Genomic DNA, 57671 nt, shown 5'->3' on the forward strand with positions numbered 1-57671 from the left:
CGTGGTCGCCGGAAGCGTCATCACACGTCAGCCCGTGCTGTTCCAGGCCCTCGCCCACCGTCTGGCCGACCATCACCCGTCGCTCCACCTGCATCTGCTGGCGGACGATCCCGTCGCAGGCGCACTCGCGCTCGCGAAACGGCTCAACTGACCCGCGCCGCCCCGCGGACGAATGCCGTGCGAAGGCGGTAGCGGTCTCCGACGTAGCTGATGGTCGAGAGGCTGACAGCGCGATCGGAGCTGTCGAAAGCGATCTGACGCATGACGAGTATCGGCTGCCCCGGGGCGATCTCGAGCTCGGAGGCGACGCTTACTGGCGCCTCCTTGGCCTCAATCGTGGCGTCTGCGCGTTGGGGTTCGGCACCGGTGCGCTCCAGCTGCGCATACAGTGATCCGACCGTGAAGTCGACTGACTCGGGGTCGTCAAGCACGCTGACGAGCGTCACCGACACGTCGATGGCGATCGGGACCGCGTCGAGCATCCGCACCCGGTCGAGGCGGAAGACGGGTGTTCCGGGAGCAACAGCGAGCGCCTCAGCCTCATCGAGGTTCGCGGGGGCGGCCTCGGCGCGCAGGACGGTTGAGGACGAAGTGAGCCCCAACCGCCTCGCGGTTTCGCTGAATGACTCGAGCGAGTTGGGCCACTCCTTGACGCGCTTGGCGCCCATCACGTACCAGCCCCGGCCATGCGAGGAACTGAGAACGCCGTCGGCGACGAGCTTCGTCAGAGCTTTGCGCAACGTCACACGGCTGATGCCGAGCTGCTCGCAGAGTTCCCGCTCCGGGGGCAGCCGCATGCCCGCGCTCAACCTGCCTGCGGCGATCTCGCCAGATATGAGCTCAACCGCCTGGACCCAGAGCGGTTCCGGGTAGTCCGCCCGGATCGGCGACGCTGCGATCGACTCGTTCCCCACAGCTGCCATCTTGCCATCCATGAGGTACCACGATCGATACCACGCCGCTCCAGATGTATCCGTCTGTTTGGCGGCGTCCCTGGAGACGTGGGCTTCAAGTTCCCTGTGGAGAAAATATCAAGTCCACTAGTTACCAAAAGCAGACCACTAATGTACATTCTGCGGTAAGCGATTTCCAAGCCTGGAAACCCCGCACGCCGCAACCCACGCAACGTCGCGAACCCGTGCGCTCACAGATCAAGGATGACTCGATGATCACAGCAATGACTTCGCCGAGCGGAGAGACCCCACCCGCATCCCTCAAGCGTGCCCTGGGCACCCCCGCCCTCGTGCTCTTCGGCCTCGCCTACATGCTCCCCCTCGCCGTCTTCACCACTTGCGGCCTCGTGACCGAGGTCACCGGCGGCCACCTCGCCGGCGCCTACCTCGTCACCACACTGGTGATGCTGTTCACGGCATACAGCTATGCGAACATGGTGCGCGCCTACTCGGTCGCCGGCTCCGCCTACACCTACACCCAGCGCTCGTTCGGTTCCCACGTAGGGTTCCTCACCGGTTGGACGCTGCTGCTCGACTATCTTGCCTTGCCGCTGCTCAACTACCTGGTGATCGGAATCTATCTGCACGCCACCTTCCCGGCGGTGCCCTCGTGGGCCTTCGTGGTTGGATCTGTGTTTGTCGTGACTGCGCTGAACGTCCTGGGCATCACGGTGGTCTCCGGCGTCAACCTCGCCCTCGTCGGCATTCAGGTGATCTTCATCGTCGTCTTCGTCGCGACGGGCATCGCGTTCGCCTCAGGCTCTGCCGACATGCCGGATCTCGTCGGCCCGTTCTTCGACAGCGGTACTTCGATCAGCTCGATTGCGAGCGGCGCAGCGATCCTTGCACTCGCCTTCCTCGGCTTCGACGCCGTCTCGACTCTTTCAGAGGAAGCAAAGGACGCGAAGCGCTCCATACCGCGCGCGATCTTGGTCTGCACCCTCATCGGCGGCCTCCTCTTCATCGTGACCGCCTACGTCACCGGTATTGTCTTCCCTGACTTCCAGAGTTTCACGGACACGGATTCCGCGGCGCTCGACATCATGGGCCGGATCGGTGGCAACGCACTCTTCACGTTCTTCACAGCGGCATACATCGGCGGCAGCTTCGCGTCGGCGATCACATCGCAGGCGAGCGTGTCGCGCATTCTCTTCGCGATGGGCCGCGACGGGCAGCTGCCGCGAGCGCTTGCCCGGCTCCACTCCCGTTACAGGACGCCCGTTGTCGCCGCCGTCGCTGTCGGCCTCGTCGGGCTGATCGGAGCACTCTTCCTCCCGCTCGACGTCGCCGCATCCGTGATCAGCTTCGGGGCACTCGTTGCCTTCAGCTTCGTGAACCTTTCAGTCATCAAGCACTATGTGCTCGACAAGAAGGAACGCGGCGCGAAAGCCATGTGGGCCTACGCCGTCGCCCCTGTCATCGGATTCGCCCTGACGATGTGGCTGTGGACGAGCCTCACGCCGACGACACTCGTCGCCGGCGCGATCTGGGCGACGATCGGCGTCGTCATCCTCGCGATCCTCACCCGTGGATTCCGCCGCCGTCCACCGGTCATGGATTTCACCGAGGATGACCCGACGACCTCCGCGACCGCGGCCTCCGTTCCCGCTACCGAGTAGACGGACTCTCCCAGTGAAACGCGGCCGTTGCGCTCGGCCCACTGTCTCGGACGGCCGCGTTCGATCTACATGCGTGAAAGGGACGTGCTGACCGCTGCGGTCCCCCGGCGTGGCAACCCGCCCGTGGTAGCCGCTCCCGATCAAGCTCTTGAGAGCATGATCGGGAGCGGCGCAAGTCACGCGGGAAGACCGATTCGGCGATCCCCCGCGCGCAGCTGCTGGATCACGACCGCGACGACGAGCAAAGCGCCCTTCGCCACGTTCTGCCAGAACGCGTTCACGTCGAGCAATGTCATGCCGTTCGTCAGAATGCCCAGGAGGATCACGGCGAGAATCGTGCCGGCGATCGTGCCCTTTCCGCCCTTGAGCGCCGCCCCGCCGAGGGCCGCCGCCGTGATCGATTCGAGTTCGAGACCCTCCGATCCGGACACGGGCTGACCTGACCCCGTGCGCGCCGTGATCAGAATCCCGGCGACGGCGGCGATGACACCGGTGAGAACGTAGACACCGAGGATGTACCTATTGATGTTGATGCCGGCGAGACGCGAGGCGATGTCGTTGCCGCCGACGGCATAGATGTTTCTGCCGATGCTGGTGTAGCGCAGCACGACGTGGACGAGTATCGCGATCACGATGAGCACGGCGATCAGCGTGGGAATGCCGAGGATCGTACCTCGCGCCAGGAACGTGAAGAACGGATCGGCTCCGGTGTACCCCTGCGCGCGACCGTCGGAGACCAGCTGGGCCAGGCCTTTGAACGCTGCCAGGGTGGCCAGGGTCGCGATCACCGGGTTCACTCGCCCGAAGACGATGATGCAACCGTTGATCAGACCGCAGACGATCCCGATACCGATCGCACCGGCAACTCCGAGCAGCGGGCCGGCAGTGGTGAAGATCATCGCTGACGCGACCGAGGCGAGACCAGCGATCGAGCCGACCGAGATGTCGAGCGCTCCCATGATGATCACGACGGTCTGCACGACCGCGAGCAGACCGGAAATTGCGACCGCCGTGCCGATGACGCGCACATTGTCGATCCCGAAAAAGAGAGGATTCTGTGCGCCGATGAAGATGATCAACGCGACGATGGCGATGAGAAGCGAGATGTTCTGCACTCCCACGGCGCCGACGACGCGTCGTGCGAAAGAGGGAGCGTCCGGGGTTGCCGCTGGCGCGGGAGCGACCTGTTGTGTGGTGTTCACGTGATTCTTCCTTTTCAAGATGAGTGGGGTCACGCAGCGTCGGGGGCTGCGACCTCGAGCATGGCCAGAGCGAGAATGGCCTCTTCGGACGCGTGTTCACGGTCCATGTCGCCGACGATCCGTCCGCCGGCCATCACATAGATGCGGTCGGCCAAACCGAGAACTTCGGGCAGTTCGCTGGAGACGAAGAGGATGCCGACGCCCTGTTTTGCCAGGTCCTCGACGATCCCGTAGATCTCGGATTTGGCTCCGACGTCGACCCCGCGCGTTGGTTCATCGAGCACGAGGAGGGTCGGACCATGCGCCAACCATCTGGCCAGCACCACCTTCTGTTGATTGCCACCGGAGAGGTTCTTGACGAGCTGTTCGGTCGAGGGTGTGCGGATGCGCAACTGCTCGATGTACCGGCGAGCAAGCGACTTCTCTGTCGCGGTGCTGACGAAGAAGGCCTTGGCGATGCGCGGCAGGACCGCCAGAACGGTGTTGTCTCGCACCGTTCGCTGCATCACGAGCGCTTCGGCCTTGCGTTCCTCGGGCGCGAAGCCGATTCCGGCGGCGACGGAGTCAGCCGGGCTCGCGAACTTCACTTCCCTGCCGTTGACGCGCACGATTCCACGGCGAACGGGAAGATCGCCGACGATCGCTTTCATCAGTTCGCTGCGCCCAGCGCCCACCAGACCGGCGATGCCGACGATCTCGCCAGCACGAACCATGAGGTCGATGCCGGAGACATCATCGGTGTCCACCTTGCTGAGTTCGAGCACGGGCGCCCCGGTCTCGTGCGGCTGGCGGTGATAGAGCTGGGAAAGGTCACGCCCCACCATCATCCGCACCAGTTCGTTATTGTCGGTCTCTGTGGTCAGCTTCGACCCGACGAGCTTGCCGTCCCGGAGCACAGTGATGCGATCGGCGAGCTGAAAGATCTCGTTCATGCGATGTGAGACGTAGCCGATCGCCTTGCCCTCGGCACGCAACTGCCGGATCAGGGTGAACAGGAGCGCGACCTCGTCGTCTCCGAGCGAGGAGGTCGGCTCGTCGAAGCAGATGACATCCGGGTCGTCGACGATCGCACGCATGATCTCGACGATCTGTCGTTGAGCCGGTGACAGCTCGCGGCCGATCGTCTTCGGCGAGATCACGCGATCGAAGCCGAACCGAGCCAGATCTTCCGCAGCACGCTTCTCGAGTCCACGTTGGTCGAAGAAGAAGCCCTGTTTGGAGATCCCTCCGACGTAGATGTTCTCGGCGACCGTCACATACGGCACGATCTCCGGTTCTTGGGCGATCACACGGAGGCCGGCCGCGCGGGACTGGGAAGGGTCGGTGAACGAGACGTCGCGACCTCCCAGGCTGAGCTGGCCGGAATCGGGCTGGTAATCCCCCTCCAGGATCTTCAACAGCGTGGACTTTCCCGCGCCGTTCTCGCCCATGATCGCGGTGACCTCCCCCGCTCGCAGTTCGAGGTCGACGCCATCGAGGGCGATGACTGCACCGAATCGTTTGCCGATGCCGCTCGCACGCAGTGCGACCATTGTGAGACTCCCGTCTCTCTCTAGGTTGTTTGGGGCCGATGCTGAAGCCGGGGCCGCGACGCGGCCCCGGCAGGTTTCGATCAGGTGCAGACGACGCCGGCCTTCTCCCAGTTCGTCGCATCGACGATCGCCGTGTCAGCGATCGATTTCAGAGGCAGTGCCTTGCCGTTGCGGAGCAGATCCACCATGGACGTGACCGCGGCCTTGCCGACCTCGACGCCCGAGATGAACAGTGCGGCCTTGTTGCCGGTGTCCTGCTTGGCCTTCCAGTCCTTGCAGGTGAGGTAGGCACCGAGACCGACACCGTTGATGTTCGCCGGCGAGATGCTGGCGTTCTGCAGCGCCGTCACCACGCCGGTCTCGTTCTCGTCGTTGCAACCCCAGACGACCCAGTGCTTGACATCGGCGTTTCCGGTGATCACGGCGCCGGCCTTGTTCTGAGCGTCCGGTGCCGAGTTGTCTGTTCCCACGGTGATGATCTTGGGAGCCTCGGCGCCCTTCAGCCCCGCAGTGAATGCCTTGGCCGCACCGTCGACCCGGTCGACACAGTTCGGCTGGTCCTGCTTGTACGCGCTCAGCACGCGAGTATCTGCAGCAGTCCATCCGTCCTTGAGGTAGAGCTCGGCGGCCTTCGCACCGACGAGGGTCCCCATCGCGGTTCCGTCGAAGCCGGCGAACGGGATCTCCTTGCCGTCGGCCGCCGCGATCGAGTCATCGGCGGCCATGATCGGGATTCCTGCGGTCTTCGCGGCGGAGATGACCTGCGGACCGATCTGCTTGTCGGGAACCACGATGATGATTCCGTCGACCTTCTGCGCGATGACAGAGTCGACCTCGCTGATCGCCTTGTTGGCGTCGGTGCCGAGGTTCACCACCTTGACGTCAACATCGCCGAGTTTCTTCGCGGCGGCCGTGGCGCCCGTGGCTTCGTCGACGAAATACTGCTGATCGCCCTGCTTCTGCAGGAGGGCGATGGTCAGCTTCCCGCTCTTGGGACCGGACGACTGGGCGGTGCTCGCCGCTTCCTGTCCAGAAGTGCAGGCGGTGACGCCCAGCAGCATCGCTGCCGATACAGCGACGACGAGCACGCTTCGTGCGCGCCTCTTGACGTGTGTGATCATTCTGGTGCTGTCCTTTCTCATGGTGTACCGAACGGCGCCGCTGCCGATCGGGTCCGGCTGGTTCGATCAGCCGGTGTTGGCAGAGGGCTGCCAAGCGTGTGGGAGCTGCCACGCAACGGAACGATGACGCTCAGGTCAGGTGGATAAGGTCGTCGTCGGTCAACTCTGCGAACGCTGCACCGAAGGACACGGCGCCGGCCCCCGCGGATAAGAACTGCCGTGCATTGCGCGCATTGATACCTCCCGTGGCCACGAAGCGGGCTTCGGGGAATGGGCCCCGCATCGCGGAGATCCAGCTGGCTCCGAGCGCTTCCGCCGGGAACGCCTTCAGCCAGATGCATCCCCGGGTCAGAGCAGCCTGGACTTCGGAACCTGTGGCGACTCCCGGGAGATGGGGCATTCCGAGGTCAAGGCTGCGAGCCGCGACCTCCGGGTCGAATCCCGGTGCCACCGTGAAGCGAGCGCCGAGCGCGGCCGCCTGTTCAACCAGCACCGTGGAGGTGATCGTGCCGGCTCCAACGAAACGTCCGCGACGCGCGGCTTCGGCAGCGCCAGCAGCCAGAGCGTCAGCGGACTGCGCGTTCTGCAGCGGGATCTCTACCAACTCCAGGCCCGCGTCCCATGCTGCGCTGGCTAGCCGAACCGTCTCTTCTGGCGACTGACCGCGCAGGATCGCCATCGCACGACGGTGCGAAAAACCTCGTCCAAAGAAGGTTGCTGCCTCACTGTGCTGCATTGCTCGATCTCCGTTTCGGAAGGGTTGTCAACGGCGGACCCAAATGGCCGGGTCCGCTGCATCGGCAAGTAGCGCGTCCCACGCGATGCGTTCGCCGTGATCGCTCAGAGATGTCAGCGCGGTCCGAGCCATGAGGTGGCCACAACGCAGCCGCATGCGGTCGTCGACGCCATGGATCATGCCGCCGAGCCAACCGGCCGCGAAAGCGTCGCCGGCTCCGACGGATTCCACCACGTCGACGGAGAGAGCGGGGACCTCCCATCGCCCGGCCGGGGAATGCACAGTTGCCGATTCGGCGCCGTTCTTCACGACGACTCGTCCAGCGCCGCTCAAATGCGCGGCAGCGGCATCGGCGTCGGCCGCCCCCCAGAGGATCTCCGCCTCATCGAGACCTACGAAGACGATGTCACTCTTGTCCGCCAAAGCTGACAGGCGAGCCGAGGCGCGGTTCTGATCCGACCAGAGCACCGGGCGGTAGTTGACGTCGAATGAGGTCGTGATACCCAATGCGGCTGCCGATTCGAGCGCATACTCGATCGCATCGTCGCAGCTGTCGGAAAGTGCACTCGTGATCCCGCTGAGGTGCATGAAAGCGGGGCGGAGCGCGAGCGCTCGGTCCACGTCGCCGCGGTCCATCCTCGAGGCTGCCGACCCTTTCCGGTAGTAACTGACCTTGCGGCTCAGCCCAGACGGGTCCTTCAAGAAGATCCCGGTGGGATGTTCTTGATCTCTTACGACGGCGGACGTGTCGACGGACTCCTCCGCTAGGGCTTTCAGGAGGCGCTCTCCCACCGCGTCATCGCCGAGTCTGCTCACCCAGGCGCTACGCACTCCCAAGCGCGCGGTCGCGATGGCCACATTGGATTCGGCGCCCGCCTGGCCGAGGCTGAATGTCGTTGCATCCTCGAGGGGTCCGTCATCGGGAACGAACTGCCCCATGGCCTCGCCGAGACAGACGATGTCGATCGTTGTGGCGCTGTCATTACCGCTCATCGCGCACCCGCCGAGCCGAACAGTGACGACATGATCTCGGCGCCGGCGACATCGACGATGCGCCGGGACGCAAGCTCTGCCCGCCCGCCGTCACCACGAGCAATGGCATCGACAATGTCGCGATGGCTGGAAACGGCCGCATCCGTGAGAGTCGACGGCACGAGATTCAGGGCATGGCGCACACGAAGGGCCGCCTCGATGGGCTCGCCTTGCTGCGCGACGATCTTGTTCCCGCTCGCAACTAGGAGGGCACGGTGGAAGTCGACGTCGGCTTCGTTGAACGCGATTCCGTCCTGCCGACGGACGGCGACCTCCATGGCTTCGACGGCGTGGCGTAGTGCTGCCAGCCGCTCCGACACGACCCTCTCGCTGGCCAAGCGAGCCGCGAGCGGCTCGATCGCGCTGCGAAACTCCAGGAGCTCGGTGAACTGGGCGGCGGAATCCGCGCCCGCGCTTCGCCACCGGATGACGGCCGGGTCGAGCAGGTCCCAGTCCTCTTCGGTGCGAACGCGCGTCCCGACCCGTGGGGCTGCCTCGACCATTCCTTTGGCCTCGAGCACCTTGAGCGCCTCGCGCACGACGGCGCGCGATACCGCGGATGTCTCTGCGACGTCTTCGGGAACGATCCGGTCGCCGGCGACCAAGGTCTTCGCCCCGATGGCGCTTCCCAGCGTCTCCACGATCTGGCCGTGCAGCCCGCGGAACGGGTGCTGGCCGTGGACGTCTGACTCTGCGCTCATGACAGTTGTCCCTTCGCGCTGCCATCGGGAAAGAACTCGGCGAATTCGACGAGAAAACGGTCGATCATGGCGCGTTCCTCATCGTCGAGTTCGCGTGATGGAGCTCGGCAGTGGTCGGACGCGATGATGCCGCGCAACCAGGAGATGCGCTTCTCCGCGCGGATGATCAACTCGACGCCTTGCATCCAGTAGGCGATGTACGGCAGCAATCTGGTGTGCAGCGCGATCGCGGAGTCCTGCTCGCCGCTCTCCCAGTGACGCCAGATCGCGAGATAGATCTCGGCGAACGAGGAGCCAGGTTGCACGCCCTCTGCGTTGCGACGCAGAGCATCGATCAACTGCACTCCGGCGTAGCCGACGACGGCGCCGAGTGCTGGGCGCTGTGCGGCGAGCGCCGAGATCAGCTGACCAGGAGGCGCGGATTCCACCTTCACCTGCACGAGGTTCGGCGAGACTGCGGCCATCTGGGCGATGCTCGCGGCATCGAGGGAGGTGCCGGTCTGCGCAGGCGCGTACTGCAGGATCGCAGGAGTCGAGCCGATTGCGCCGAGAATTCCGGCGAGGTGCTCGCGAACCGCTGCGCCACTAGGACCGAACTGGTGAGGCGGAAGGATGTTGATCATGTCGGCGCCCATTTCGACGGCGCTGCGCGCATTGCCGATGCCCACGGCGGTGGCGTGGTCGGGGATCGAGATCACGACTGTGGTGCCGGCGACACGGTGGAACCGCTCGATGAGCACGGCTGTCAGCGCTTCGCGCTCCTGCTCGCGTAGCTTGTAGTACTCCGATGCGAACCCGGGGAACATCACGCTGCGAACCCCCGCTGCGAGCAGATGATCGATCAAGCGTTCGAAACTGTCGAAATCGACGTCGCCGGCGTCGGTGAACGGCGTCTCGAGCACGGGGCAGACTCCCTGCACCGTGGTGGTACCCGTTGGCATCAGAACGCCCTCCTGGCTGTAGCGTCTCCGCTTGAACCGACAAGGAAGTCGAAGTCGGCGCCGGTGTCGGCCTGCCCCACATGTTCGGTGTACAGGCGCGTCCACCCACGGGTGGCCGGCGGTTCGGGTTGACGCCACTCAGCGCGCCGGCGTGCGATCTCCTCGTCGTCGACGAGCATGTTGAGGCTGCGCCGGTGCACGTCGAGCTCGATCACGTCGCCCGTCCGGACAAGGGCGAGAGGGCCGCCGACCGAGGACTCCGGGGCGACATGCAGGATGCAGGCGCCGAAGGCGGTTCCACTCATGCGAGCATCCGAGATGCGCACCATATCGCGGACCCCTTGGTCGAGCAGCTTCTGCGGCAAGGGAAGGTTGCCCACCTCTGGCATGCCCGGGTAGCCGCGCGGTCCGCAGCCTCGGACGATCAGCACCGTGTCGGCCGTCACATCGAGATCGTCGTCGGCCAAGACAGCCGTGTACGCCTGCAGGTCGTCGAAGACGAGAGCGGGCCCCCTGTGCAGAAGCAGTGCGGGGTCGGCTGCGCTGATCTTGATCACGGCTCCGTCCGGGGCGAGATTGCCGCGCAGCACTGCGGTACCCGATCCTGCCGGTTGCACGGGGTTGTCGAGCGTGCGAATGACCTCCGGATCATCGACCCGCGCACCCGCCATGCTCTCGCCGAGGGGAAGCCCGGTGATCGTCATCGCTCCCGTGTGCATCCTGTCGCCGAGCTGGCCGATGAGCGCGGGCACGCCGCCGGCGTAGGCGAACTCTTCCATGAGGAAGCGGCCGCTCGGCATGAGGTCAACGAGGAGGGGTATCTCACGCCCGATCTCGTCGATGTCATCGAGCGTGAGGGGGACGCCGAGGCGCCCGGCGATCGCGAGCAGGTGCACGATCGCGTTGGTGGATCCTCCGACCGCGGCATTCACGACGAGCGCGTTCTCGAGCGCTTCCCTGGTCATGATCTTCGACGGGCGAAGCCCCTCGTTGGCCAGCTCGACCGCGCGCGAGCCGGTGTCCTCGGCAAGCACCACACGGCGAGAGTCGACGGCCGGAAGGGCAGCGCCGCCGGGCAGCTGCATCCCGAGCGCTTCGGTGATGCTGGCCATGGTCGAAGCCGTGCCCATCGTCATGCAATGCCCCGGCGACCGATTCAGGCAGCTCTCGAACTCGGTGAATTCCTCCTGGCTCACCTCACCGGCGCGCAGCCCCTCCGTCATCCGCCAGATGTCGGTCCCCGAGCCCACGGAGCGGCCGCGGAATCGGCCGTTGAGCATCGGCCCTCCCGTGAGCAGGATCCCGGGGAGGTCGACGCTCGCCAGCCCCATGAGCGCCGCAGGTGTCGTCTTGTCGCAGCCGGTGAGCACGACCACAGCGTCCAGGGGGTTAGCGCGGATGAGCTCCTCGAGCTCCATCGCCATCATGTTGCGATAGAGCATGGTGGACGGACGCATGAACGGTTCGCCCAGCGAAAGCACGGGAAACTCCAGCGCGAAACCACCAGCCTGCTGCACGCCACGCCGCACAGCGTCGGCCAAGCCGCGCAAGTGCACGTTGCACGGCGTGAGCTCAGACCAGGTGTTGGCGATGCCGATGACCGGCCGCCCGTCGAACTGTCGTCCTGAGTACCCCATCTGACGCACGTGATGACGGGCGATGAAGCCGTTCTTCCCCCCGTCACCGAACCACTCGCCGCTGCGCCGCCCGGTCGAACCGAGGTTGACGGCGCCCTTCCGTGCCTCCGTTGAAGTGCTCATCACGCTCAACGCTCCGCCTCGCTCTCGCGCGCGGGGTCTTGCAGGAGGGCCGAGCGCCCGCCGTCGATCGTCAAAATGGTGCCAGTAGTGAACCCGCTGCGACTGCTGTCGCCGAGGAACTCGATGGCGTGAGCGACTTCGGTCGAGGTGCCGAGACGATTCAGCGGGTGCAGCGCTTCCGCGGCCGCGCGAGCCTCAGCCGGATCCGAGAATGTCGAAAAGTACTCCTCATTGATGGGCGTGTCGATGTAGCCCGGGGCGACGGCGTTCACGCGAATGCCACGCGCAGCGAGCTCGATCGCGAGTGACTGGGTGAGCGCATTCACCCCCGCCTTTGCCACGTTGTACGGAAAAATGCCTGGAAGAGTCGAGTTCGCGTGGTTCGACGTGATATTCACCATCGCGGATCCGGGAGCCATGACGGCCGCCGCCGCCTTCGCGCAGAGCCAGACGGCGCGCAGATCCAGGTTCAGGCAGTCGTTCCAGTCAGAGATGCTCGCATCCAGCGTCCCACGGAAGACGTTGGCACCGGCGTTGTTGACGAGCAGGTCGACCCGGCCGGTCGCGTCGAGCGCGGCGCGGATCAGCTGTGTGGGCATCGCGGCGTCCCGTAAGTCACCGAGAGCAACCGTGGCTGTGCCGCCCGCGCTACGAATACTCGCGGCGAGCAGATCCGCATCGTCGGCGCTGCGCCCATGCAGGATCACGTGGGAGCCGAGACCGGCAAGGACCTGAGCGGTTGCACGCCCGATCCCCTTCGTCGCGCCCGTCACTACTGCGGTGCGGCCTTCCCAATAGGTGGGCGAACTCGTCACTGGCGGATCTCCTTGGCGGTCGTCGTCGACGCTGCGTGCGCTGCGCGAGAGCCACAATAGTATGACTATTACGGTCGGCGCAACCGTGGTCATGTCTCGCGAATTTCGGGCAGCTGGCGTACGCCGAACGGGTGATTTCTTCGGCCGGCGCTGTCGCGACACGCTCATCTCAGGCGCAGCCCGGCCGTCTCAACAAGCCGCCACCGGGCGCGGAGCGGCGAAGAGTCTCGGCGACGCGCAGAGATCGGCGCGGCGCCTGCTCGTGAGCTGGCAACCCGGGTACAACTGCATGATCTCGTGCACGATCCTGGTGTCGTAGACGCCGTGGCCCCGGGCCTTCAGCGATAGGGGGACGAGTTCGATCTCGTCCCCCTCAATCTCAATCAGCGCTGCGGGTGGTCGTCAACGGAGACGAGGGTGCGGTCGCGGAGCGTGTAGATCACGCCGTCCTCGTCGACGTTCAGGTGCGGGCCGCTGTACCAGCCGCCATTGATGCCCGCGACGACCACGGTGACCGCGAAGGTGCGCGGGTGGATCCGGAACAGCGTCGTGTCGGACACTCCGTAGACCACGCCCCTCGCTTCCTTCAGCGCGGCGAAGCCCGGGCAGATCGCGCTCTGGTCTGAGGTGTGCACGATCGTCCTGGTCGGTCGGTCGATGACGAACAGTGCACCCTTGATGGTGAGGGCGAAGAGGTACCGCCCCTTGGTCTCCAGCGCCGCGATGCCGTTGGCGGCACCGGTCTCGAGTCGCCAGAGCTCCGCACGTGCCACCGGGTCCCACGCGACGATCGTGCCGCGCGCCCCCGTCTTCTGGGCGTTGTCACCGCCGAGGTAGGCGACCCCGTCGACAGTGGCGACCGCACGCACAAGCTGGACGGCGTCGATCGGATTGACGTCGACGGTGCTGGCCCCCGTCGCCGGGTCGTATGTCCAGATCGAGCCGCCGCCCTGGGTATCGTCCTGCGCGGCCACGAGCAGCAGGCCGTTCGTCGCGTCCCAGTCCGTGTCGAGCGGGCGGTTCTGCGCCTCGGGCACCTTGGCCACTTGACGGATGGGTGCACCGGAGCGCGGGTCGTACGACCAGATCCCCTGGCCGCTGTACTGACCCACGTAGAGCACGCCGTCCACGACGTCGCCGTCCTTGGACTCGCCGGGGATGCGCAGGTTCTGAACGGTGCCGGCCGTGAGGTCGTGCCGGGCGATGCCGCCGTTCCCGCCGACGTACGCGAAGCCCGCGCCGACCGCGATGCCCATGCAGGTCTGCGCACTGGCCGGGGCACCGGCCTCGCCGAGGTCCGTGGTCGCCACGAGGGCGCCCGAGGCCGCGATGTCGGCGACGAAGCCGAAACCCGACACCGCGACGAGGTCGTCGCCCTGCGCGTCGAGACCCCAGATCTCGCCGAGGTCGAGCGATCCCAGGTCGACCTGCGACAGGTCCCCGGTCGACGGAGTCCAGGCGATGATGCCGGTCTCGTTGGCGCAGAACACCTGATCGCCGATCGTGGCGAAGCACTTCGCCGTCTTGCCGATCGAGGTGATGAGAGCCGTGACCGAATGGTCGGCCAGGGAGATCTCGGCCAGCTTGGTCGGATCCGCAGCGCCCGCGGTCGACGCGAGCAGCCGATCACCGGCGATCGCGAGCTCGCGCATGCTGGGGTCGCCGAGCATGGTGGCGGGCGTGATGTCGGCGAAGGTGCGCTCCACGCGATCGTAGGCGTACAGTGCGGCGCGGCTCGCGCTTCCACCACCGCCCAGACTGCTTCCCGCTCCGAAGTACACGAACGCGTCCGTGGCCGCGACGGCCCTGGCGAGGGTCGCCGTCGGCGCTGGGACGCCGAGGTTCGTCACGGCGCCGCTGGTCGGGTCGAACTGCCACAGCGCGGGCGCGCCGGAGGAGCCGCCACCGACGGCGAAGACCGTGCCGTCCGGGGCGACGGCGAGGTCGCGCACGTCGCGGTCGCCGATGCGACCGATCGGCTCGGCCGGGGCATCCAGAGCGGACAGTCGCCAGCGGTACAAGTTGGGCTGCGGGCCCGTCGCCTTCTGCAGCACGCCGGCGTACAGGATCCCCCGCTTCTCATCCAACGCAAGCGCCTGGATGCTGTAGCCCGCGGCGAGCGAGGTCGAGTGCGCGACCCTCCCGGTCGTGTGGTCCAGCGCGATGATGCCCGCAGGCTCCAGATTACGCGAGCCGACGTAAGTCACGCCCCCCGCGGTCACTCCGCTCATTAGCGAGTACTGCACGATCCCCGGGCCGATCTCGGTCACCCGCGTCGCAGGCGGGCCCATGGGCAGGCGGGTGGTCGCCAGTGCGCTCGGCCCCGTGGTCGCGACGGTCGCGGCTGCCAGGACTCCGCCGAGCCCTGCCATCAGCACGGTCCTGCGGGTGAGGCTCCGGGGTGCGGTTTCCTTCTGGGTGGTGGTCATCTTCCAACTCCTTCGTCTTTCGATGCGCTCGGCTCTGAGCAGGGTCCGCGGTGCACGCCGCGCGGTCGGCGTGGGTCTGCCGGGAGGGAGGTCAGGACGTCATGCGGTGATCTCGAGTCGCTCGGGTTCGATGCCGTGGGCGAGCGGTTCGTCGCGCGCCAGCTGACGGAGCTCCTCGCACACCGACGCGGCGAGGCGCCCGAGCTCGGACCCGAGGGATCCGGCCGCGTGCGGGGTGATCAGCACGCGGTCGGATCCGAGCAGCGGGTGGCCGGCGGGCAGGACCTCCGGCGTCGTGACGTCGAGCACGGCGTAGAGGTCGCCGGCGAGGATCCGGGCGGTGAGCGCGTCCTGATCGACGATCTCGCCGCGGGCGGTGTTGATGAGCGTCGCCCCACGCCGCATCCGTCCGATGCCGCGGGCGTCGATGAGGCCCAGGGTCGACGGCAGCGACGGCGCGTGCACGGAGACGACATCGCTCGTCTCCAGCAGCTCGTCCAGCCCCACCGTCCGCACCCCGAGGTCCTCTGCGTCGAGTTCGTCCAGGTACGGATCGTGCACGACGACGTCGAGGTCGTAGGCGCGCAGCAGTGCGATGACGAGGCGCCCGATCTTCGACGCGCCGACGATGCCGACCTGCTTGCCGTGGTTTCCGAGGTCCGGGTATGCCGCTTCGATGTCGAACGCCCGCGGATCCCGTCGGTAGTCGGCCGCCATCGGCAGGATCCGCTTCCCGGCAAGCACGATCATCGCGACCGTGTACTCGGCGACCGGAACGGCGTTCGCGGCGGCCATCGAGCTGACCGCGACGCCACGGTGAAGGATCGCCGGATCCACATAAGCCCTGATGCTCCCCGCGGAGTGCAGTACGGCACGGAGCCGCGGCGCCAGGTCGAGGATGTCGGCACCGACGAACGGCGACCCCCACCCCGTCACCAGCACCTCGGTGTCGGCGAGAATCCGCCGCGCCCGGGCCGAGGAGAACTCGCCCAGCTCGCCGACGACCTCGGCCACTTCGTCGAGCTCCGCCAGGCGCGCCGCTGGGAACATCCGTTCCCTGGCGACCTCCGGCATCGCCAGCACGACGCGGGGCCGCCCGCGGCTCACTTGACACTCCCGGCGGACAGGCCGGCGCGCCAGAAGCGCTGCAGCAGGATGAAGGCGATCACGAGGGGAAGCACCGAGACGAACGATCCGGCGATCACGAGCGTGGAGAACTCCGGGTTCTGCTGAACCTGACTCTGCCAGAGCGCGATGCCGACGCTGGAGGGGAACAGGTCGCGGTTCTGCAGCATGATCAGCGGCAGCATGAAGTTGTTCCAGATGCCGACGAACTGGAACAGCGCGATCGTGACGAAGCCGGGCACGAGCATGGGGAAACCGACCTGCAGGAAGGCGCGGAAGGGGCCGGCGCCGTCGACGCGCGCTGCCTCGAGGATCTCGGCCGGCAGGTACCCGTCGCTGAACACGCGCGCGAGATAGACCCCGAACGGGTTGCAGAGCACGGGGATGATGACGGCCCAGATCGTGTTCGTGGCGCCTGCCGATGCGGCCAGCAGGTAGAGCGGGATCACGGTGGCGGTGTTCGGGATGAGCACCCCGACGAGCACAGTCGCATACAGCGGGCGCTTCCCGCGGAACTCGAACTTGTCGAAGGCGTATCCGGCCAGCACTGAGATGAAGCCTCCGACGACCGCTCCGATACCGGCGTACGCGATGCTGTTGCCGAGCCAGCGCAGGAAGATTCCGCCGTCCTGCGCGAACAGGCGCTCCAGGTTGGCGACGAAGGATCCGCCCCAGGCGAAGGCCTCGCCCGAGTACAGGCCCGTCGCGTCCTTCGTCGACGCGAAGATCAGCCAGAGCAGAGGCAGCACCATGTATGCGGCGCCGATCACCAGCAGGCCGTTGACCGCGGCCTTCGCCGGGACGGCGCGTCCGCGGGCGCGCCGGGGAAGCGCGGGGAAGAGAGCAGTCATCGAGTGGGCTCCTTCGACGTGAAGCGGGTGACGATCCAGGACAGCGCCCCGGCGAGCACGGCCAGGACGATCGAGGCGGCGGCGGCCTGGGGCAGGTTGTTGCGGGTGAAGGCCGCGTCGTAGGCCCACATGTTCGGGACCCACGTGCTCGTCACCGACGTCGTGGCCGAAGCGAGGATCTTCGGCTCGGTGAACAGCTGCAGGGATCCGATCACGGTGAACAGCAGAGCGACGCCGAGCGCCGGCCACACCAGCGGGGTCTTGATCGACAGGGCCGTGCGGATCTCGCCGGCGCCGTCCATGCGCGCGGCCTCGAGCACCTCGCGGGGCACGGCCTGCAGCGCGGTGAACAGGATGATGACGTTGTAGCCGGCCCACTCCCAGACCGCGATGTTCACCATCGACGGGATGACCAGGTGCACCGAGAGGAAGTCGATCCCCACGCCGCCCGAGTCGAGAGCGCGCACGATCGGGCTCACCCCGGGCGTGTACAGGTAGGCCCAGATGAGGGCGGCGATGACACCCGGCACCGCGTGCGGCAGGAACAGCAGCAGCTGGAAGGTGCGGCGGGCGTAGGCGACCGTCGCGTCCAGCAGCAGTGCGAGCAGCAGCGCCACGCACAGCAGCACGGGCACGTAGATCACGCAGTACACGGCGAGGCGGCCGAAGCCCTCCACGAACGTGCGCTCCTGGAACAGGTCGACGTAGTTGCCGAGTCCGACGAACTCGGTCGTGGGCTTGCCGAAGCCCAGCCCGCTGCGCCGCTGCGCGAACACGCTCATGACCAGCGCGTAGACGACCGGCGCGATCATGCTCACCGCGAACAGGGCGAAGAACGGGATCAGGAAGACGGCGGCAGCGCGTCCGCCGGATCCGGAGATCGATCGGCGCGGGCGGGCCTCGGGGGCGGGTGTCATCGGCTCGACACGGCGGACCGGCCGGGTGGGGGTCATCGTGGCCATGGGGTGTTCTCCTGTCGGCGGACGGCTGCCGGACCGGATCCGATCCGGCAGCCGTCGCGGGTCACTGCTCGCGGTCGGTCACTTCGCGACGCCGACGCCGAGCTTCGTCAGCCCGGAGACGGTGTCGTTCTGCGTCGTCGCGACGGCGTCGCCGAGGGTCGGGCTCGAGGTCACCGCGTTCTTCAGCGCGGTGCCGGTGATGTCGTAGCTCGGCCCCCAGGCCCACGGGCGCAGACCCTTCGACGCCTGGGCGAACACGGCGTAGATGTCGTTGCCGTAGTAGGCGGTGGGCGCGACGCTCTTGGCGACGTCGTTGAGACCGGGGTAGGCGAGGTACGCCGTGCCGACCGCGCCGCGCGCCTTGATCGCGTCCGGGGAGGTCGTGAGCCATCGCAGGAACACCGCCGCCGCATCCGCGTTCTTGGAGTTCTTGGTGATCGCGAAGCTCGTGCCGCCGCTCAGCGACGCGCTGGGCTTGCCGTCCCAGGTCGGCGGAACCGCCGCGATCCACTTGCCGGCCTGGCCCGCGCCCTCGGTGCGCGTCTTCAGACCCGACGCGCTCCACGAGCCGCCGACCCAGCCGGCCACCGCGCCGCTGTTCAGGTCTGCCGTCCACTCGTCGCTGAAACCGAGCTGCTTCTTCACGAGGCCCTCGTCGATCAGGCGCTGCCAGTAGTCGGCGACCTTCGTGGACGCGGTGTCGTCGATGCCGACGTGCCACGAGCTCTTGCCGGGGTGGAACCACTCGGATCCGGCCTGCCAGGCGAGCGGGGCCAGCTGCGGCTCGTTGGTGAAGAAGCTCGCGAGGTAGGAGCCGGGGTGCACCGCCTTGAGCGCGCGGGCCGCCTTCTCGAAGTCCGCCCAGGTCTTGGGCACCTGCACGCCGGCATCGGCGAGGAGGTCCTTCCGGTACCACATGACCATCGGCGGCGCGTCGTAGGGCAGCGCGTAGTCGGCACCGCCGAAGGACACCTGTCCGCGCACCTCGGGGTCGTACGCGGTGAGGACCTTCTCGGGCACGAGCCCGTCGAGGCTCTTCAGCTGGTCCGCGGCGACGAAGCCCGGCAGCACCTGGTATTCGACGCCCGCGACGTCGGGTCCGGTGCCCGACGAGATCGCGGCGGACAGCTTCGTGTAGCCGCCGTTGGCTCCGTTCGGGATCTCCTCGAACGTGACGGTGATGTCCTTCTGGCTGGCGTTGAACGCCGCGGCCACATCCTTCATACCGCTGAGCGACGACCAGAACGTGACGTTCCCCTTGGCGGGCTGGTGCGACGTGGTCGGCGCGGGTGCCGCTGCTCCGGAGGAACATCCGGCGATCAGGGTGGTGGCAGCGACGACGGCGGCGGCGAACAGGGCGGTTCGGCGCAGATGCATGATCGGTTCTCCTTCGAATCGGGTCGGGTGCGGGGTCGATCCTGACCGCACCACGCCCTCGATCCAAGAGAACGGAGCTCAAACGAACATTTTCAAACAAACTCCCGCACGATCGTCGACTCCCGTACCACCAGCTCCGGCATGAGGACGCTGCGCACGACCGTCCCGGAGTCTCCCCGGACGCGTCGCAGTTGATCGACGCACAGACGCACCGCGGACCGCCCGAGATCGCGCTTGAGCGGAGCGACGGCGGTCAGCGGCACCGCGGCCAGGGACGCCACCTCGTCGTCATAGGCGATGACGGCCATGTCCTCGGGGATACGCAGGCCGCGCGCGAGAACGAGCTCGGTGAACGCCATCGAGTCGGCGTCGCCCAGCAGCATGACGGCCGTCACCTGCTTCTCCACGCACTCGTCGAGAAACGCTCCGAGCCCGGCGGCGGCGACGCGTTCACCGACGGGCGGATCCGAGAGTGCGCCGCGCAGCGCGAAGCCGTCTTCGCCGACCGCGACCATCCCGCGCCGGAACCCCTCGTCGAGACCCGACGCGGTGGCCGACGGGCGGGTGGCCAAAGCAATGCGGCGATGACCCAGCGCCACCAGGTGCCGGATCCCGAGCTCCGCGCCGTAGGCGTGGTCCGAGCGCACCATCGCGAAAAGATCCTGCACGCGATCCTCCGCATCGCGCTCGACGAGGACGATGGGAACCCGCGCATCTCGCAGCACCTGAAGCAGCGACGAATCCGCCTCGAGCGCACCGTGCGGAGTGATGAGCAGACCATCAACGCCGCTCTCCAGCATCCGGCGCGCCTGGCGCAGCTCCTCGTCCGGTGAGTAGTTCGTCGCGCCCACCACCAGCCGGCAGTTCGCCTCAGCCGCCGCGCGACTGGCGCCGCGGATCACCTCGGGGAAGTAGTACTCGGTCGTGGGGACGATCATGCCGATCGTCGCGACGGGACGTGGGCGCCGAGGGCCGTATCCATCGGCATCCGCAGCCTGCTGCTGGGCGACCGCGAGCGAGACCGCGCCGCCATGAACCCGGACGAGCAGGCCACGACGGTGCAGATCCTCCACGTCACGGCGCAGGGTCATCGACGTCACGCCGAGCCGGCGCGCGAAGCCCGTGTTGCCGAGGGATCCGCGCAGCTCCAGCTCGCGCAGGATCGCATCGTGCCGTGCGGCCGCGACCATGGTTGCTCCTTCGAACATCAGCGAACTTACGAATGCAACAATTGTCGCTCACCCTCGGTCCACGAACCCGACGAGCGTTCCGATTGGCCGAGGCGGTCAACAACGTCTGAAAGACCGAACTGTTCCGTCAGCGCGGCCCCTGGTGCACCGTCGAGTAGGTCGAACTCGCGACTCTCGAATCGGTGTCGTGGTGGAACAACCCACGCCTCCACGGCGAACTCGATGTGCGCACCCCAATCGAGGTCGAGGACGCGTATTAGCCGACCTGGAATCATCCCAACCGGCCCCGCTGGACAAGGCTCCCGATAGGAACGAAAGCCAGGCCGATTCAGTGCGTAAAAATGAGCAAGTGTGCGGAGGAGCTTCGGAGCGTGGATTCAGACAGCGACAGCCAACTTATCGAAAACGGAATCCTCGATCAGCTGGTTCACAGCCAGCCAGTATGCCCCGACCACTGAGGCGCGGTCAGCCAGCTCGGTGGTGACCAGCATGTGGTCGAGCTCATGTACAGACTGGACGAGTTCGGCGACAAACCGTTCGTGGAAGCGCCTGCCCAACAGCGCCGGATAGCCTGCGTAGGTGAATCGGCTGGGTCGCCGGATGTTGATCAGCATCGACGCGATTCGCGAGAACCAGAACGCCATCTCGTCGATTGAGTCGATTGCCACCTGGTCGCCCGAGTCGGCCAGGGCTACGATCTCAGCGCAGTAGTCCTCGATCATCTGGGGACCCTCGTGGGCCACTACCCCGGCGCCTCGCGCACGAGCGACCAGCGCCCAGAACCCGGCCGTCGCGTCGACGCATCCGTGAGCTCCGCAAGTGCAGCGCGCGCCGTCGACCCGCAGTGGGATGTGCGCCATTCTCGGCTGGGTGTCGAGCATGGGCACGCCCGAGCGGCGCCGAACAACACCTGCGCCGGAGCCGAACCCCATCTGGAGGTGCACCAGATCGCTCATACCTGGATCCCCTGCCAGCTGCTGCCAGTTGGCTAGCGCAGCGGAAGTGGCGACGTCGCGCATCACCACTAACGAGGGCTCCATCCCAAGACGCTGTGCGAGCATGTCGGCAATGGGGAACTGCCTCCACGGCCGGTATTGCGAATCGATTATCACTCGGTTGGTCTCGTCGATGGCTGCCCCCACCGCGAGGCCGATGCAGAGCGTCGGTAACCCGAGGCGGCTCTGCTCGGCCCGAATCTGGCGGACGATCACGTCGAGCGCTTCCTCGGTGGTCGCGTCGATCATCAGAGCGTGACTGGAGTCCCCCAGCAGCGACCCGGCGAGATCCCGAGTCTGGATCCGCACCCCGTCCAGACGCAGGTCGATACCAAAGATCAGGCGCTGTCCGGGCGCCAGCTGCACGCTCGAGCTTGGTCGGCCGGGGCCGACTCCCGGGCGCGGCGCCGCCTCGACAAGCCACCCCGATCCGATCAGCTCACTGATGATGCGGCTAACGGCGGGGCGGGTGACGCCGATCAGGTTCGCCAGTGTGGACCGGGTGACCGGGCCGACCTGCGCAACAAGCGCGAGAGCAAGTCCGCGGTTGCGCTGACCCAAGTCGGCCTGCGCCGAGGTGGGACGGTGAACGCTCATCGACGACCTCTCATGATCTTGGCCAGTGTATCGAGCACCCGACGAGAACGGACACCTTGACGAGGACCGGGTTAGGTGATTATGTACTGCTTGTATCTAATCACAACAGCCGCACACGAAGGAGTGGGCATGTCGAAGATCCTGCACGAAAGCACCAAAGTCGGTACCCTCAGTCGGCGGACGTTTCTCGCGGGCATGGCAGCAACGGCGAGTGGTCTCGCGCTCTCCTCCTGCGCGGCCGGCTCGACGGTCTCGAACGGATCGTCGACATCACTATCGATGTTGATGCTCGGCCCGAGCCATGAGACCCTGACGTATCTGACGAAGTCGCTGGCGCCCGCATTCGCTAAGAGTTCAGGCGTGAAACTCGAAATACAGAGCACGGACTGGGGGTCGGGTTTCCAGAAGGTGACCACCGCGGCCGCGAGTGGCACGCTCTCCGACATCGTCATGCTCGGTGGAATCTGGACCGCGCCACTAGCGTCGAAGAACGCCCTGCTACCGCTGGACGATCGACTCAAAGACCTCAGCCACCGTTCGAACTTCATCCCGGCCATGCTCAAGGACGGCTATTACAACGGACACAGCTACGCGCTGCCGCTGTACACCGACACCCGCACGCCGATCTACCGCAAGAGTTTCCTCAAAGCCGCCGGCGTCGACACCGACAATCTGCCTGCAACCTGGGAGGAGTGGGCCGAGGCCGCCGCAAAGTTGTCGAAGGCGAATGGCGGCCCCCTCGCCTTCCCGGTGGACTGGGGAATCGACAAGAGCGTCGGCCTGCAACAGACCTACGCGCAGCTGATGTTCCAGGCTGGTGGTACGTACTACGACTCGTCGGGCAAGGCAACTTTCGCCTCCGACGAAGGAGTTGCCGCGCTGGAGTACATGATGGGCTTCTATCGCCGGGGACAGGCTTCCAGCGACATGGTGAACAGCGGTACGGGCGCGCAGCCGGTCGTTAATGGCGACGCAGCGATGACCTTCTCGGGGCTGGGAGCGATCAGCAATGCCAAGCAGTTCAAACCCGAGGTGGTCGAGGACCTCATCGTCGGACTCCCGCTGGCTATGGACGCGCACAGTGATCGAGCCACGACCGCCTTCGTTAACAAGATTGGAATCTCGGCGCGCAGTAAGAATCCCGACGCGGCCTGGAAACTACTCTCCTTCATTACCGACGAGAACAACTCCGTCAAGCTCGCCGAACTGTACGCTGGGCTCCCGGCCCGTTCGGACGAGACTGACGCCCCGTACCTCAAGGGCCTCAGTCCGAATCTGACGGCCGCGGCGAGATACGTCGTCCCACAGCCGCCAAACGCCAACATGCTGGCGATCGCCCCGTTGATCAACACCTCCCTTCAGCAGGCGGTCCGGCTTCAGGGGACCGCGAAGTCGATCTTGACCGAACTCGATCGCCAGATCGACGAGCTCAATGGTGTCTGATCAGCAAGGCACCGTCCTCCCGGTTCTGCCGCGGACGCGGTCCCTCCGTCGTCGCCATATGGACACGCGGAGCCGGCGCTTCGCCATCGGGATGGCCTCGCCCGCGCTGCTGGTGATCGCAATCGTCTCAATCATCCCGCTGCTCGCAGCGGTCGTGCTGAGCTTCACTCGATACGACATCTTCTCCGTCCCGAAGTTCGTGGGACTGGAGAACTATCGGTCGCTGTTCGCCGATCCCGTGTTCTGGACGGCCGTGGGCAACACCGGTACCTTCGCGTTCAGCCAGGTCGTGGTCGGTATGGTCGTGGTGGTCCTCGTTGCGCTGCTCCTGAACCAGAACCTGCGCGGCGGTGCGGCCATGCGCACCATCGTCTACGTGCCGCAGGCGGCCTCGTACGTCGTGGTCGCTCTGGCCTGGAACCTGCTGCTCGACCCCGTCTCCGGACCGCTCAGTCAGGTCGTCACGGGGCTGACCGGTCACTCGCTCGCGGTGCTGACCAGCTCGAGTCTCGCAATGCCGGCGATCGTTGTGGTCAGCCTGTGGCGCAACATCGGCTACTTCATGGTGATTGTGCTGGCGGCGCTCCAGACGGTGCCTAGAGAGTTGCTCGAGGCGGCCACGGTGGATGGTGCCGGTGCCGTGCGCCGATTCTTCTCGGTCACGGTGCCGAACATTGCGCCGGCGCTGATGTTCGTCGCCATCACCTGGTTTCTCGGCTCGTTGCAGATGTTCACGCAGTCCTATGTGATGACCCAGGGTGGCCCGGTCAATGCCACGCGCACCGTCGTCTACGTCATGTATAACGAGGCCTTTCTCAGCCTCAACGTCGGTAAGGCCTCCGCGATCGCCGTCCTGCTCTTCGGCACCGTCGTCGTCATCGCAGGGGTGCTCCGTCTCATCCAGAGGAGATCAGCATGATCACGAGGCACCGCACCAGCACGCGGGTCGTCTTGCACACGCTGGGAATCGTTCTTGCGGCGATGTATGTCGTCCCGTTGGCGTACATCCTGCTCACCGCCGTCACTCCGACCGGCGAGCCGATCGGCCGGCTGCCCAGCCGACTGGCCTTCGACAACTTCGCCACCGCGCTCGGCAGCGCACAATTCGGCACTTTCGCTGTCAACAGCCTCATCGTCTCGATCGCTGCCACACTCGTGCAGGTCGTACTGGCTTGTGGAGCCGGCTACGCGCTGGCGAAGCTGCCGCTTCCCGGTGGCAAGACGATCCTGTTGCTCCTTGTCGCACTGATCGTGGTGCCCCCGGAGATTGTGCTGGTGCCGCTATTCCTCATGATGGTCCACTTCCCGCTGCTAGGCGGGAATGACATCGTCGGAGCTGGCGGCACCGGTCTGCTCGACATGCTCGGGGGTCTGATGGTGCCCCACTTGATCTCAGCCCTCGCGATCTTCCTAATGCGTCAGTTCTACCTTGGTCTTCCTGACGAGCTCGGCGACGCCGCGCGCGTCGACGGCGCGGGCGAGCTAAGGATCTTCATCCGGATATACACGCCGCTGGTACTGCCGGCGGTCACAGTGGTCGCGGTGTTCGCGTTCCAGGGCGCTTGGAATGACTTCATCTGGCCGCTGGTCATGATTCGCAGCCCGGAGCGGGAGACCCTGCCCCTAGGGCTAACCGGGTTCTTTCAGGAGAACTCCACCCAGTGGAACCTACTCATGGCGGTGGTACTCCTCATTAGCGTGCCCGTAGTCGCTCTGTTCCTTTACATACAGCGATACTTCAGGTCCGATGTTCTGTCAGGGGCCGTCAAGTGAACGGACACCGCCCGAACATCGTGCTCATACTTGTCGACGATCTCGGCTGGGTGGATGTGTCTTACTCGGGTTCGACCTTCTACGAGACCCCACACATCGATGCCCTGGCGACGCGTGGACTGCGCTTCTCGCAGGCGTACGCAGCCGCCCCCGTGTGTTCGCCGAGCCGGGCAGCTCTGATGAGCGGCAAGTACCCGGCGCGAGTGGGTATCACCAATTGGATCGGCGGGCATACCGTGGGGTCGCTGTCTGACGTGCCCTACTTCCACGGTTTGCCGATCAACGAATATTCGCTGGCTGCCGCTCTGCGCGACGGCGGCTACCGCACTTGGCATGTGGGCAAGTGGCACCTAGGCGACGGACAATGCGGCCCTGAGGCGCATGGATTCGAGGTCATCATTGGTGGGGGGGCGCAGGGTTCCCCCTCCACCTACTTCAGTCCTTACTCCCTGCCCCCATTAGCCGACGGCCCGGACGGCGAGTACCTGACCGACCGGTTGACCGATGAGGCGGTGGCACTGATCACCGAATACGACGGCGACGCGCCATTCTTTCTCAACCTGTGGCACTACGGGGTGCACACGCCAATCCAGGCTCCCGAACACCTCGTGGCACACTTCCGGCAGAAGGCCCAACGACTCGGAATCGACACTGAAGCTATCGAGGAGGGGGAAGCATTTCCCGCATGGCACGTACGCGGTGTGCGGGTACGGCGCCGCACAATGCAGTCGGATCCGACATACGCCGCGATGGTAGCCAGCCTCGACGCAAGTGTCGGCCGAGTAATGGAGGCCCTGCGCCGCACAGGTCGACTCGACAACACGCTGATTGTCTTCACCAGCGACAATGGCGGCTTGGCCACGGCCGAAGGGTCACCGACCTGCAACGCGCCATTGGCCGAGGGCAAAGGTTGGATGGAGGACGGTGGCGTACGCGTGCCGCTGGCAATCTCCTGGCCGCGCAAGCTGCGACCTGGCGACACCGACCTGCTCACCACCACACCTGACCTCTACCCCACGCTGCTCGCCGCGGCGCAAGTCGACGGCGATTCGCGCCAGCACGTCGACGGCGTCGACATCCTGGCTCTCGTCGAGCAGTCGGCACCCGATCGCGGACCGATCTTCTGGCACTACCCGCACTACTCCAACCAAGGTGGTACTCCGGGGGCGGCGGTGCGCGAGGGGCGGTGGAAGCTGATCCGCTGGTTCGAGGACGGCCACGAGGCGCTCTATGACCTTGAGAACGACATCGGTGAGTCGATAGATCTGGCCGACGAGCACGCGGAGATCCGCATCCACCTCGCTGGGCTGCTGGACGCATGGTCCGTCGACGTGCAGGCGCTGGTGCCGCGGACGAATCCGATGTGGGCGCCGGAGATGCATCGGCGAGGTTTCGAGAAGCCGCCTTGGAACGGCATTCCCACATGATGGGCCACGGCACCACGAGACAGAGGGGGTTGTTCATAAGCTTTGCTGATCCATTGCGGACAGGTACCTCCGGAGGCTATGACTGGGGTTCCTTGCAGAAAGCGGTCAAGGCCGTATGACCACGGATGGCCGATATAACTTGGCTGTCGGGTCCATCGGTTCGGGTGAGTCATACGACGTACTTACCGATCCCGACGAAATCAATAATCTACGACGCATCGTCGCCAGCGGGAGCCCGAGCCACCCTGGGACAACTTTCCATGACTCGTTCGCGTCACGTCAAAGGGCAAATGCCGACACATTCCACGTTCCCGTCTCGGGCTTTAGGAAGATCCATACGGCCTCTCGAGATAGAAGCTATCAGGATACCTCCATGCCTCTCATCTCACGACTCAGCTGTCAACGAGGCGTAAGCGCTGAGGCGACCAACGATCGCGACTGGCGAAGTTCAGCGTGTCCTCCATCATGTACGACGATTGACTCTCAACATTCGGCCGCGCGCCCAGACTAAGAAACGGCATCACCTTGGACTCCTTGTTTCATCTAGAATCTGCGGGCGTGGGATTGCTCGTCCGGATTGCGCCCGATGGCGGCCCGAGCATTGTGTACTGGGGCAAATCCTTAGGATCTCTCTCCGAGAAAGCCGCGCGCGTACTCGTCCTGGCGGATCCCTTCACGCCTTCACCATCAGGCGACGAGCCGAGAGCACGGGTCGCCATTGTGCCCGAGCACCATTTCGGTTGGACGGGACAGCCGGGGTTGACTGGCTCGCGTGATGGCCGCGCGTGGAGTCCGAAGTTCGAATGTATCTCCGCCTTCTACAACGGCGAGCCCACGTCCGGCTATGTCGAGGCCGGAGCTGGCACGATCGTGTTCGAAGGTGCCGATGTTGAAATCGGGTTATCGCTCCGGGTGGAGGTCGAACTTCTCGACTCCGGGCTGATACGAGCCAGGTCTACCGTGGGCAATCTGGATGAGGAACCGTACAGCCTTGACGGATTGTTTGTCACTTTCCCCGTCCCGGTCGAAGCTCTAGAACTCATGGACTTCACTGGCCGCTGGGGGCGCGAGCGGAGCCCGCAACGAGCTCCGTTCTCCATCGGCACACATTCGAGAGATGCACGCGGCGGTCGGCCGGGCCACGACTCGGCATTCCTTCTTCACGCGGGAACTCCAGATTTTGGGTTTGGCCGAGGAGATGTATTTGCCGTTCATGTCGCCTGGAGCGGAAACCAACGCATCTACGCCGAGAAGATGTCATGGGGTGCGGCGGTCCTGGGCGGCGGCGAACTCCTCCTCCCCGGTGAAATCAGGCTTGGCAAAAACGAAGAATATGCCAGTCCATGGGTCTATGCATCATACGGACTGGGACTTGACGGAGTCGCGCAGCGCTTTCACAAGCATCAACGGTCTCGCGAACGCCGGGTCAATAGCAATCGACCGGTGACGTTGAACACATGGGAAGCCGTCTATTTCGATCATAATCGAGAAACTCTGTTTTCCCTCGCGGAAAAGGCAGCTCTCGTAGGTGTCGAGCGGTTCGTGCTTGATGATGGGTGGTTCGGCGGACGGAGAGATGCTCAGGCCGGGCTCGGAGATTGGACGGTCTCAACAGAGGTCTGGCCAGAAGGGTTGCACCCTCTGGTGGATCAGGTGAAAGCGCTCGGAATGGAGTTCGGCCTCTGGGTTGAGCCCGAGATGGTCAATCCCGATTCAGATCTGGCTCGTGAACATCCCGAGTGGGTCATGTCGGCGCGCACCGAGTGGCCCTCAGCCGCCAGATGGCAACAGGTTCTCGATCTGACAATAGAAGGCGCATACGAGCACGTACGCGGCCAACTCTTCGACTTGCTCGACGAGTACGACATCTCGTACCTCAAATGGGACCACAATCGCGAACTCCTTGAGGCTGGTTCGCAACTGAAGCTCGGTTCTCCTGCAGTTCATGGGCAGACTCTGGCCTTCTATCGCCTACTTGATGAACTGAGGGCGAAATATCCGGCCCTCGAGATCGAAACATGTGCCTCAGGCGGTGGCCGCGTCGATCTTGGGGTGTTGGAGCACACAGACCGCGTATGGGTCTCGGACAACAGCGATCCGGTCGACAGGCAGCACATGCTGCGTTGGGCGGGACAGCTCGTGCCACCTGAGTACTTGGGTTCCCACATCGCGGCAGCGCGATCGCATACGACTTCGAGAACGCACGATCTGAGCTTTCGCGCGGGCACCGCGATTTTCGGCCATCTCGGAGTCGAGTGGGACTTAACTCAGGCGACAGAATCCGAGTTGACGGACCTTAGCGAATGGATCCGATTCTTCAAAGCGGAACGAGAGCTTCTTCTCGGCGGCAATGTCGTGCGCATGGATCATGTCCAGGAAGGGCAATACGTTTACGGCGTGATCAACAACGATGCGTCACGCGGAATCTTCGCAATCGTCGACACGATGAGCGTCGAATCCAAGCCCGGGCCCCGGCTGCGTTTGCGTGGGCTCGATCCGAATCGGGATTATCGCATATGTCCGTTGCGTATCGGCCGGGCACCCGAACGATTCACACCTCCATCATGGTTCGGGGAGGTGAGTGACACTGGATGGCACGGAATCGTCCTTCCGGGCCCCGCAATAGAGAATGTCGGAGTGGAGCGACCGGATCTGCGGCCAGAGCAGTTGATCCTCCTCATCGCTGAAGCAATGTAAAGGTCTGCTGCACGGATTGAATCGCCCCGAGCTTGGTTCGCTTCTTTTGGGAGGGTGAATCATGCCCCTGGCAGTTCCGCCAGCGTGCATTGCGGGTGCTCGAGGAGGCGATTCCTGAGCACGGGACCGAGTACGCAGCGATCCGTCATGTCGGCACCAGGCAGCGTGTCTGGCCGAAGACGTTGCGTAGGTGGCGTCGTCGTTCGAGATCGACTCGGGTGCCCACCCTGGCGTGACCAGTGACGAACTCGCCGAGATCAACGCCTCAAACGGGAGAACGCCGAGCACCCGCACGGCCCGACCGACCGCGCCACGGGACGCGTCGCAGATGGCAGTGCGCCGGATCAGCGCGGTCATCTTGTTCTGCCCGTACCAAGTTCATCCGTCGGCGAGTGGTCGGGACTGCTAAAGGTTTGGGTGACTCCTGATCTGTGGTGATTCGTCACTGCTGGAAGGATGTCCTCATGCCTTAGGCGTTTCCGAAGGAGTTCCGAGACGATGTCGTCGCGATTGCGCTGAAGTCGGAGTCGTCGTTCGCGCAGATCGCCACGGACTTCGGTATCCCCGAGTCGTGCGTGCCGCCGTGGGACTTCCAAGCCGAACTCGACCGGAACGCGCTCGTCGGATCCATGGGCGGAGTCGGTGCTGCCGGCGATAACGCCGCGATGGAATCGTTCTTCGCGCTACTGCAGAATAGCGTGTTCAACAGCCGACGCTGGGCCCCCCGCGACGACCTCCGCCTCGCGATCGTGACGTGGATCGAACGGACCAACCACCGGCGTCGCCGGCAACGCGTCCTCGGCAAGTGGACGCCCGTCGAGTTCGAAGCCATCATGACCAGAGGCGGCATCCGCTGCCTACGACAAACTCGCGACCGTCTATCGATCAGCAGCAGTCCTCAACGCCGTCATCGCCTGGACCCACCGCTCAACGACACACTAAAGTGCGCGTGCGCGTAACAGGCGCGGATGGGAACGGCGCGGAGCTCGAATGGGATCGGCGTAGCGAGTGGGTCCAGATCTACACGGCAGACGCATCGACCGACGTCCCGCGACACGCGATCGCCGTCGAGCCCATGACGTGTCCACCCGACGCCTTGAACTCGACGCGGGGCCTCATCTCCCTCACGCCCGGCGAGGCGACCGCTGTGGGATGGCGAGTACCGGCATTGCTGCAGCTGGCCGCCGCGCCGGATCCCCCTGATCAGCCAGAACAGCCACCGGCGACGCTGACCCGCCGGATGGCGGAGACGTCATCGCCGATCACAGCCGCACGGCGGGTGTCCTGTGCGAATCGGCAGGCCATCGTGAAAGTATCCGCGATGGAGCGGCGAAGAACGAAGGAGTTCCTCATGACGGAGACCACCCAGCTGTGCCGGCCACCCTTCGATCCCGAGCTCGGGGCTGCGCTCGATGCGCTTACCGGGGTCTACCCGACGACCATCACCCTCGACATGATCCCCGCACTGCGCAACGCCGTTATCCCAGGCCTGCCGACGGCCGCCGAGGCGATCGAACAAGCAGGACTCGAGACTCGTGACATCACGATCCCCGGTTATGGGGGCGATGAGATCATCGTGAGCGTGGTGCAGATCAAGGATCGCACCGGTACGGGGCCGGGCTTCTACTTCACGCACGGCGGCGGCATGATCATCGGCGATCGCTGGACCGGCGTCATGGCTCTCACCGATTGGATCTTGCGCTACAACGCGGTGGCCGTGACCGTTGAGTACCGACTCGCGCCCGAGTATGTCGATCCCGTGCCTGTCGAGGATTGCTATGCCGGGCTGGTCTGGACCGCGGCTCATGCACAGGAGCTCGGAATCGATCTCGACCGCCTCCTGATCGCCGGGGGCAGCGCTGGTGGCGGGCTTGCGGCGGGAACGGCGCTGCTCGCGCGCGATCGCCGGGGGCCGAAGCTCGCCGGACAGCTCCTCATGTATCCGATGCTCGACGACCGCGATCAAACCGTGTCGACGATCCAGATCGACGGCGTCGGCGTGTGGGACCGTGGTAGTAACGTCACCGGCTGGACGGCATTGCTCGGAGATCGGCGCGGCACCGACGACGTATCCATCTACGCTGCGCCGTCTCGAGCGACCGATCTCAGCGGCCTTCCGCCTGCATTCATCGATTGCGGCAGCGCTGAAGTGTTCCGCGACGAGGACATCGCGTATGCCGCTGCGATCTGGGCCTCTGGCGGCCAAGCCGAGCTGCACGTATGGCCGGGTGGATTTCACGCCTTCGAGGGCCTCGTCCCTCAAGCCGCGCTCTCACGCGAGATGGTGACCGCGCGCGACAACTGGGTACGTCGCATTCTCGGCTGACCTGTCGGCAACGTCTCTCGCCTTGTACAATGGGCTCACAGCGATGGAGCACCCATGCAAGAACTCGCCGGGCGTCTGACCGCCCTTGACCCCGAAGCGAGTGAGTCGCTGAAGGTCATCTCGTACTTCGACTCGCTTGTCGCAAACGGCGCAGGACTTGAAGCACTCGTGCGCGCTGCTGCAGTTCTCAGTGGAGTCGCCTCAGGTGCCGAACTGTCCGGCCGGGTGTTGCGAGTGGATGCCACAGGTCGGCGCAGTGACGCGGAACCGGACACGGACTCGGACTGGCCTTCATCCCAGGCGGGAGGGCCACGGGTCTGGATCGAGCGCCACTTGCCGATGCATGCCAACGATCCCATGATCCTCGACAGACTGTCACTAGCTGTCGCAATCGTCAGTGCCCGGCGCTCGATGGCTGAGCCGAGTTCTATCGAAGTGGTGCTCGATTCAGGACGGTCGCCCGACGAACGCGCCGCTGCCGTGACGCGATTGCGGCTCACTTTCCCAGTCCGCGTGATCGCGATTCCAGTTACCGCTGAGGGTCCGCCACCCGTATGCCCTTCCGCGGTGATCACTAGTCCGCACGGGCTCGTCCGCGCAATGCTCGCGCCGTTGTCAGCAGGCCCACCGAATGGGCCCGCTGGTCATGCTCTTGCCGCCACTGCCGCCGACCTGCCCCAAGCCTGGCTGGATGCGCGCATCGCTTTGCGCCTCACCGACGCACGGCGGCCGGTCGTGTTTGCCGACGAGCTCGGGGCGCTCATCGCATTGGCACGATCTTTCGATCCACGACAGCCGCGGCATCCCGATGTAGACACGCTGCTGGCGCTCGACGAGCGCACCCGTGCCCTGCTCGACGAACTCGTCGCGGCGGACAGCGTCCGCTCCGCGGCGGCCACGCTCGGCCTGCACCACAGCAGCATGCAAGCTCGCCACGAGTCGACCAGCCGTCTGCTCGGCTACGATCCGCGTTCCTCACTCGGGCGTCCGCGATACGAGGCCGCCCGACTACTCAGCCGGATGGTCTGAAGCTGCCCTTGCTCGAAAGAGGTCCGCGGACAGCCGGCTGAGATCCGATGTGCCTCACAGACAGCAACGCGTGGACTCATCGACGCGCGTAACGGCCCCCTGTGCCCGATGCGGAAATCTCCATGGTCCCGATCCAGAACTCGTCATAGTTGTGCTCCTCGTCTAGGCCGCCGTTCTCGGGCGGATCAGGAACGCTCCGATTGGGTTGGTGATGAACGGGATGGCCTGCCCGCCGAAACCGCCGTGTGGACGCAGAGGCTCGCGGAACTGAGTGAGATCGTGCCGCTCCCGGTACCGGCTCGGCACTGTCAGGAGTCACCCAAACCTTCAACAGTCCCGTTGCCGCTGCCGCTGCTGGATTGACCCGACCCGGCAACTTTGACGCGGGCGCTCGGTGTCATAGATCACATCGAACGCGTCGACCCGATTTGGAGTTGCTCCAACGTCTCGGCGAGCGGTTGGTTGTCGAGGATTCGGATCAGGGGCCTGGTGGAAGCGCTCGTTCTTGCCCTGCGTGGTTGGTTTGTAGGGCTTGCCGGTGATCGGTTCGACGCCGAGCGATCGCAGAGAGGCGACCAGTTGCCCCAGCTCTCCGCGCCGGGGTGGCCCACCGTCGCCCAACGGTGTGCCACCGAACGGCCACTACTGTTTCAGAATGAAGCGGTCAAGGTTGATGTAGGGGTAACCTCCAGCTCCATTGGTGCCGGTGGCGCGCAGGATCAGCGTGTGGAACCCCCATCCCAGGTCGCCGCTGTCGAACACTAGCTGATTCCCAGTCAGAACGGTATTGCGATACCACGACACAGTGGATCCAGCACTCCCGTCGATGAACACGCTCCCGACTCCCCCGCCAGTTCCGGTGGCGCCGTACAGAACAATTCCTTTGCCATAGAAGCGTATCGTCGCTGTGTCGCCGGCTGTGCCTGTGCTCGCGACGTCGTCGTTGTCGAAGACGACCGTGGGCGAGCCGAAGCCTCCGTTGCAGCCGCTGTAGCACTGCATCCAGCCGCCGCCCGTATATGTGACCTGGCTGGGCCCGCTGCCCTGGGTCGCGTTTCCGACGCTCGTCGAGACAGTGCTGCCGGGATCCACCGCAACGCGGTCGATGTTGATGTAGGCGGAGCTCCCGTAGAGGGTGGTCCCTAGGGCCGTCACGGTCATGGTGTGAGCGCCGGGGCTCAGCGTCGGTGTGGTGTACAGCAGCAGATTTCCGATGGCCGGTGGAAGAAACGACGATCCGGAGAACCAGTCGACCTGGACCGCTGGGCCACCATCGATAGAGACGGTGCCGATGCCGGCTCCGCTCGCAGTCTGACCGTAGAGCTGTGCACGAGTGCCCGTGAACGAGACGGTCGCGGTCGCCCCGGCCACGTTGCTGTAGCTCACCGAATCGCCATAGAGGGTGGTGCCGAACTGGGAATTACAGCCTGACGTGCATTGCGCCCACCCGGCTGAGTAGCTGATATTGCTCGAAAGGTTGTCGATGGTGTGCCGCGCGTCTGTCGGGAAGGTGCAACCGGGCAAGGAACATCCTGCCCGCCAACCGGATGTTCCGTACTCGTACGCTCCGATGTCCGGTGAGGCGCCAACGTATCCGTCTGTGATGCCAGTGACGGGGGCTCCCGCGTCGATCATCGGTGAAGCGGAGGCCAGGTAAGGTCCTCCCGCCAGATATCCCGGGGCGGATCCCGGTGTCGAGTTGTTGCTCTGAGTTCCGCCGCTGACATTGTTGGGCTTCTCGAGTATGTTGTTGACGATCTCTGCGCCGACCGAGGAGAAGCCCACGTACATTCCGAGGCTTTGGTACTGCCCTCCCATGAGCGTGTTGTTGCGGATCTTCGCGTTCGACGGATCGCCGGAATAGTTGCCGTTGATCCCGATGCCGGCCGTCAGAGCGTTGGCGACCACGTTGTGGTGAACGGACATGTTCTTCGATCCGTTGTCGAGCATGATGCCCGAGCCAGCGGATCCGACACGTCCGCGTGCATTGTTGTCGTGCACATAGTTGTATTTGATCGAACCGCCTGACATATCCGTGCCGCAGCATGAGTAGATGCCGCCGCTGTCCTCGTTCATGACGCCCCAACTGAAGATCTCGTTGTAGGAGATCTCGTTGCCGGTGAAGTCTGTGTGCGCGGAGCCGTAGATACCGTCACCGAGATAGTTGGCCGTGATTCCATCTCGCCCCGTATCGAAGATGGTGTTCCGGGTGACGACTTCGTTCTGACCTCGGATGTAGACACCCGCTGACCAGGTACCCATGTAGTTGATCTCCGAGATCAGGTTGTTGTCAACACGATTCGCCGTGCCTTGAATTGATACTCCGTTCCCTGCGCTCCCCGTGATCGTGCTGTTGCGCAGCTGGTTGCGCGTGCCGTTGAGGATGATTCCACTTGTCAGCAGGTGGGCCGCGGCTACGGAGTCATCGGAGACGTTGGGGATCGGAATCGTGTCGAAGTGCGAGACATAGTGGATGTCCAGGCTGTCGAGGACATTGTCCGAGCTGGTGTCCGTCGTTAGAACGGAGGCCGCCTGAAGCCCCAGGCCGCTTACCTGAATGAAGGATCGACCGCTGAGGTCGAACGCCCACTGGCGCTGTTTCATCGTGACGCCTGTGGGAATTCCACCGCCTGGCGCCCAGAGCGAAACAGAGTGGGCGACTTTGTCGTAGAACCATTCACCCGCGGAATCCAGTGCGCCCCGGACACCGTCCAGGTAGTAGCGTGTGCCGCTCGATACGCAGAGGAAACTGAGCCCTCCGCCGCACTCGCTGTTCGCGCCCGAGTAGCCGACAGATCCAGCGGACGTCGACGTCACGGTTCCGGTCGCCGACATCCAGGCCGATCCCGCCCAGACGTGCAAGTTCGCGCCCGTCCAGCCTCCGGCAATCGTTGGGAGCGCAGCATCGACAAGCGTGGATGTCGTGGTACCTCCATCTGCGAAAGCGAGCGGTGCATGGAGGAGGTCCGAACCAGCATTCGGCCAACGAGCCCGGTTGAACATGGCGTCGTTGATGAAGAGCTGCTGACGTGTGTCGTCGTTGAGTGTTATCGGCGCAGTGTAGATATTTCCGGAAGTCAACGTCCAGCCCGCCACGGGGTCCGCCCCAGAGACGATGACCTGCTGGCCTGCGGCCGCCCGGAAAGTGATCGGTGCGGTGCTCGTGCCTGATTGTGCCGGCGTGATCGTCTCGCGGTACACACCTCCTTGGATCTCGCAGATGTCGCCGGCAGTGGCGACGGACGCACATTTTTGAATAGTGCGAAACGGTGCGGCGGCGGTTCCTGCGGCCGAATCCGAACCGGTGGTAGAGACCACATAGGTCGAGGCTGCGTTGGCGGGTGCCCCGGGAAGAAGTATGAGAGCCAAGACAGCCACAGCAGCCGTAGCCACAGCGACGAATCTGGAGCGACGGAGATCTGTTGGTGCAGGTGACATGGGCAACAACCTTTCACGACGGTGTGAAACAGCACTTCGGCCGCGGACGATTCCCCAATAGTCGGGAGTCCTCCCGATCGTGGATGCGATACGATACGATCTGAACAGATGATGCTCCTCATCGTAGACGGAAGTCAAGGGCACGATAGGGATGCGTTCGGTAACGTTGGTCACGATGAAATGCGAGGTGCCACATGAGTGATTCACGCTTGTCGGCCTCATCTGCGAAGCGGAACCTCGGCGAAGATGTCTACGAGTCGATCAAGCAGCAGATCATGAGCCACGCCATCTCGCCAGGCGCCAGAGTGAACATCGATCGATTGAGTCGAGTTCTGGACGTTTCACAAACGCCGATCCGACAAGCGCTCGCCCGTCTCGAATCAGAGGGTCTCGTCGAGAAGCAACCCTCTGTCGGTTACTCGGCAACACAGGTGCTCACGCGCAAGGAGCTCGAAGATCTTTACGACTTCCGCCTTCTGACCGAGCCGTGGGCAGCGGCCCGTGCCGCGGCCCTTCGAACCGGCGGTACTCGTGAGTCTCTCGAAACGGAGCTCGCCAAGATCAAGGACATTCAGAACGCTCACCCGGAGGATCCGCTGAAGACGATGCTCGCGCACGACGCACGCTTCCATGATCTGATCCTCTCCCTCGCGGGGAATGAAGTCGTCCGCTCCGCGCTCGACAGGACGCACAGCCACCTCCACCTGTTCCGGCTCTACTCGCGCGATCGCGGCGTGGACATCACCGTCGATGAGCACGTCGGCATCGCGAGCGCCATCAACGCCGGGGACCAGCCCGCCGCAGCGAGGGCCATGCGAGAGCACATCGAATCGTCCCGAGCAAGGACGATTCAGATGCTGCAGACTTAGTGTCGGTGCGAGCTTTCGCACCCGGCAGCGTTCACCGCTAGTGGTCACGACGTCACAGAATCGTTATAGGTCTGAGACGTTATGTAGCGTTCAACGCTCGTGTGGCTCATGGCGGCGCGTTGCCGAGGCTGTGGATCTGGTCGCGATGTATGAATCCACCCGCTCCATCCTCGGAAAGTGTCCGCCGTGATTCGCCAGTACCGCCACGGCTATCTCCAACGCTCTCTCGACGGTGATACCTGCCGGGCGCATTCGGCAGCACGACGTCCGGGAGTGCCAGATCAGTATCGGCCTCATGGGCGGGTTCTCGTACACGTTGGCCTACGCGCGCTCCCCGGCGCGCCGGACGCGCAGGTGCGGGTACCGCCGTCGAGCTCAAGGGCGGCACCCGGTGACAGAACCGGAGACCGGGCTCGCGAGAAAGGTGATCGCGTCGGCGACCTCCTGCGGCTGAACCGTGCGTCTGGTCGCCTGGCGCGCGTCTAGGGCCGCCCGCTCCATGGCCGGGTCCGCGAACCCTTCAAGCATGCGTTCGAAGAACGGAGTGGAGACGGTCGCAGGACTCACGCAGTTGACGCGGATGCCCTCGGCGATGTGGTCGCGGTCGCCATCGCATGGGTGAGGGCGAGCACGGCACCCTTCGACGCCGAGTACAGCGCACGCTGCGGGAGACCGTTGAGGGCAGCGACCGAGCAGAGATTCACGATCGCGGGCGACGGTGACCGCCACAGCCAGGGCAGCGCTGGCGCAGTGACCCGCGCCATGCCGGTGACGTTCACGTCGAGCATCCGCGCGCCACTCGGCATCCTCGTTCTCCTCGACGGTACCAACGGCGCTGATCCCTGCGTTGTTGAGGACGATGTCGATACGGGCGAATGTCTTCGCGACGGAACCGATCGCACGCTGCACGCTGGAACGCTCGGTCACGTCGGCCTCGAAAAGGACCAGCGGATGGTGCACAGCCTCGGTCGCGCGGTCGAGCACGGCCACCCTGGCCCCACGTGCCGCTAGCGTCCGCGCTGTGGCCGGGCCGATCCCCGACGCACCACCGGTTACGACGGCGACCAGTTCGTCGAAGTCGCTTATGCCTGCACCGTCCTCTGCCTCGCGAGTCCCAGGCCATCGATCTGCAGCTCGATCACGTCACCGGCCCTCAGGTACGGATTGCTGGGGATGCCGAGCGCCACACCGGCTGGAGTGCCGGTGTTGATCACGTCGCCGGGGTTCAGCACCATGAACTGGCTCAGATACCAGACGATGTGGGCGACGGAGAAGATCATGTTCGCCGTCGTGCCGTTCTGGCGCTCTTCGCCGTTGACCGAGAGGCGCATGCCGAGATGCTGCGGATCGGCGACCTGCGAGGCAGGAACCAGATCGGGGCCGAACGGGTTGAACGTCTCGCAGCTTTTGCCCCGATCCCACTGGCTGCCGCGTTCGAGCTGGAACTCCCGCTCCGATACGTCGTTCGATACGGAGTATCCCGCGACATGTGCGAGCGCCTCGTCGGGCGACTGAAGGTAGCGCGTGGTCGACCCGATCACGACGCCGAGCTCGATCCCAGTCGGTCTTCGACGATCCACGTGGAATCAGCACGTCGTCGAACGGTCCGACCATCGTCGACGGATCCTTCTGAAGATGATGGGTTCCGCAAGCGGCGCCTGTCCTGTCACCTCCGCGTGGTCGCTGTAGTTGAGGCCGACACAGACGATCTGGCCGGGGCGCGATGGGCGCGCCGACACAGAGCGTGACCGCGTCGAACTCTGGGAGAGCGCCGAGCACATCAGCGATCCGGGCGAGTCCGCCCGCGGCGAAGAACGCCGGATCGAAATCGGATGCGACGGGGCGGGCATCGAGCGTTCGTCCTGCGTAGCGGACGACGGGAACCTCCTCGCCGGCGGCTCCGAGTCAGGCAAGGGCGAATCGTTCGGTCATGCTTGGCCTTTCGTGAGTTCCATCGGTAAGCGCGAATCGCCGTACCCTGGACGATCGCGTCGCGCGCCTGCGCGGGCAGATGCGCGATGACGTCCAACTGAGCGCTCCATATCCGTGTGAAGTCGCCGGCCGGCAGAGACACGGGCCAGTCGCTGCCGAGCATCGTCCGCTCAGCGCCAAAGCCCGTGACCACGTGATCGACATAGGGTTTCCAGTCGGCGCTTGTCCAGCCATCGCCAGACAGGGTGCTCAGGCCGGACAGTTTGATGTACACGTTCGGTTCGGCGGCGCACGCCGCGATCAAGTCCGCCCACGGCTCCCAGCCATGATTCGCGATGTCGGGGCTGCCGAGATGGTCGATGATGAGCCGAAGACCCTGGTGCCGTCGAGCAAGCTCGGGAATCAGAGCCAGGTGCTCGGGGAGCCCGGCGACATAGTCCAACGAGAGGTCCCGGGCCTCGACGCCGTCGATGGATCGGGCGAGGTCGCCACGCAGGATCCACCTCGCGTCGTCATAGTTGTGCGTCAGCGCTCGCACACCCCGGATCGTCGGGGTCCTGGCGTAGAGGTCCAGCGCTGCGAGCGCCTCCTCAGGACGGTCGAGCGGAACCCATCCGACGACTCCGGCGATGCCGGGGAGCCGTGCCGCGACGCTCAGCATGTATAACGTGTCCTCGTAAGTGTCGGCCGCCTGAACCAGGATCGCCGCTGTGATACCAGCCGCCGCAGCCTCAGCGGCGATGTCCTCCGGACGGAAGTCGGCGAAAAGGACTCCGTGTTCGGGACGTATCCAGTCGTAGCGACGCTCAGATCTGACCCACACGTGCCGGTGAGCATCGATCATGGTGCCGGCACCCCCGCCGCCAGAAGGCCACGATCGGCCAAGTCCCCCCAGAGCGCCGGAGGGATGGCAACGTCGAACAGCGCCGCGTTTCGAATGACGTGAGCTTCCGAAGAGGCGCCGAGACACACCGTCGACACGGCGGGATGGCCCAGCGCGAACTGGGCTGCGACGGCCGGCACGGTCACTCCGTGAGCATCGCACACGTCCGCGATTTCGTTGACTCGCGCCAGAATCGGTGCGGGAACGGCGTCGTAATGGTAGTGCGAATCGCCACGAGGCCGGTCGGTGGCGAGGACCCCGGAGCTGAAGGCCCCTGCCGCTACCACGGAGACACTGCGCTTCTCGGCCTCGGGCAGAAGGTCGATCAACGCTGTCTGATCGAGAACCGTGTAGCGGCCCGCGACCATGACGATATCGAGATCGGTGTTCCGTACGAAGTCCGTCAACATCGCCGATTGATTCATGCCCGCTCCATATGAGGTGATGACACCTGAGGCACGGAGTTCCTCAAGCGCGGGAAAGGCACCCTCCATCGCTTGGCGGTAGAACTCGTCGGGGTCGTGTACGAGAACGATGTCGATCCGATCGAGTCCCGTCCTTTCAAGTGAGGTCTCGATCGAACGCAGAACTCCATCGCGGGAGTAGTCGCGGACCCGCTGACGGGTGCGCGGCACGTCGAACCCTTCGTCATCCCTGAGGCCGGGGAATGCGTCCGTGTCGATCAGCAGCCTTCCCACCTTCGTAGAGACGATCACGTCGGCGCGCTTCCGTGCGGCCAGCCCGCGCCCGAGACGTTCCTCGGCAAGTCCCAGCCCGTAGTGCGGGGCGGTATCGAAATATCGAACACCTGCTTCCCACGCGCTCCCGATCACGTGGCCGGCCGTCATGTCGTCGACTGCGCGGTAGAGGTTGCCGATGCTTGCTGTGCCGAGTGTGTGACGGCCGACGGTCAGGCCGCCCCGACCCAGCGGCCGGGTTGAAGCGCTCGTCATGGCTTGCACGCCCATGGACTACGCCACCCTCACATCGTCGAGTGCGTCCAGATCCCAGTCAATCCCGAGACCGGGAGAATCGGGAGCCCACGCGCGTCCGTCACGGATGCTGATCTCCGTCGACGTGATCGCGCGCAACTGTGGGATGTGTTCGAGGTAGAGGGCGTTCGGGATCGCACACGCCAGAGAAAGGTGCAGCTCCATGAGGAAATGCGGGGCGACCTTGACGTTGAACGACTCGGCGAGGTGCGCCACCTTGAGCCATGGCGTGATACCACCTATGCGCGCGACATCGACCTGGACGATCGACGCGGCGCCGCGCTGCAGGAAGTCCCGGAAGTGGCCCACCGAATACATGCTCTCTCCCACGGCGACCGGGATCGACGTCGCCTTCGTCAGCCGCTCATGCCCGGCCACATCCTCTGCGGGAAGGGGTTCCTCGAACCAGAAGATGTCGAGATCGTCGAACAGTCGTGCCCGTCGGATCGCCTCCGCGCCGGTCAGGGACTGGTTGGCGTCGATCATCAGGTGGAAACCCGGACCGACCGCTTCACGGACCGCGCGAAGACGTGCCAAATCGTCGTGCGGATTCGGCAAGCCGACCTTGATCTTGACGCCGGGGAGGCCGCGATCACGGCTGCTTCGCGCCTGTGCCACCAGCTCATCCGGCGACAGGTGCAACCAGCCGCCCTCGGTGTCGTAGATAGGTACCGACGGAGACGAACCTCCCGCGAGCTTCCACAATGGCAGGCTCGCGCGACGCGACCGGCCATCCCATACGGCCGTGTCGATCGCCGCCAGCGCGAGCGACGTGATCGGTCCGACTGTGGTCGCCCGGGTGGAGTTGAACGCGGCATACCAGACCGCTTCCGGACGCTCTGCGTCCTGCCCCACCACGGCATCGAGAAGGCCGCCGCGCAGCATTTCGAGCACCGCCCGGCCGCCGGTCCCGATGGTGTAGGTGTAACCGAGTCCTCCCACTCGATCAGCCGTCTGCAGCGAGACGAAAATAGTCTCCTGCTTCACGAACGCCTGCACGGCGTCCGTCCGTTTGGTCTCGACAGGGAGGTCGACCAGCCACGCCTCAGCCGAGACGATCGTCGATCCATGAGTCATGCGAAGAGTCCTTTCGTGGCAATTCACTGGAGGTGGAAGATTTCCGGCAACGTCTTCCACCATTCCCCGGCTGCCCGATCTTCGATGGGCCGTTGCAGGGGGCCGCAGACCGCCCACCACTCCTGCGTGATCGGGTCCGCGGCCATTGCAGCCATGTCCGAATCGAAGTCGTCACCGTCGTACTCCATGTAGGCGAAGAGCAGGTCGGCGTGACTGAAGATCGAATAGTTGGTGATGTGGGATGCGTTCAGCCGCTCAAGCACGCTTGGCCACACGTCCGCGTGAAGGCGCGTATATTCCTGAAGGTTCTCTGGCGGCAAGCCGATCACCGACGCGAGGCGCCGTCGCTGTCGCGCCTCCCCGGTCGCGGCGCTCGTCGTCTCCCCGCCCCGACGCAGGGGCTTCGAAGGGATCCCACGGCCGCGGGCCGCTGCCCACGCGATGTTTCCCCATAGGTCACAGGACTCGTGAGCGAAGCGGCCTGTTTCGAGGAGTGGATTGCGCGGAGAGTGCGTGACGATGACCTCCTCTACGCGGCCCCCGTGCGCGCGGATTCCATCCGCTAGCTTGTGGGCGTGCTTGGTCGCCTGTTCGGGGATGATCGTGTCGGCGGGGGACCACGTCAGACGAACGTCGGTTCGCGAGAGCTCCTTCAGATACGTCGACGCGGATCGCACACGGTACTGGTGGGGATCTCGGTCAGGTGTTCCGCCGACTTCCTCCTCTATGGTTTCGTGGGCACCCATCGTCCAGAGATTGGATGAGGTCCGATGCTGTGCGATGTCGTCATGCCACGCTGCGAGGTCGACGATCGGGTTGACGGCCCACACGGCGGCGAGTTCATCGGGATGCTGACCCGCGAGGACGAGGGCTTCGAGTCCTCCCATCGAGAGTCCACCCGTCGTGATGTGTGTCGCAGACGTCGCGTCACGAAGCCGAGTCGCCAGGTCCCACGCCGCATCGAGGTGTGACTGCCACGCCAGCGACACGCCGTCGACTAGGCGGCCACGAGCACGGGGAGCCACCACGAGGACGCCCAGGGCATCGGCCGAGCGACCGATCCCGTCGAGAGTACTGATCAGGTAGTCGCCGGGACCCTCGCCGTAGAGGACCAGTTCGGGATTCGATCCAAACGGGTGAAAGACGATGCTTACGCTGCCGACGGGAGCAGAGGGCACGCTGATGAGGTACTCACGTTCGACACCAGCGCTGTCCCGGATAGATACAGAGTTGATCCCCGGTAGGAACTCCGGGAGTTCTGAAGTCGCCATGTCAGCGTGCCTCTCCTCTCGCCTTCGGTCTAGTACTCGCCCTTGTCCATGAACTTGTCGATGTTGCTCGAGTCGACGAGGGTCTGCGGCACATTGATGCACTGCTCCATCTTCTTGTCGGTGCCACGCAGGTTGGCGACCATCGCGTCGATAACCTGCCTGCCTCCCTGCTCAAGGGACGAGAACACGGTGGAGTGCATCGTTCCCGCCTGCACGGCCTTCAAGCCATCCTTGGATCCGCCGATTCCGAGGACCTGGATCTTCCCGGTCTTCCCGGCGGCCTTGATCGCCTGGATGACGCCGACGGCCATGTTGTCGTCCGGCGCGTAGACGAGACTCAGATCGGGGTGCGCCTGAAGGATGTTCTCCATGGCCGTCAGCGCCGTCGTCCGGTCGAAGTTCCCGGGCTGCGACGCGACCACCTTGATCGCTGGATTCGCTTCAAGCTCTTTGACGAACCCGTCGTGACGAAGCTTGGAGGATTGAAGCCCGGCCGCGCCATCGATAATTGCGACGTTCCCCCCGTTGGGAAGGATCTTCACAGCTTCTTGGCCCTGAAGTTTCGCCCAGCCCTGTTCGTTAAATCCGACGTGCCCGACGCTGCCCGAATAGGCGCAGGTAGCCGTACCGAGAGTTGTGAAGGCGCTAGCGAGCGGAATCTTCGCCGCAAGGGCTGCCTGGGCGGACGCAACGATCGCGGACGAGTCGACTGCATTGATCACGATCCCATCAACGCCCTGGCTGACCAGGTCGGAGACGTCGTTCGTCTGCTTGGATGCCTGGCCTCCAGCGTCGGCGATCACCAGTTTGACCCCGAGCTTGCGAGCTTCTTCCTGCATGCCCTTGTCAAGGGCGACGACGGCCGGGAACTCGGTTCCGAGAACCGATGCGCCGATGGTGAGAGGTTTATCGGAGTTCGCACTGTCGGCGGGTCCTGCTGAGCAGCCGCTGAGGAAGAGGGCGCCTGCCGAGATGAGTGCGACGGCCACAACACTGTGGCGTGTACGGATTTTCACTGGTTTGCCTTTCGATGATGGGTGGGGTTGCGTTCTGGTGTTCTGCGCGAGACCAGCGGTCTCCTTGTGCTCGAGCCGCGAGAATTCAGCGGCGGGTTCGCCTTGTGTAGACGGCGACGCTGAGGATGATCACCGCGCCCTGGATCACGCCTTGGTAATAGGAACCGATATTGAGGAGGTTGAAGCCGTTGTTCAGCGTCGTCAGCAGAGCGGCACCGACGATGGACTTCCAGACGGAGCCTGAGCCTCCGGCAAGACTGGTGCCTCCGATGATGACGGCGGCGATCGCCTGAAGCTCGAAGCCGGTTCCTGCGGTGGGATCGACCGAGTTCACGCGACCCGCATAGAGGACACCGGCGAATCCGGCGAGCAGGCCCATCACGGCGAACGCTGCGATCTTGTAGGCATCGACGTTGATCCCTGAGACTTCTGCGGCTTCGGCGTTGCCGCCGGCAGCAGTGAAGTAACGACCGGTTCGAGTCTGGGTCAGCATCGTCGCCATGATCGCGGCCACGATCAGGAGTCCCCACGCGATGTTCGGGATGAGGCTCGTCGTATTGACGAATGACTGGAAGCCGATGTTATCGCCCTGGATGCTCGTGCCGTTGGTGTAGATCAGAACAAGACCACGAACCAGTGACATCGTCCCCAACGTGACGATCAGTGAATTGATCCCCGCTTTGACAACGATGAACCCGTTCACAAGGCCGACCAGGAGGCCTGCGGCCAGAGCGATGCCGATCGATGCCATCAACGGCATGTGAGCACTCAGCCCGAGGGTCAGCGCGCCAGCCAGGCCCAGTGTCGATCCAATCGAGAGGTCGAAGCTCCCGGTTATCAACAGCAGCGTCGTTCCGACCGCGAGAATGCCGAGGATAGACATCTGGGTCAGGATGTTCATGGCATTCGCGTACGTGAGGAAATGCGGCGACAAGAGCGACATGACGATGATGACGACGACGAGCGCGACCAAGATGCCGTACTCGCGGATGAAGCCTGCTGCTCGTGCCGGAGCGCGTACGCCGGGCGCTTCTGGCAGCGCGGTGGTGGATGTCACGACCTGTCTCCTTCGACTGAGGTGGAATAGCGACGGCCTGTAGCGGCCTCGTACAGCAACTGCTCTGCTGTGACGGGGTCGTTCACACCGGAGATGGGGTGCTCCGCGATGACCGATCCCTTGTAGATGGTGAGAATGCGCGTCGACATACGGAGAAGATCCTCGAACTCGGCAGCGACCACGATGAACGCGCGACCCTCGGCGGCAAGCTCATCGATGATCGAGAAGATCTCAGCCTTCGCATGGATGTCGACGCCGTGCGTCGGTTCATCCAACAGTCCGACACTGAAGTTCGACGCGAGCAACTTTGCGAAAACCACCTTTTGCTGGTTCCCGCCGCTGAGATCGCCGACCCACTGGCCGATGCCTGCCGCGATCACCCGACATCGTTCGATGAGCGAACGCGCGGATCTCTTCTCACGTACGGGATGCACGAAGATCCGCCCAGAGAGCCGTTCTAGTCCCGGGAGGGTCACATTCTTCCAGATCGGCCAATCACCGATGAGGGCGTCCTTACGGGACTCGGAGAGCATGGCGAGTCCGTGTTTGAGTGCTTGCCGCCCGTTTCGCACCGACAGGCCACGGACCCTGGCATCGCCGCCATCCCGGCCATAACCCAGCGCGATACTGCGTAGGAGTTCGGTGCGTCCGGAGCCGATCAAGCCGGCAAGGCCGACGATCTCATGTGCGTGCACACGGAGGTCGATCGGGGGCGCGCCGTTGACCGCCAGCGAGTCCAGTCGCAGTAGCTCTGTGCCGGGCGCGACACGCACGACGGGAGCATGTTCGAGTGCGTCCAACTCGGAACCAGCCATGAGCTTGGCCAGCTGCTTTGCGCTCGGGCGCTTCTCGATGGTCGCAACCACTGCCCCGTTGCGCAAGACCACCGCGCGATCGCAGTTGTCCTCAAGCTCCTCGAGAAAGTGGGAAACGATGATGAAACTGACCGGCTCGTCACCCTCCCGCAACTTCCTTATCAGGTCGAACAGTTGTGTCCTGTCCGACGGGCTCAAAGCGGCAGTCGGCTCATCGAGGATGACGATTCTGGCACCGCCGGCAAGCGCTCGAAGAATCTGAGCCAGCTGCTTTTGAGCGACGGAGAGATCGGCCACCAGTGCGTCACCGGGCAGCTCGATGCCGGTCTTCTGCTGGAGTTGCGAGTACCTTGTGCGGAGGTCCAGGCGGTCCATTCGTCCGAAGCGATCGCGGCGTTCTAGCTTCAGGAAGACGTTCGCCGCGACCGTGAGCTGTGACACAAGGGTCGGCTCCTGGTAGCAGACGCCGATGCCAGCTTCACGTGCAGCTCCCGGATCCGCGAACGACCTTTCCGCCCCGTCGACGCTGATGCGCCCCATGTCCGCTGCCTTCGTTCCGGCGAGGATTCCGATGAGGGTGGATTTCCCGGCTCCGTTGTGGCCGGCGAGCGCGAGCACTTCTCCGCGATGCAAGTCGAAGCCGACTCCGCGAAGAGCGTGGACGCCCCCGTACCGCTTGCCGATTCCATCGACGCTGAGTACGACCTCGGGCGCCGTTCGCGAGGAACCGGCCCGATGGCCGTTCGTTTCTGGCACCCACTCCTGTGTGGGTGACGACGAGTCGGTCACGTCTTCTCCTCGCTGTAAATACGATACGATACGATTTCGCTCTAGAGAGATGATGTGGCACGCGGAGACCGAAGTCAACTGGAAAGCGAAATCCTGCAAAACTCGATGAGGAGCACATGATTCAGCGGCAACCGTCTGCGGCAGAAAAAATCACGAGACGCAACCTCGGCAACGACGTTTACGAGACAGTCCGAAGTCGGATCATGAATCATGCGATCGCGCCCGGGGACAGGCTCAACATCGATCGTCTGAGTCGGGCGCTCAACGTTTCTCAGACACCGATCCGGCAAGCCCTGGCGCGTCTCGAGTCGGAGGGTCTGGTTGAAAAGCAGCCCCTCATCGGCTATTCCGCGACACCGGTTCTCACCCGCGCCGAGCTCGAAGATCTCTACGGGTTCCGTCTGCTCAATGAGCCCTGGGCGGCCGGGCGCGCCGCTGCACTCCAAGGCGCGAACGCGCAAGACGCGCTGACTGCCGAACTCGCATCAGCTCGCGACGTCGGCAGCGCCACGCCTGACGGATCGCTCAAGTCTGCAATCGCTCATGATGCCCGATTCCACGAACTGATCCTGTCACTCGCCGGAAATGAGATCGTCCGTTCCGCCCTCGAACGCACTCACAGCCACCTTCACTTGTTTCGCCTCTACTCGCGCGATCATGCAGTTGACACGACCATCGAGGAGCACGAGGGAATCGCATCCGCAGTAGTCTCCGGCAGCGAACGCGCCGCACTCGAGGCCATGCGCGCACACCTCGAGTCGTCACGGACTCGGACCATCCAGGCGTTGCGCTAGATGTACTGACCTCGACCGTTGTTGAATCGATCGATGGAAGTCTTGCCGCAGATGCCGAGGTGGGCTCTGTCCAGATTTGTCGTCGAGCCAGGTTGACAAGCCCGCCGCGCGGTCGGTGTTCGAGGTCCAGAGTCTCGCGTATGCCCACTCTGCGGCGCGGGTGCGATTCGGTCGCTCCACTTTGCCGTTGGTCCAGGGGCAGTTCGGTTTGATGAAATTCTGCTTGATGCCGTGCGCGACGGTCACCTCCCGTAACGCGGCGGACCTCCGATAGGCGAACGCGTTGTCGCTGATCACGCGTTCGACATTCACGCCCAGGGTCGCGTAGAAGGCGATCGCACGCTCCAAGACCCCGGGGGCGGTGGCGCCCTTCTCGTCGTCGTGGATCTCGGCGTTGGCGACGCGCGAATGATCATCGATCACGGTATGGACGTAGTCGTAGCCGATCCCGCGGACCCGACCTACTCGTTTCGCCCGCGGAGCCGCCATTTGCGGTCGAACTTCTTCACATCGACGTGGATCAGGTCATGCTGGTAACACTCCGCGGACCGCCGAGCGGCGCGGATCACGACCCCGGTCACCGGGTCCGACTCCCGCAGCAGCTGCGTCTGGTGACGGCGCAACACTCGCCCACTGTCGAGGCCTGCAAGCCGAGCTTGCCGGCGATGAACACCGGCCCGCGGCGAGTGAGATGCCGCATGATCCGCCCCATGTCTCCACGCACGGACCCGTCCGAGCCGGGTGCGACCTCGTGAGTTCGATGACACGGGCGCGTTCTACGGGGGGTCGGTTTCGAGCGGGAGTATCGCGATGATGGTTGGCTGATCCTTCGCCGTGGCGAGCTTCGGTTGGAGTTCTTCCTGTTCCCTGGCCTCATGCCCGAGGAGAGCTCCTTCATGTGCAGCGTCCGAGTTGATGATCTCGATGGGCTGTATCGACAGATCAAGGAGACGGGCGTCGTCGAAAAGACCGCCGGGCGTCCGCGGCTGCACCCTGTGCAGTTGCAGCCCTGAGGGCAACGCGCGGGGTTCCTCGTCGCCCCTGACGGGACGCAGCTGAACCTGATTGACAACCCCGCTTAGCGCGGCGCCGATAGCAGGTGGGTCCAGGCGATGACAGCATCGAGGATCACGACGGCGCGATAAACAATCGCGTGCTTGTCGTAGCGCGTGGCGAGGCCGCGCCATTGTTTGATTTGGCAGCAGTAGCGCTCGATCACGTTCCGGTTTCGGTAGTCCCCGGCATCCAGTCCGACGGGCCTGCCGCCGCGTGAGCCGCGCCGTTTGCGTGACCCTTCTGGTCGTCCGGCTCGGGGATGGGGATGACGGCCTTGAATCCGCGGGAGCGGAGGTGGCTGCGGATCGCGCGGGAGGAGTATGCCTTGTCGCCGCGGACTGCGTCGGGGCGGGTTCACAGGCGGCCCGTCTCGCGACTGACGCGCAGGTGCGCCATCAGCGGTAGGAACATCGACGAGTCACCGGCCTGCCTCGCGTTCAGCAGCGCGACCAGGGGAAGCTTGTTGCCCTCCACGAGCTGGTGGATCTTCGTCGACAAGCCGCCTCGGGAGCGGCCGACCGCGCGATCAAGCGGCTCGAGCGTCAGATTCCTGTAGTTCGATCCAGCCCCCGTGAGGCGCTTCGTGTTCGTCGCGCGCTGATGAGCGCGGGCGATCGTCGAGTCCACCGACAGCGACCAGTCCACAAGCCCTTCAGCCTCGGCTGCGGCAGTGAGGGTGGCGAGCATCTTGCGTCCGTCGCCATGCGGTGATGCCAGGTCCACACTGTCTGCCACGGCCCGAACACCTCAGGAAGATCCCGCCACACAATTCCGCACCGATACCGGTAGACGATCGCCTCGACCAACAGCCTGGCGTCCGAAAACGGCCGGCCCTTGCGTCCGGTTGGACGCGGCAGCATCTCCTCGATCAACGACCGCTGAGCATCCGAGAGCACCTGAAACCGCGACACCCTCAAGACTCCCAGCACAACCGAACCATCTCTGAGACACGCCCTAGTCGTCTGAGCGACGCCGCACGACTCACGCCTTCCAGTTGGCTTGCCACGACGACAGGGCCGACTCTCCCAAGCTGTTCACAGCGCGCACGATGTAGTAGGCCTCGCCACCTGCGCCCGTGTCGGTGTAGTCCGTTCCGGAGATCCGAGCGACGAGCTTGAAGTTGCCGGCACTGTGGTTCGCGCGATAGACGGAAAAAGTCGTCGCGTCCCGCTGCGGCTGCCAGGATAGCCGGGGTTTGCCACCGTCCGCGGTCAGCGTGAGCCCTTGCACTGCTTGCAGCGGCGCACCCGTCACCGCGGAGGCTGACACGATCCCACCTGCCGGTCCGGGGCCGGATCCGTTGTAGGCCGTCACCTGGTAGTCGCGCGACACCGAGGAGTCGACCGCGAGGTCGAGGTAGCCGCGGCTGGACGCGTACGCGACTTCGACGAGAGCGCCGGTGTCGTCGCGTCGCGTGACGGAGTACGACTCGGCGTGCTCGACAGGTGCCCACAGCAGTTCGACATAGTTGCGGTCACGGGTGATCCGCACGTCGGGGGCGGTCGTGATCGGGGGCGGCGGTGTGGCGAATCGAACGGCGTCGGCGATCACGTACCGGTTGCCACTGGACGGCGCCGGAACGTCTTCAACGCGCAGCTCGAGGTACTCGTTGCCCGAGCCGTCGAAGTCCAGCGCGATCCGGCCTAGCTGACGCCACTGGCCGCCCGTCACGGTCTGATCGACGAGGAATTCCGTGATCCCGCCGTTGTGATGCAGCCGGAACTTCACCGCGTTGTATCGATCGCCCGAGCCGCTCGGAAGCCACAGCGAGACGGTGTACTTGCCCGCCGCCGGGATCGTCGGCTTCCACGTCGCAACGCGGGCGTTCGCGGAGATCGCGCCGCGATCGGTGTTGTGGTAGCCGGTGCCGTAGTAACCCTTCTGAAAGCTCGACGTCGACCAGGTGCCGGTGAAGGTCGCGGCCGCGTCGTCGATGATGATCTCGACCGGCGCCGCAGCATCCATTGAGTGCGGGGTCGTTGCAACGAGAATCATGCCTGCTCCGTCCAGAATTCGATCGAGTATGCGGGGATATCCAGGGCGAGCGCGGGGCCCTGCTTCGCGCCGAGGGCTGCGTTATTGAGATCGTGCGCGTAACGGCTGCCGACGAACGTCGCCGCCGTGCCGGACCCGTCGTCGACGTTCACTTGATACGAGAACGGGGCGGCTGCGCGGTTGGTGATCGCGAAGGTCCTCTGTCCGTTCGGCGCCATCCACGCCATGATCCGGTGCTCCGAGTCGATCGTCGGCTCGTCGACCTCGACGCGCACCGAATCCCACGGCATGTTCCGCAGAAATCCGGCGACGGCGTTCCAGTTCATGTCGTTCCAGGTCCAGGTTCCCTTCGCGAGACTTGGGAAGCGGGTCATGTCGTCGTCGTCCCAGGGGCGCCAGAAGCCCAGCGAGTAGCCCAGAGCCTCGGAGTTGTACGTAGGCTTCAGCGCGTGCAGCCAAATCCACGTCGGCGAATCGTGGAACGTCATCCAGTTCATGATCGACTGCGCCGTGTTGACCGTGTACCACGGAGTGCGGCTGACGTTCCAGGACAGATACTCGAACTCGTTGTTGAACACAGCGCGGTAGGCGAGATCGTCGCTGGCGTTGCTGTTGCCAGGGAGCAGGCCCTTGGCGTCATCACCGATCTTGTGCCAGGTCCACCCGTCCACGAGCGAGAGCGTGTCGGAGTCCTGCCGGATCGCGGCCGCCCCCGGCCCGTACTGGCCGGAGATGCTGGTCGCGTGGATCCGGACGTCCGGAAAGTTCGCCCTGACGCGACTTGCCGTGGTGCGGAATGCCCTGTAGTACAGGTCGCTCGAGTAGAGGCAGCTCGAGTACGGCGTCTCGTAGACGGGCTCGTTCTGCAGCCCCCACCAGGAGACGGGGACGCCGTTGTCTTCGAGATACTTCACGTCGCGCACGAGCGCGTCGGCGAAATCGGACAGGAACGCCTGATCGTCGCTCTTCAGCGTGCCGCGGATGTAGGAGTCGGTGGATTTCCAGTACGGCGTCGGCGACCAGTACTCGACCATGGCCCCCTCGATCTTGCCCTTTTTCATCATCTCGGCGAGCTCCGCCATCTGCTCCGGCCAGCGACCGACGACGTTCTTCTTGTCGTCGGTCAGGCCACGCAGATACAGGCCCATCGCCAAACGGCAGTAGCGGAATCCCTGTGCGCCACCGGCGCGCAGCATCTCCGCGTAGAGACGGTTGCGCTCCCCTGGTACGAGGTCATGCGGGACGGAGGTCGTCGCTTCGGGAAGGCCGTTGTTGCCGGATCCGATCGAATCGCTCTGGATCTCGAATCCCAGGCCGAGGATCGTCTGCCGGCGCCGGTTCCACTGCACCTGATAGGCGGGGCCGGTTGCGGCGTGGACGGGACTGTAAGGCCCGGCGAGCACCAGCGCGAACGACGCTGACGCGACCGCCGCGGTTCCTATGAAAGCTCGACGCGACAGGAATGTGGACGGGGTGTCTTGCACTTCGTTGGGCATAGCGACACGATATACGAAATGCGAGATACGACGCAAGGAGCTTCCCACCCACTCCGGCTCATCGGCCCTCAGGCCTGATCGCCACGCAGGATGGCGAGCCGAGAGGCAGCGACGAGAGGATCCTGCCGTCACGATCCATGACAACGACCTGGTCGGCGTCCTGGAGGGCGAGGATGTAGTTCCTGTCGGGAAGCACGGTGAAGTGGCGCGGATTGGCGCCCGGCGGCAGTGGGATTTCGCGCTCTACGCGCAAGGCGCCCTCCTGCGGGGTGAGCTCGACGATGCTGCCTGGCGTTCGGTTCGCCACGGCGATCACGCCGCCGTTCGCTGCGATCTCGGAGGGCCACGCTCCGGGATCCGCATCCGCAGTCGTCGCCACAGCAGGGCCGAGCCGGGTGATGTCGGTCTCGGTGATCCGGAACAGGGTGACGGTGGCCGTGATCTCCTCGACCACAGCGAGCACGCCGTCGTCGATCCAGAGCGCGTGGCGCGGGCCCGATCCGGATTCGCTGCGAGCGACGACGATCGGCTCGGGGCGGATCCCCTCCGAGGTCACCGTGTGCAGGGAGATCGTGTCGGTGCCCAGGTCCAGGAGGAGGGCACGGGCGCCGTCGGGGGTGAACACCACCGCGTGCGGATGCGCGCGGTCCTGCCGGGTGGGATGCGGGCCGCGACCAGCGTGCTGCACGCCCGTTCCCCGCCTTTCCAGCGCGCCGTCGTCGCCGATCACGGTGGTCACGAACGCTCCGCCTCCGTAGCAGGATGCGGTCAGCAAGCGCCCTGACGGGTGCAGGGCGAGCTGGCAGGGCCGTGCACTGTCGATCGTGAGCGCATTCAACGGCGCCAGGCGGTCGCGGGCCGCAGACACGGCGAGGATCCGCCCGACCGAAGTCTCCTCCACGGCGTAGAGGATCCGCCCGTCGGCGCCCCAGGTCAGGAACGACGGCGAGTTCGCATCGAGTTCCGAGAGCTTCGAGAGGCGCGCCCCATCCCAACGGACAAGGGCGAGTCCGCGGCCGCGGCCGCCGGTCGCGGGCGTGTAGCTGCCGAGCGCGAGACTGACGGCACTCATCTGCTGATCGACACGCCCGACAGCAACGTCGCCAGCTCGCGGCGGGAGGGGAGGCCTTCCGCGTCGCCCTCGGTCGCGACGCCGATCGCCGCAACTTGAGCGGCGCGTGCCGCGCACTGGGCGGTGGCGAGCCCTTCCAGGACGCCGGAGAGGAATCCGGCGACGAACGCGTCGCCGGCGCCGAACGGGTCCACCTCATCGACGGTGAGCGCCGCTTGGCGCCCGGCCGTGCCGTCGTGATACCAAGCGCCCTGCTTGCCCGCGGTGATCACGGCGATCCCGGGACCGAGAGCACGAAGTCGTTGCGCCAGTTCTGGCTCGCTCGCCGACGCGTCCTCGACGACGAGACGCGCCTCGTCGTCACTGGCGAAGACGATGTCGGCCCGCGCGGCGAGTTCACGCAGCACCGGCGCCGCTTCGTCGTCGCTCCACAGCCGCCGTCGATGATTGAGATCGAAGCTGACACGCACACCTGCGCGGCGGGCCTCCGCCGTGACCTCCAACGCGAACTCCCGCGCAGTCGGGCTGAGCGCCGCCGTGATACCGGAAATGTGCAGGATGTCCACGTCCGCGAGCGCGGCGCGCTCGACGTCGTCCATTGTGAGCGCCGTCGCTGCCGATCCGGCACGGTAATAATGCACCGCGCTCGACCCGGCGATGCGACGGTTCTTCAGGAGCAGACCGGTCGGCCGCGAGGGGTCGCGCGCGGTGAGCAGGTGGACACCTTCGCCCTGAAGGTGGCGGAGGATCGCGTCCCCTGCCTCGTCGTCGCCGAGCCGTGTCAGCCAGCGCGCCTGATGACCGAGACGAGCCACGCCGATCGCCACCGTCGCCTCGGATCCGGCGACGCCGAGAATGGCTGAGCCGCCGGCCATCAGCGGGCCGATCCGCTGCGCACCGACAGTGAGCAACGCCTCTCCGGCCGTAAGAAGGATCCCCATCAGCGCTCCCCCTGACCGACGCCCGCGGCGGCTCGCGCCGCCGCAGCCCGCTCACGCAATCCGTCCAACATGCCGTCCTCCAGCGCATCGCCGATCAACGGTCCACCGAGCCCGACCCCGAGCGCGCCCGCGGCGAGATACGCGGGGATGTCGGCGAGCGCCACTCCCCCGACCGCGACGAGCGGGATGTCCGGAAGCGGCGCCGCGACGTCGCGGAAGAACTCCGCTCCGACCGCGCGGGCGGGGAACACCTTCACCGCCGCCGCACCGGCCCGGTACGCGGTCAGGATCTCGGTGACGGTCATCGCACCGGGGAACGACTCCAGCCCGAGCGCCCTGGCGCGCGCGATCACCGCGGGATCCGTGTTCGGGGTGACGATGAAACGCGCCCCCGCATCCGCCGCTCGCTCGACGTCCTCGGTGGTGAGCACGGTGCCGGCCCCGACGACGACGCCGGAATGGCGTGCCACCGCAGCGCGGATGGCCACCAGGGATCCGGGCGTGGGCAGCGTCACCTCGAGAGCGCCGATTCCGGATTCCACCAGGACGTCGATCACCGCGTCCAGGCGGTGCGCGCTGCGTGCCCGCAGGATCGCGACGATCCGCTCCTTCTTCAGCACCGGGAGCACACTCGTCATCACTCAGGCCCTTCGTCGGCCGCGGACACTCGTCCGGCGGTCAGTTCCTCGTCCAGCGTCATCGTCGAAGTCTCGCGCCCGGCGAACACGGAGACCAGCGTCAGGACGCAGCCGAGCATGACGTAGATCGCGATACCGGCGATGCCGCCCGAAGCGGCGAGGATCGCGGTCGCGATGAACGGCGCGGTGCCGCCGAAGATCGCGCCACCGACCTCGCGCCCCACGCTCACACCGCTGTAGCGCACGCGGGCGTCGAAGAGCTCCGCGACCAGCGCCGCCTGGGGCCCGAAGACCATGTCCTTGGCGATCGGCAGGGCGATGATCATGGCGAGGAACACATATCCGGGCTGCCCGGTCTGCAGCAGCCAGAAGAACGGGAAGATGTACGCCATGGTGAACAGCAGGCCGATCGCCACCATCCGACGACGGCCGATCTTGTCGGAGAGCCATCCCCAGAAGGGGATCGCGGCGATCTCGAGCGCCGATGCCAGGGCGATCGCCCACAGCATCACGGACCTATCGATCCCGATCGTCTGCACACCGTAGTTCAGCGAGAACGCCTGCACCATGTACCCGAAGACGAAGCCCGAGATGGTGATGCCCATCGTGCGGAGCACGGCTCCGGGCTGATCCTTCAGGACGGCGATGATGGGGGCGCGCTTGCGCGCGCCGGCGGCCTCCAGCTGCGCGAACACGGGCGTCTCGTCCACACCCCGGCGCAGCCAGATCCCGAAGAAGACGAGACCGATGCTGATGAGGAACGGAACACGCCATCCCCAGCTCAGGAACGCCGCCTCGGGGAGCAGCGAGACGGACGCGAACACGACGCTCGCGAGGACGAAGCCTGCACCGGTTCCCATGGCCGGCACGGCGCCGAACAGGCCGCGCTTGCCGGCGGGGGCGTTCTCGACGGTGAGCAGCGTCGCCCCGGCGAACTCGCCGCCGACGGCGAAGCCCTGCAGGATCCGCAGCACGATGAGCAGGATGGGCGCCGCGACGCCGATCGCCGCATAGGTCGGGAGCAGGCCGAGCAACGCGGTGCTGATGCCCATGCCGAACATCGTGATGATGAGCACCTTCTTGCGACCTATCCTGTCGCCGAGATTGCCGAGGATGATTCCGCCGATCGGACGCGCGGCGAATCCGACGGCGAACGTCGCGAACGACGCGAGAACGCCGCCCACCGATGCCGTACCGAAGATCAGTGGTCCGAAGATGAGAGCCGACGCCAGCCCGTACAGGTTGAAGTCGTACCACTCCATGACCGTGCCGACGGTGCTGGCGATCATCGTGCGCCGATGTGCGCGCGACGGGGAGGGATTCATCGTCGAGATGCGGGACATGCGGGTGCCTCCATGGGCTTCATATTGGATTGTCGGATCCGACGGACGTTCCGTCGGCGGTGCACAACTGTCGAATGGCGCATCCGCCCCTCGCCGACGCTCTTCACCGCTCCAGGCCGAGGCGGCGACGGTACTGGCCGCGCAGCACCGTCGCCGATCCGAGCAGGCGGGATCCGCCGTCCACGACGATCTCGGCGCCGGAGACACGGCGTGAGGCCGGGCCGAGCAGCCAGGTCACGGCCTCGGCGATATCGGTCGGCTCGACCAGTTCGCGCAGCGGAGTGACGTCGAGGAGCAGCTCCTCGTCGCGCGGATCCAGCCGGCCCGCGGTGTGCGGCGCCCGGGTCCAGCCCGGCGTCACGAGATTGATACGGATGCCGAGATGCCCGTATTCAGCGGCCGCCTGTTTCGCGAGCGCGTGCACGCCGGCCTTGGCCGCTGCGTAGGCGGGGAATCCAGGCTGCGGATCGTCCCCATGGACGGATCCGATCACGACGATCGCGCCGCCGCCCGTGCGGATCATGGCGGAGACCCCGGCCCGGAGCGTCTCGAACACTGTGGTGAGATTCGAGTCGACGACGGTTCGCCACTCATCGGTGCCGATCTCATGCAGGGATCCGCCGCCGGTCGTCCCGACCGCGATCACCAAGGCGGCGATGGGGCCGGCCGCCTCGATCTGCGCGAACGCTGCGTCGACGGCGGCGCCGTCCGTGGCGTCCAGCGCCAGCAGCTGAGGCGGCTCTGGGAAGCCCTCCGCGCCTTCCGCGAGGCGTCCGGCGTCCCGACCGATCAGCGCGAGCCGGTACTCCCCCGCGAGCTGCGCCGCGATGGCGCCGCCGATCGCGCCGCCTCCGCCGACCACGACGGCGATGGGCCGAGGATCCTTCATGCACGTGCCTCTCTCTGCAGTGGACGTCCTGGCTCTCGCATCGCGATGACGCCCGAGGTGCGGACGATGGACCCGGGGCAGATGCATTGGGGACTACATCCGCCCCGGGGGTCTATTCTGCGCGGAACTGGTCCACGCGATCCCAGTCCAGTTCGATGCCGAGACCGGGGCCGGTCGGGACGGCGAGCGTGCTGGCGGCGAAGTCGAACGGCTCCACCGTCAGTTCGTCGCGCAGCGGGTTGGGAAGCCGGTTGTACTCGTAGATCCGGAAGTTCGGGATCGCCGCCGACAGGTGCAGCGCAGCCGCGAGGCCGACCGCGGATCCGACCCCGTGCGGGGCGATGTCGACGTGGAACGTCTCGCAGAGCGCCGCAAGCTTGCGCGACTCGGTGATTCCGCCCGCGCGGGCGAGGTTCGGCATCACGACGTCGACCGCGCCCTGCACCAGGAAGTCGCGCTGATCCCACCGGGTGAACAGCGTCTCGCCGTTGACGAGCGACACGGGCGCCGAATCGCGGATCCGGCGGTAACCGGCGACATCGTCGACCGCGCACGGCTCCTCGATCCAGGTGATGCCGAGATCGACGAGGCCGGCGACCACGCCGACGGCGACATCGGCCGTGTAGGCGCAATTCAGGTCGACGAGCAGCTGGCGTTCGTCGCCGATCGCCTCGC

At 65.2% G+C, this 57671-nt stretch carries 47 protein-coding genes and 5 pseudogenes (2 of these 52 running past the window's edge); 13 read left to right on the forward strand and 39 right to left on the reverse strand.

Annotated elements, in window-relative coordinates; translation table 11 throughout:
* Positions 1–151: the 3' end of a BadF/BadG/BcrA/BcrD ATPase family protein gene (locus LXM50_RS09590; protein ID WP_233311099.1), read on the forward strand. 737 nt of this gene lie to the left of the window's left edge; the window shows 151 of its 888 coding nt (coding positions 738–888); its start codon lies beyond the left edge, outside the window; its stop codon occupies positions 149–151.
* Here LXM50_RS09590 and LXM50_RS09595 read toward each other — a convergent pair.
* Positions 144–935, reverse strand: coding sequence for a GntR family transcriptional regulator (locus LXM50_RS09595; protein ID WP_233311100.1), 792 nt, complete (start codon positions 933–935; stop codon positions 144–146). The genes LXM50_RS09590 and LXM50_RS09595 overlap by 8 nt on opposite strands.
* A gap of 242 nt (positions 936–1177) precedes the next feature.
* Here LXM50_RS09595 and LXM50_RS09600 point away from each other — a divergent pair, with 242 nt between their 5' ends.
* Entirely contained in the window at positions 1178–2572 is a 1395-nt protein-coding gene (locus LXM50_RS09600; protein WP_233311299.1) for an APC family permease, read from the forward strand.
* 176 nt (positions 2573–2748) lie between these two features.
* Here the strand turns inward: LXM50_RS09600 and LXM50_RS09605 are convergent, their stop codons facing one another.
* The 16 genes from LXM50_RS09605 to LXM50_RS09680 all read right to left on the reverse strand — a co-directional run bounded on the left by LXM50_RS09605 (position 2749) and on the right by LXM50_RS09680 (position 21938).
* The gene (locus LXM50_RS09605) at positions 2749–3774 is read right to left on the reverse strand and encodes an ABC transporter permease (protein WP_233311101.1); all 1026 of its coding nucleotides are present in this window, start codon (positions 3772–3774) and stop codon (positions 2749–2751) included.
* A 29-nt stretch (positions 3775–3803) separates the two neighbouring features.
* The gene (locus tag LXM50_RS09610) at positions 3804–5306 is read right to left on the reverse strand and encodes a sugar ABC transporter ATP-binding protein (protein ID WP_233311102.1); all 1503 of its coding nucleotides are present in this window, start codon (positions 5304–5306) and stop codon (positions 3804–3806) included.
* A gap of 80 nt (positions 5307–5386) precedes the next feature.
* The gene (locus LXM50_RS09615; RefSeq protein ID WP_233311103.1) at positions 5387–6427 is read right to left on the reverse strand and encodes a substrate-binding domain-containing protein; all 1041 of its coding nucleotides are present in this window, start codon (positions 6425–6427) and stop codon (positions 5387–5389) included.
* A 130-nt stretch (positions 6428–6557) separates the two neighbouring features.
* On the reverse strand, positions 6558–7106 hold the full coding sequence (locus LXM50_RS09620) for a bifunctional 4-hydroxy-2-oxoglutarate aldolase/2-dehydro-3-deoxy-phosphogluconate aldolase (protein WP_233311104.1): 549 nt from the start codon (positions 7104–7106) through the stop codon (positions 6558–6560).
* An 84-nt stretch (positions 7107–7190) separates the two neighbouring features.
* Complete coding sequence (locus LXM50_RS09625) at positions 7191–8156, reverse strand: sugar kinase (protein WP_233311105.1); 966 nt, start codon at positions 8154–8156, stop codon at positions 7191–7193.
* Positions 8153–8896 (reverse strand): FadR/GntR family transcriptional regulator, encoded by a 744-nt coding sequence (locus LXM50_RS09630; RefSeq protein WP_233311106.1) that lies wholly within the window; start codon positions 8894–8896, stop codon positions 8153–8155. The genes LXM50_RS09625 and LXM50_RS09630 overlap by 4 nt, the downstream gene beginning before the upstream one ends.
* On the reverse strand, positions 8893–9837 hold the full coding sequence (locus LXM50_RS09635; protein WP_267920786.1) for a dihydrodipicolinate synthase family protein: 945 nt from the start codon (positions 9835–9837) through the stop codon (positions 8893–8895). The genes LXM50_RS09630 and LXM50_RS09635 overlap by 4 nt, the downstream gene beginning before the upstream one ends.
* Entirely contained in the window at positions 9837–11597 is a 1761-nt protein-coding gene (locus LXM50_RS09640) for an IlvD/Edd family dehydratase (RefSeq protein ID WP_233311108.1), read from the reverse strand. The genes LXM50_RS09635 and LXM50_RS09640 overlap by 1 nt, the downstream gene beginning before the upstream one ends.
* Before the next feature lie 5 nt (positions 11598–11602).
* The gene (locus LXM50_RS09645) at positions 11603–12505 is read right to left on the reverse strand and encodes an SDR family NAD(P)-dependent oxidoreductase (protein ID WP_233311109.1); all 903 of its coding nucleotides are present in this window, start codon (positions 12503–12505) and stop codon (positions 11603–11605) included.
* A gap of 290 nt (positions 12506–12795) precedes the next feature.
* Positions 12796–14841, reverse strand: coding sequence for a hypothetical protein (locus LXM50_RS09650; RefSeq protein ID WP_233311110.1), 2046 nt, complete (start codon positions 14839–14841; stop codon positions 12796–12798).
* A gap of 99 nt (positions 14842–14940) precedes the next feature.
* Positions 14941–15948: a hydroxyacid dehydrogenase gene (locus tag LXM50_RS09655; protein WP_233311111.1), complete on the reverse strand. Its 1008-nt coding sequence runs from the start codon at positions 15946–15948 to the stop codon at positions 14941–14943.
* Positions 15945–16817: a carbohydrate ABC transporter permease gene (locus LXM50_RS09660; RefSeq protein WP_233311112.1), complete on the reverse strand. Its 873-nt coding sequence runs from the start codon at positions 16815–16817 to the stop codon at positions 15945–15947. Before LXM50_RS09660 ends, LXM50_RS09655 begins: the two co-directional genes overlap by 4 nt.
* Complete coding sequence (locus LXM50_RS09665; protein ID WP_233311113.1) at positions 16814–17779, reverse strand: carbohydrate ABC transporter permease; 966 nt, start codon at positions 17777–17779, stop codon at positions 16814–16816. The genes LXM50_RS09660 and LXM50_RS09665 overlap by 4 nt, the downstream gene beginning before the upstream one ends.
* 78 nt (positions 17780–17857) lie before the next feature.
* Positions 17858–19156, reverse strand: a complete 1299-nt coding sequence (locus LXM50_RS09670; RefSeq protein ID WP_233311114.1) for a sugar ABC transporter substrate-binding protein — start codon at positions 19154–19156, stop codon at positions 17858–17860.
* Between the two features lie 92 nt (positions 19157–19248).
* On the reverse strand, positions 19249–20346 hold the full coding sequence (locus LXM50_RS09675) for a substrate-binding domain-containing protein (RefSeq protein WP_233311115.1): 1098 nt from the start codon (positions 20344–20346) through the stop codon (positions 19249–19251).
* A 377-nt stretch (positions 20347–20723) separates the two neighbouring features.
* Entirely contained in the window at positions 20724–21938 is a 1215-nt protein-coding gene (locus LXM50_RS09680) for an ROK family transcriptional regulator (protein WP_233311116.1), read from the reverse strand.
* A gap of 129 nt (positions 21939–22067) precedes the next feature.
* Here LXM50_RS09680 and LXM50_RS09685 point away from each other — a divergent pair, with 129 nt between their 5' ends.
* From LXM50_RS09685 to LXM50_RS09720, 8 genes and pseudogenes are all read left to right on the forward strand, one after another.
* A complete protein-coding gene (locus LXM50_RS09685) occupies positions 22068–23381 on the forward strand; it encodes an extracellular solute-binding protein (protein ID WP_233311117.1) in 1314 nt (437 codons plus the stop codon).
* A gap of 91 nt (positions 23382–23472) precedes the next feature.
* Entirely contained in the window at positions 23473–24300 is an 828-nt protein-coding gene (locus LXM50_RS09690; RefSeq protein ID WP_233311118.1) for a carbohydrate ABC transporter permease, read from the forward strand.
* Entirely contained in the window at positions 24297–25154 is an 858-nt protein-coding gene (locus LXM50_RS09695; protein ID WP_233311119.1) for a carbohydrate ABC transporter permease, read from the forward strand. The genes LXM50_RS09690 and LXM50_RS09695 overlap by 4 nt, the downstream gene beginning before the upstream one ends.
* A complete protein-coding gene (locus LXM50_RS09700) occupies positions 25151–26581 on the forward strand; it encodes a sulfatase (protein ID WP_233311120.1) in 1431 nt (476 codons plus the stop codon). Before LXM50_RS09695 ends, LXM50_RS09700 begins: the two co-directional genes overlap by 4 nt.
* A 558-nt stretch (positions 26582–27139) precedes the next feature.
* The gene (locus LXM50_RS09705) at positions 27140–29278 is read left to right on the forward strand and encodes an alpha-galactosidase (protein ID WP_233311121.1); all 2139 of its coding nucleotides are present in this window, start codon (positions 27140–27142) and stop codon (positions 29276–29278) included.
* Positions 29279–29868: 590 nt separating this feature from the next.
* Positions 29869–30114, forward strand: a pseudogene (locus LXM50_RS09710) (integrase core domain-containing protein); the annotation flags it as partial.
* A gap of 515 nt (positions 30115–30629) precedes the next feature.
* A complete protein-coding gene (locus LXM50_RS09715) occupies positions 30630–31604 on the forward strand; it encodes an alpha/beta hydrolase (RefSeq protein ID WP_233311122.1) in 975 nt (324 codons plus the stop codon).
* A gap of 54 nt (positions 31605–31658) precedes the next feature.
* A complete protein-coding gene (locus LXM50_RS09720; protein ID WP_233311123.1) occupies positions 31659–32633 on the forward strand; it encodes a hypothetical protein in 975 nt (324 codons plus the stop codon).
* 642 nt (positions 32634–33275) lie between these two features.
* Here the strand turns inward: LXM50_RS09720 and LXM50_RS09730 are convergent.
* Complete coding sequence (locus LXM50_RS09730) at positions 33276–35951, reverse strand: right-handed parallel beta-helix repeat-containing protein (RefSeq protein WP_233311124.1); 2676 nt, start codon at positions 35949–35951, stop codon at positions 33276–33278.
* A 314-nt stretch (positions 35952–36265) separates the two neighbouring features.
* Here LXM50_RS09730 and LXM50_RS09735 point away from each other — a divergent pair, with 314 nt between their 5' ends.
* Positions 36266–36940 carry a GntR family transcriptional regulator gene (locus tag LXM50_RS09735; RefSeq protein WP_233311125.1) on the forward strand — a complete coding sequence of 225 codons (675 nt, stop codon included), beginning with the start codon at positions 36266–36268 and terminating at the stop codon, positions 36938–36940.
* Between the two features lie 375 nt (positions 36941–37315).
* On the opposite strand, the gene LXM50_RS18725 is transcribed toward LXM50_RS09735, so the two are convergent.
* From LXM50_RS18725 to LXM50_RS09780, 11 genes and pseudogenes are all read right to left on the reverse strand, one after another.
* Positions 37316–37507, reverse strand: coding sequence for an SDR family oxidoreductase (locus tag LXM50_RS18725; protein WP_308192516.1), 192 nt, complete (start codon positions 37505–37507; stop codon positions 37316–37318).
* Positions 37504–37746 (reverse strand): SDR family NAD(P)-dependent oxidoreductase, encoded by a 243-nt coding sequence (locus LXM50_RS18730; protein WP_308192517.1) that lies wholly within the window; start codon positions 37744–37746, stop codon positions 37504–37506. The genes LXM50_RS18725 and LXM50_RS18730 overlap by 4 nt, the downstream gene beginning before the upstream one ends.
* A gap of 37 nt (positions 37747–37783) precedes the next feature.
* Positions 37784–38026, reverse strand: a pseudogene (locus LXM50_RS18735) (SDR family NAD(P)-dependent oxidoreductase); the annotation flags it as partial.
* A pseudogene (locus LXM50_RS09745) lies at positions 38023–38845 on the reverse strand (fumarylacetoacetate hydrolase family protein); the annotation flags it as partial. The pseudogenes LXM50_RS09745 and LXM50_RS18735, both read right to left, overlap by 4 nt.
* A 61-nt stretch (positions 38846–38906) precedes the next feature.
* Positions 38907–39716 (reverse strand): annotated as a pseudogene (locus LXM50_RS09750) (amidohydrolase); the annotation flags it as partial.
* Positions 39713–40723, reverse strand: coding sequence for an aldo/keto reductase (locus LXM50_RS09755; protein ID WP_233311126.1), 1011 nt, complete (start codon positions 40721–40723; stop codon positions 39713–39715). The pseudogene LXM50_RS09750 and the gene LXM50_RS09755, both read right to left, overlap by 4 nt.
* Before the next feature lie 3 nt (positions 40724–40726).
* The gene (locus tag LXM50_RS09760; RefSeq protein ID WP_233311127.1) at positions 40727–41824 is read right to left on the reverse strand and encodes a mandelate racemase/muconate lactonizing enzyme family protein; all 1098 of its coding nucleotides are present in this window, start codon (positions 41822–41824) and stop codon (positions 40727–40729) included.
* A 23-nt stretch (positions 41825–41847) separates the two neighbouring features.
* The gene (locus LXM50_RS09765) at positions 41848–43095 is read right to left on the reverse strand and encodes an alpha/beta fold hydrolase (RefSeq protein ID WP_233311128.1); all 1248 of its coding nucleotides are present in this window, start codon (positions 43093–43095) and stop codon (positions 41848–41850) included.
* A 29-nt stretch (positions 43096–43124) separates the two neighbouring features.
* A complete protein-coding gene (locus LXM50_RS09770) occupies positions 43125–44084 on the reverse strand; it encodes a sugar ABC transporter substrate-binding protein (protein WP_233311129.1) in 960 nt (319 codons plus the stop codon).
* A gap of 112 nt (positions 44085–44196) precedes the next feature.
* Positions 44197–45168 carry an ABC transporter permease gene (locus LXM50_RS09775; protein WP_233311130.1) on the reverse strand — a complete coding sequence of 324 codons (972 nt, stop codon included), beginning with the start codon at positions 45166–45168 and terminating at the stop codon, positions 44197–44199.
* On the reverse strand, positions 45165–46772 hold the full coding sequence (locus tag LXM50_RS09780; protein WP_233311131.1) for a sugar ABC transporter ATP-binding protein: 1608 nt from the start codon (positions 46770–46772) through the stop codon (positions 45165–45167). The genes LXM50_RS09775 and LXM50_RS09780 overlap by 4 nt, the downstream gene beginning before the upstream one ends.
* A gap of 116 nt (positions 46773–46888) precedes the next feature.
* On the opposite strand from LXM50_RS09780, the gene LXM50_RS09785 reads away from it, so the two are divergent.
* Positions 46889–47566: a GntR family transcriptional regulator gene (locus LXM50_RS09785; protein WP_233311132.1), complete on the forward strand. Its 678-nt coding sequence runs from the start codon at positions 46889–46891 to the stop codon at positions 47564–47566.
* Here LXM50_RS09785 and LXM50_RS09790 read toward each other — a convergent pair.
* Positions 47534–48055, reverse strand: a complete 522-nt coding sequence (locus LXM50_RS09790) for a DDE-type integrase/transposase/recombinase (RefSeq protein WP_374107822.1) — start codon at positions 48053–48055, stop codon at positions 47534–47536. The genes LXM50_RS09785 and LXM50_RS09790 overlap by 33 nt on opposite strands.
* Before the next feature lie 386 nt (positions 48056–48441).
* Here LXM50_RS09790 and LXM50_RS09795 point away from each other — a divergent pair, with 386 nt between their 5' ends.
* On the forward strand, positions 48442–48579 hold the full coding sequence (locus tag LXM50_RS09795; RefSeq protein ID WP_233311133.1) for a hypothetical protein: 138 nt from the start codon (positions 48442–48444) through the stop codon (positions 48577–48579).
* A gap of 65 nt (positions 48580–48644) precedes the next feature.
* On the opposite strand, the pseudogene LXM50_RS18815 reads toward LXM50_RS09795, so the two are convergent.
* The 9 genes and pseudogenes from LXM50_RS18815 to LXM50_RS09850 all read right to left on the reverse strand — a co-directional run.
* Positions 48645–49533 (reverse strand): annotated as a pseudogene (locus LXM50_RS18815) (IS5 family transposase).
* A gap of 70 nt (positions 49534–49603) precedes the next feature.
* Entirely contained in the window at positions 49604–50617 is a 1014-nt protein-coding gene (locus tag LXM50_RS09815) for a hypothetical protein (protein WP_233311135.1), read from the reverse strand.
* Positions 50614–52113, reverse strand: coding sequence for a hypothetical protein (locus LXM50_RS09820; protein WP_233311136.1), 1500 nt, complete (start codon positions 52111–52113; stop codon positions 50614–50616). Before LXM50_RS09820 ends, LXM50_RS09815 begins: the two co-directional genes overlap by 4 nt.
* Positions 52114–52171: 58 nt before the next feature.
* Positions 52172–53185, reverse strand: coding sequence for a beta-propeller fold lactonase family protein (locus LXM50_RS09825; RefSeq protein WP_233311137.1), 1014 nt, complete (start codon positions 53183–53185; stop codon positions 52172–52174).
* Positions 53182–54126: a sugar kinase gene (locus LXM50_RS09830; protein WP_308192518.1), complete on the reverse strand. Its 945-nt coding sequence runs from the start codon at positions 54124–54126 to the stop codon at positions 53182–53184. Before LXM50_RS09830 ends, LXM50_RS09825 begins: the two co-directional genes overlap by 4 nt.
* The gene (locus tag LXM50_RS09835; RefSeq protein ID WP_233311139.1) at positions 54126–54764 is read right to left on the reverse strand and encodes a bifunctional 4-hydroxy-2-oxoglutarate aldolase/2-dehydro-3-deoxy-phosphogluconate aldolase; all 639 of its coding nucleotides are present in this window, start codon (positions 54762–54764) and stop codon (positions 54126–54128) included. Before LXM50_RS09835 ends, LXM50_RS09830 begins: the two co-directional genes overlap by 1 nt.
* Positions 54764–56107, reverse strand: coding sequence for an MFS transporter (locus tag LXM50_RS09840; RefSeq protein WP_233311140.1), 1344 nt, complete (start codon positions 56105–56107; stop codon positions 54764–54766). Before LXM50_RS09840 ends, LXM50_RS09835 begins: the two co-directional genes overlap by 1 nt.
* A gap of 103 nt (positions 56108–56210) precedes the next feature.
* Positions 56211–56996, reverse strand: a complete 786-nt coding sequence (locus LXM50_RS09845) for an SDR family NAD(P)-dependent oxidoreductase (protein WP_233311141.1) — start codon at positions 56994–56996, stop codon at positions 56211–56213.
* A gap of 112 nt (positions 56997–57108) precedes the next feature.
* Positions 57109–57671: the 3' end of a mandelate racemase/muconate lactonizing enzyme family protein gene (locus LXM50_RS09850; RefSeq protein ID WP_233311142.1), read on the reverse strand. The gene runs 640 nt beyond the window's last position; only the last 563 of its 1203 coding nucleotides appear in the window; the start codon falls outside the window, past its right edge — the gene reads right to left on this strand; it ends in the stop codon at positions 57109–57111.

The organism is Microbacterium sp. Au-Mic1 (assembly GCF_021341785.1).
Lineage (GTDB): Bacteria > Actinomycetota > Actinomycetes > Actinomycetales > Microbacteriaceae > Microbacterium.

Bases quoted from the DNA above. Each gene is read 5' to 3' on its own strand.
- LXM50_RS09595 (WP_233311100.1), bottom strand. From the start codon at position 935: ATGGATGGCAAGATGGCAGCTGTGGGGAACGAGTCGATCGCAGCGTCG.
- LXM50_RS09600 (WP_233311299.1), top strand. From the start codon at position 1,178: ATGACTTCGCCGAGCGGAGAGACCCCACCCGCATCCCTCAAGCGTGCC.
- LXM50_RS09610 (WP_233311102.1), bottom strand. From the start codon at position 5,306: ATGGTCGCACTGCGTGCGAGCGGCATCGGCAAACGATTCGGTGCAGTC.
- LXM50_RS09615 (WP_233311103.1), bottom strand. From the start codon at position 6,427: ATGATCACACACGTCAAGAGGCGCGCACGAAGCGTGCTCGTCGTCGCT.
- LXM50_RS09620 (WP_233311104.1), bottom strand. From the start codon at position 7,106: ATGGCGATCCTGCGCGGTCAGTCGCCAGAAGAGACGGTTCGGCTAGCC.
- LXM50_RS09625 (WP_233311105.1), bottom strand. From the start codon at position 8,156: ATGAGCGGTAATGACAGCGCCACAACGATCGACATCGTCTGTCTCGGC.
- LXM50_RS09630 (WP_233311106.1), bottom strand. From the start codon at position 8,896: ATGAGCGCAGAGTCAGACGTCCACGGCCAGCACCCGTTCCGCGGGCTG.
- LXM50_RS09635 (WP_267920786.1), bottom strand. From the start codon at position 9,837: ATGCCAACGGGTACCACCACGGTGCAGGGAGTCTGCCCCGTGCTCGAG.
- LXM50_RS09640 (WP_233311108.1), bottom strand. From the start codon at position 11,597: ATGAGCACTTCAACGGAGGCACGGAAGGGCGCCGTCAACCTCGGTTCG.
- LXM50_RS09645 (WP_233311109.1), bottom strand. From the start codon at position 12,505: ATGACCACGGTTGCGCCGACCGTAATAGTCATACTATTGTGGCTCTCG.
- LXM50_RS09650 (WP_233311110.1), bottom strand. From the start codon at position 14,841: ATGACCACCACCCAGAAGGAAACCGCACCCCGGAGCCTCACCCGCAGG.
- LXM50_RS09660 (WP_233311112.1), bottom strand. From the start codon at position 16,817: ATGACTGCTCTCTTCCCCGCGCTTCCCCGGCGCGCCCGCGGACGCGCC.
- LXM50_RS09665 (WP_233311113.1), bottom strand. From the start codon at position 17,779: ATGGCCACGATGACCCCCACCCGGCCGGTCCGCCGTGTCGAGCCGATG.
- LXM50_RS09670 (WP_233311114.1), bottom strand. From the start codon at position 19,156: ATGCATCTGCGCCGAACCGCCCTGTTCGCCGCCGCCGTCGTCGCTGCC.
- LXM50_RS09675 (WP_233311115.1), bottom strand. From the start codon at position 20,346: ATGGTCGCGGCCGCACGGCACGATGCGATCCTGCGCGAGCTGGAGCTG.
- LXM50_RS09680 (WP_233311116.1), bottom strand. From the start codon at position 21,938: ATGAGCGTTCACCGTCCCACCTCGGCGCAGGCCGACTTGGGTCAGCGC.
- LXM50_RS09685 (WP_233311117.1), top strand. From the start codon at position 22,068: ATGTCGAAGATCCTGCACGAAAGCACCAAAGTCGGTACCCTCAGTCGG.
- LXM50_RS09690 (WP_233311118.1), top strand. From the start codon at position 23,473: ATGGCCTCGCCCGCGCTGCTGGTGATCGCAATCGTCTCAATCATCCCG.
- LXM50_RS09695 (WP_233311119.1), top strand. From the start codon at position 24,297: ATGATCACGAGGCACCGCACCAGCACGCGGGTCGTCTTGCACACGCTG.
- LXM50_RS09715 (WP_233311122.1), top strand. From the start codon at position 30,630: ATGACGGAGACCACCCAGCTGTGCCGGCCACCCTTCGATCCCGAGCTC.
- LXM50_RS09720 (WP_233311123.1), top strand. From the start codon at position 31,659: ATGCAAGAACTCGCCGGGCGTCTGACCGCCCTTGACCCCGAAGCGAGT.
- LXM50_RS09735 (WP_233311125.1), top strand. From the start codon at position 36,266: ATGAGTGATTCACGCTTGTCGGCCTCATCTGCGAAGCGGAACCTCGGC.
- LXM50_RS18730 (WP_308192517.1), bottom strand. From the start codon at position 37,746: ATGCCGAGTGGCGCGCGGATGCTCGACGTGAACGTCACCGGCATGGCG.
- LXM50_RS09755 (WP_233311126.1), bottom strand. From the start codon at position 40,723: ATGGGCGTGCAAGCCATGACGAGCGCTTCAACCCGGCCGCTGGGTCGG.
- LXM50_RS09760 (WP_233311127.1), bottom strand. From the start codon at position 41,824: ATGACTCATGGATCGACGATCGTCTCGGCTGAGGCGTGGCTGGTCGAC.
- LXM50_RS09765 (WP_233311128.1), bottom strand. From the start codon at position 43,095: ATGGCGACTTCAGAACTCCCGGAGTTCCTACCGGGGATCAACTCTGTA.
- LXM50_RS09785 (WP_233311132.1), top strand. From the start codon at position 46,889: ATGATTCAGCGGCAACCGTCTGCGGCAGAAAAAATCACGAGACGCAAC.
- LXM50_RS09790 (WP_374107822.1), bottom strand. From the start codon at position 48,055: ATGGCGGCTCCGCGGGCGAAACGAGTAGGTCGGGTCCGCGGGATCGGC.
- LXM50_RS09795 (WP_233311133.1), top strand. From the start codon at position 48,442: ATGCCCGAGGAGAGCTCCTTCATGTGCAGCGTCCGAGTTGATGATCTC.
- LXM50_RS09815 (WP_233311135.1), bottom strand. From the start codon at position 50,617: ATGATTCTCGTTGCAACGACCCCGCACTCAATGGATGCTGCGGCGCCG.
- LXM50_RS09820 (WP_233311136.1), bottom strand. From the start codon at position 52,113: ATGCCCAACGAAGTGCAAGACACCCCGTCCACATTCCTGTCGCGTCGA.
- LXM50_RS09825 (WP_233311137.1), bottom strand. From the start codon at position 53,185: ATGAGTGCCGTCAGTCTCGCGCTCGGCAGCTACACGCCCGCGACCGGC.
- LXM50_RS09830 (WP_308192518.1), bottom strand. From the start codon at position 54,126: ATGGGGATCCTTCTTACGGCCGGAGAGGCGTTGCTCACTGTCGGTGCG.
- LXM50_RS09835 (WP_233311139.1), bottom strand. From the start codon at position 54,764: ATGACGAGTGTGCTCCCGGTGCTGAAGAAGGAGCGGATCGTCGCGATC.
- LXM50_RS09840 (WP_233311140.1), bottom strand. From the start codon at position 56,107: ATGTCCCGCATCTCGACGATGAATCCCTCCCCGTCGCGCGCACATCGG.
- LXM50_RS09845 (WP_233311141.1), bottom strand. From the start codon at position 56,996: ATGAAGGATCCTCGGCCCATCGCCGTCGTGGTCGGCGGAGGCGGCGCG.